The organism is Burkholderia sp. Bmkn7 (assembly GCF_041103175.1).
GTDB lineage: Bacteria > Pseudomonadota > Gammaproteobacteria > Burkholderiales > Burkholderiaceae > Burkholderia > Burkholderia cepacia.
Genome location: NZ_JBGCUH010000002.1, coordinates 1,529,919 through 1,587,589 on the forward strand (window position 1 = coordinate 1,529,919; position 57,671 = coordinate 1,587,589).

Sequence of the window (57,671 nt, forward strand, 5' to 3'; positions counted from 1 at the left end):
AGCTCGCCCACCGCGCGCCGCAGCTTGTCGCGCGACCCGGACAGGCTCTTCACCTCGTTGTGCCGCACGAAACGCGGATCGATCGTCACGTCGATCACGTATCCGGCGATACGCGACAGCATCGCCAGCACTTCCTTCAGCGAATACGCGCGCTCCGAGCACACGTTGAACGTCTCGCCGGCCGGCGCGGCTTCGACCAGCTTCAGGTACGCGGCCGTCACGTCGCGCACGTCGGAGAAATCGCGGCTCACGTCGAGGTTGCCGAGCGAGATCCGCGGGGCGTTGCGCGCGTAGTGCGCGACGAGCTTCGGCAGCAGGTACGCATCGCTCTGGCCGACACCCGTGTAGTTGAACGGCCGCGCGATCACGATCGGCAGACGGTCGGCCCACAGTTTCGCCGCGTATTCCATCGCGAGCTTGCTGACCGCGTAGTCGTTCGCCGGGGCGGGGGCGACGGTTTCGTCGAGCACGCCGGCCGTCGAATTGCCGTAGATGTTCGCGCTGCTGGCGAGCAGCACGGCCGACGGGCGGCGGTCGAGGCCCGCAAGCGCGGCCAGCAGGTTGCGGGTGCCGACGATGTTGACCGCGTAGGTTTCCGACGGCTCGTCCTGCGCGACATGCGCGCGCGCGGCGAGATGCACGACCGCATCGGGCCGGGCGTCGGCGGCCGCCGCGCGCAGCGCCTGCGCGTCGAGCAGGTCGACGGGCAGCAGCGTGCAGTGCGCGAAGGCCGGGTCGTCGTGGCGTGCCGCGCCGGGCGCGACCGTGCCCCAGACCTCATAACCGGCCGCCTGCAGGCGCTCGGCCATGTAGCGGCCCGTGAAGCCCGTCAGGCCGGTGACGAATGCACGGCGCGACGGGCGTCCGGCTTCAGAACGTGTCATGGTGTTGATTCCGCGTCAAATCGGCTTCGACCATCATCTGGCAAAGTTGTTCGAGCGTCGTCTTCGGTTCCCAGCCGAGTTTGGACCGGGCCTTGTCGGCGCAGCCGATCAGCAGGTCGACCTCGGCAGGGCGATAGAACTTCGGGTTCACTTCCACGAGCACGTTGCCGTTCGATGCGTCGAGGCCGCGTTCCTGTTCGCCCTTGCCGGTCCATTCGATCTGGTAGCCGGCCGCCGCGAACGCCATCCGCACGAAATCGCGCACGGTCTCGGTGCGGTTGGTCGCGAGCACGTAGGTGTCGGGTTCGTCGGCCTGCAGCATGCGCCACATGCCTTCGACATATTCAAGTGCAAAACCCCAGTCGCGCTTCGCGTCGAGGTTGCCGAGCTCGAGGCGGGTCGCCTTGCCGAGCTTGATCTTCGCGATGGTGTCGGTGATCTTGCGCGTGACGAACTCGCGGCCGCGCAGCGGCGATTCGTGGTTGAACAGGATGCCGCTGCTGCCGAACAGGCCATACGATTCGCGGTAGTTCACCGTCATCCAGTGCGCGTACAGCTTCGCGACGCCGTACGGGCTGCGCGGATAGAACGAAGTCGCTTCCGTTTGCGGGATCGACTGCACCTTGCCGAACATCTCCGACGTCGACGCCTGGTAGAAGCGCGTCTTCGGGCTCACGACGCGAATCGCCTCGAGCAGGTTCAACGGACCCAGGCCGGTCACTTCGGCGGTCGTCGCCGGCTGGTCGAACGACACGCCGACGAAGCTTTGCGCGGCGAGGTTGTACAGCTCGTCGGGCTGCGTGCGTTCGAGCAGGCGCAGGCTCGAGCCGGCGTCGGTCAGGTCGTGTTCGACGAGCGTGAGGTTCGGGTGCGTGTCGACGCCGAGCTCGGCGATGCGCCAGAAATTCACCGAGCTGGTGCGGCGGTAGGTGCCCGTGACCTCGTAGCCCTTGTCGAGCAGCAGCTTGGTCAGGTAGGCGCCGTCTTGCCCCGAGATCCCGGTAATGATGGCCTTCTTGCGAGTTTGGCTCATGACGTTGTCCTGGTAGAAACGATGGAGGGTGAAAGTCAGGCGGTCGTGCCGGCGGCGGCCGGCAGCGCACGGCGTGCGGGGCCGCGCGTCAGGCGCCGTTCGAAGCCGTACCAGCTCAGGGTCGCGTACGCGAGCGTGATCGCGAGCGCCAGCGCGGCCGTGACGAAGCGGTTCAGGTGCAGCGGCCACAGCGCGTACAGCACGCTGAGGTGGATCAGGTACACGGTGTAGCTGACGGTGCCCACGTAGACGAGCATCGGGTTCGTCAGCACGCGCTGCACGAGGCCGCGTCCGCGCAGCGCGATCACGACGATCGACGTGCACAGCAGCAGCGAGATGCTGTAGAGCGCGGCGTTCGACAGCGGCGTGTTCGCGGCGCGGAAACGCGGGAACGACAGGTGCAGCCAGCCGAGGATCGCGAGCGACACGAGCGCGCCGACGATCGCGAGCGGATAGAACGGTTCGAGCGCGCGCCGGTCGCGGCGCAGCACGATCGCGAGCAGCGCGCCGGCGGCGAGCAGGTCCATCCGGAACGGCGTCAGGTAGTAGATCGGCCAGAACGAGTCGAACCACGGCGTCGCGATCGCGCGCAGCACGGGGGCCGCGACGATCAGCGCGGCGGCGACCCACAGCAGCGCGCGCTCCGAGCACCACAGCACGACGAACGGCCAGAAGATGTAGAACTGCTCCTCGACCGCGAGCGACCACAGCACGTTCAGGCTGTCGTGGCCGATGCTGCCGAGCGACAGCCCGATGTTGGTCGAGAAGAACGCGAACCACGGCCAGTGCGGCAGCCAGCCCGCACCGAACAGGATCGTCGACACCACCAGCAGCAACACGTACGGCGGCAGGATGCGGCGCACGCGGCGTGCGTAGAAGTGGCTGAAGTACGACTGCCCGCGCGCCTTGCGATCGAGCAGGATGCCGGTGATCAGCAGGCCGCTCAGCACGAAGAACAGGTCGACACCCATCCACAGCGGCGCCTTCAGCGCGTGCTGCAGGAACACGGCGCCCACCGCGATCGCGCGCAGCCCGTCGAGCTGCACGATGCGGCCGTGTTGCGGCGGCGTTGGGGCCGCGGGTCGCGAGAGGCCCGTCATCGCGCCGCTCCTTCGCGACGCGCGGCCTGAGCCGGGGCGAGTCGCACATCCGATGCGTAAACGTGAACGTAATGCATGCCATTAAATGAAATATCGAATCGAAATCGATTCTAGGGAAAAGAAATCGGCAAAAAAACGCGCGTCATTTATCCGGCGACAAACATGCAAATGCCGGTTAATTCGGTAGAGGGATGAATGGTCGCCGCCCGGGAGGCCCGCCAGGCGGTCAAAAGCGGCACTTTCTACAGACTGGAAAGCGAAAGGCGGTCGTAATTGCCGTTTTCGGGTGTCTTTGCGCGTCTGTTCCGGTTCGATATTTCAGGCGGAAACATCCCCAAATATTTCCAAATTTCTTGTGATTATTTTTGCTTGTAACCTGCATCGCGACGTTTGAAACCCATTTAGCGACAGGGTGCGCCGGCAGCGGTGCCGGTTGCTGTTGCATCAAGTCTGGAGAAGCGCATTGCGACGTCTGATTCTGGTAGGCATGACGGTATGCGCGACGCTGCTGACGAGCGCCGTACCGGCCGAAACGGTGTTGCCCGCGACGACGTCGTGGATCGGCAATACGTTCGGCTATGGCGACGGCAGCTGGACGCAGATCGACATCCGCGCGATCGCGGTGACGCCTGAAGGCAAGGTGTATACGAATGCGCCGTGGGACGAGAGCGGCGCCGAAGCGAGCGTCTACCAGGACGGGAAGATGCTCGGCTTCGCCGGCGGCACGCACGGCTGGGGCAACCTCGGCGGCAGCGCGATCGCCGTGAACAGCAAATATGCGTACGTCGCGATCGGTGTCGGCAACGAGCGCGGCCACCTGCAGTCGCCCGGCATCTGGCCGGACAAGGGCAAGCAGTGGTTCGGCATCTCGCGCCGCACGATCGGCGACATGAAGCAGCCGGCGCCGTTCCGCGCGGCGCCGCAGGTGGCCCCGGGCGGGCGTGCCGATGCCGGCCGCGCGCGGATGGCCGCGAGCTTCATGGTGATGAACGAGGTGGCGGCGCCCGCGCGCTCGGAAACGGGCGAGCAGAAGTCGGAAGTCGGCGGCCTCGCGGCCGACGACAAGACGCTGTTCGCGACGAATCCGACGCGCGACGCGGTGGACGTGTACGACGCGGAGACGATGCAGCAGAAGGGCACGTGGAACGCGCACGAGCCGGGCCGCATCGCGCTCGCGGGCGACGGCACGTTGTGGCTGCTCACGGACACGATCAAGGGGCCCGCGCATCTCGCGCACGTGCGCGCCGACGGCCGCAAGCTCGACGACGCCCCCGCGCTGCCGGAAGGCACCGACGCGGTGGACGTGGCAGTCGACGCGAAAGGGCGCGTGCTCGTCGCGGACAACGGGCCGCGCCAGCAGATCCTGATCTTCTCGAAAGGCGGCAAGGGTTATGCGCAGTCGGGCACGCTCGGCGAGCGCGGCGGCATCTTCGCGGGCCCGGTGCCGGGCCGGCCCGGGCCGCAGCGTTTCAACGGGCTGACGGGCGTCGGTGTCGACCGGGCGGGCAACATCTACGTGTCGATGAACGGCATCGGGCCGCGTCACGACACGATCGGTGCGGGGCTCGGCGCCGTGCTCGAAAGCTACACGCCGGACGGCAAGCTGCGCTGGCAGGTGCAGGGGCTGCTGTTCGTCGACGGCGCATGGCTCGACCCGGCGCGGCCGAACAGCGTGTACACGGGCAACAAGCGCTTCGAGCTCGACCTGTCGAAACCGCCGGGCCAGGACTGGAAATACGTCGGCTTCCTGTCGAACCGCTTCAAGTATCCGGACGACCCCGTGTTCCATACGGACCAGTGGCCCGGCATGCCGATCGCGCGGCGCCTCGACGGCCGCACGTTCCTGTACCTGACGGACATGTACGCCGATCACCTGAAGATCTACCGCTTCGACGCGAAGCGCGACGGCGAAGTCGCGATTCCGTCCGGTCTGATCGCGGGCCGTGCGCGGCCGGTCGACAACGTGCCGAACAAGCCGCCGGGCGGCGACTGGATGTGGCGCGACGCGAACGGCAACGGCCGGCTCGATGCCGACGAGTTCGAGATCAATACCACCGGCAAGGCGAAGGCGGGCGGCTGGGGCTGGTGGGTCGACACGAAGGGCGACATCTGGCGCACGAGCGACGTGCGCGGCATCCACCGCTTCCAGTACGGCGGCGTCGACAAGGCCGGCAACCCGGTCTACTCGTACGACAAGGTCACGACCTATCCGATGCCGCAGCCGTTCACGCAGTTGCGCCGCTCGATCTACGACGCGCAGACGGACACGCTGTACGTGACCGGTTACACGGCCGATGCCCCGCCGCAGCCGGGCATCAACAAGGAAGTGGGCCGTGTGCTGGTCCGCTTCGACAAGTGGTCGACGGGCTCGCCGGTCGTGCGCTACCAGGTCGCGCTGCCGTGGCAGCTCGACGCGAAGCCGATCTTCGACCTGATCGGGATCACGGCCGAGGGCCGCTACCTGTTCGGGGTGGAGCCGGTCGGCAAGATCCACGTGTACGACAAGGAAACCGGCAAGGAAGTGGGCGTGATGAGCCCGGGCGCCGAGGTCGGCAAGGCATCCGGCTGGGTCGACGTGCCGTTCGGCATCAGCGCGTTCCGGCGCGAGAACGGCGAGTACCTCGTGTTCGTCGAGGAAGACGCGCGCGGCAAGGTGCTGATGTATCGCTGGAAACCGTGACGGACGACGTCACACAAGGCAGAAGCATGGACAAAGGCATACTCAAGAACGTTTCGATCAACTTCATCGGGCTGATCCTGCCGACCTTCGTGTCGCTGGTGACGGTGCCCGCGTATATCCACGCGCTCGGCGTCGAACGTTATGGCGTCGTCAGCCTCGTGTGGACGCTGATCGGCTATTTCGGGATCCTCGATCTCGGGATGAGCATGGCCGCGCAGAACCACATCTCGAAGGCGCTCGCGAGCGGCAACGACGACGAAAGCGCGCGCGTGTTCTGGAGCGCGTTCTGGCTGAACCTCGGCACCGGCATCGTGGGCGGGCTGCTGATCTATTTCGGCGCGTTCATCTACACCGCTTACTTCACGAAGGTGTCGGCGGCGATGCAGCACGAGGTGTATCTCGCGCTGCCGTGGCTCGCGCTCGCGATTCCGCTGGCGAACGTGTCGTGGGTGTTCGCCGGCGCGATCAACGGTGCCGAACGCTTCGGCGTGTTCAACACGAACCAGACGATCGGCACGTTCCTGTTCCAGCTGCTGCCGCTCGGCGCCGCGTGGTGGATCGCGCCGAACCTGCAGACGGTGCTCGCCGCGGCGGTCGTCGCGCGCCTGATCGCGGCGGTGATGCTCGGCCACGCCAGCATCAAGGTGCTCGGGATCCGGCGCATCGACCCGCCGCAATGGGGCACCGCGAAAGGGCTGTTCAATTTCGGCGGCTGGATGCTGATCGCGAGCACGACGAGCATGATCGCCGACACGCTCGACCGCGTGATGCTCGGCGCCGGCATGGGCGCGAAGTTCGTCACTTACTACACGGTGCCGCAGAACCTCGTCACGCGCCTGAACATGCTGCCGAACGCGCTCGTGCGCACGCTGTTCCCGCGCCTGTCGGCGGTCGGCCGCGATCACGCGGATACGCTCGCGCGCCAGTCGCTCGAATTCCTGAACGGCGTGTTCACGCCGGTCGGCATCGTCGCGATCTTCGCGCTCGCGCCGTTCCTCACGCTGTGGGTCGGCGCCGATCTCGCCGCGCATTCGGCGCCGGTCGGCCGCGTGCTGGTGATCAGCGTGTGGCTCGTCGGCCAGGCGAGCGTCACGCGCATCCTGATCCAGTCGCAGGTCAATCCGGCCCGCGCGGCATTCGCCGGGCTCGTCGAGATGCCGTTCTTCGTCGGCGGCCTGTGGTTCGGCATCCATCACTTCGGGCTGATCGGCGCGGCGGTGGTCGTCGCGGCGCGCGCGCTCGTCGACTACGGCGTGCTGCTGTACCTGTCGGCGATCCGGATGCGCGCGATCGTGCTCGACATGCTCGCCCATCTCGCCTTCCTGCTCGCGAGCCTGTTTCTGGCGCAGGCCTGGTCGGGGCTCGGCGAGTCGATCGGCATGTGCGCGGTCGTGCTGGTGCTGAACGTCGCGTGGTCGCTCACGATGACGCCTGGGTTGCGCGCGCTCGTGCGCGACCTGTTTGTCCGTCTCAATGCGAGGAAAACCATATGAATCGCGATCTGGCGGAACACGCCGTCCTGAATCTCGCCACGGCCGACGCCGCCGTGGCCCACCCGAGCGATGCTGCCGCGCTGCACCGCGCGGTGCCACCCGAACGGGCCGGCGCGCGGCAGCCGGCGCGTGCGCTGCGCGTGGCGATCGTCCACGACTGGCTCGTCACCTATGCGGGCGCCGAGCGCGTGCTCGAACAGATCGTCGCGTGCTTTCCCGACGCGGACCTGTTCAGCCTCGTCGATTTTCTCGACGATCGCGCGTTCGTGCGCGGCAAGCCGGTGACGACGTCGTTCATCCAGAAGCTGCCGTTCGCCCGCACCAAGTACCGCAGCTACCTGCCGCTGATGCCGCTCGCGATCGAGCAGCTCGACGTGTCCGAGTACGACCTCGTGATCTCGAGCAGCCACGCGGTCGCGAAGGGCGTGCTGACCGGGCCGGACCAGGTGCACATCAGCTACGTGCATTCCCCGATCCGCTATGCGTGGGACCTGCAGCACCAGTATCTGGAACAGTCGAACCTCACGCACGGGCCGAAATCGCTGCTCGCGCGGATGATTCTCCATTACATCCGCAACTGGGACACGCGCACCGCGAACGCGGTGGACGGCTTCGTCGCGAACTCGGCGTTCATCGCGCGGCGCATCAAGAAGGTCTACCACCGCGACGCGGCGGTGATCTTTCCGCCGGTCGACGTCGATGCGTTCTCGCTGAACGCGGTGAAGGAGGATTTCTACCTGACCGCGTCGCGGATGGTGCCTTACAAGAAAATCGACCTGATCGTCGAGGCGTTCTCGAAGACGCCCGAGCGCAAGCTCGTCGTGATCGGCGACGGCCCCGAGATGCAGAAGATCCGCGCGAAAGCCGGCCCGAACGTCGAGATCATGGGCTACCAGCCGTTCGCGGTACTGCACGACCGGATGCGGCGCGCGAAGGCGTTCGTGTTCGCGGCCGAGGAGGATTTCGGGATCTCGGTCGTCGAGGCGCAGGCGTGCGGCACGCCCGTGATCGCGTACGGCAAGGGCGGCGCGCTCGAAACCGTGCTCGACCCGCAGTCGAACCGGAATCCGACCGGGCTCTTCTTCGACGAACAGACGCCGCACGCGATCGTCGCGGCCGTCGACGATTTCGAGCGCGCGCCGCAGCGCTTCACGCCCGACGCATGCCGCGCGAACGCGGAGCGGTTTTCCGCCGATACGTTCCGGCGGCGCTTTCTCGACTACGTGGAAGCCGCGCTGCCCGGCTCGACCGCGCAGCGCGGTACGGCCGTCGCGCCGCTGCCTGCCGCGCGCGGCCCGGCGACGCTCGTGCTCGACCAGAGCGGCGTGCTTGGCGGCGCCGAGCTGTCGCTGCTCGAGATCATGAAGCACATGCGCGCGAACGCCGACGTGCTGCTGTTCGACGACGGCCCGTTCCGTGCGGCGCTCGACGAGATCGGCGCGCGCGTCGACGTGGTCGACCAGGGCGCGCTCGCGGGCGTGCGCAAGCAGGGCGGCGTGTCGGTCGGCGCGGTGAAGCAGCTCGTGCGGCTCGTGCGCGATGTGGCACGGCGGGCGCGCCGCGCCGAGGTGATCTACGCGAACACGCAGCGCGCGATGGTGGTCGCCGCGCTGGCCGGGCGGCTCGCGCGCAAGCCGGTGGTGTGGCATCTGCGCGACATCGTCAGCACCGACCATTTCGGCAGCAAGCAGTTGCTGGCGATCAAGTACTGCGCGCGGCTCGGCGTCACGCGCGTGATCGCGAACTCCGACGCGTCCGCGCAGGCGTTCCGCGCGCTGACGGGCTTCACGCCGCAGCACGTCGACGTCGTGTTCAACGGCATTTCGGCCGAGCCGTTCGATGCGCTGGAAGGCGTCAGCCAGGCCGCACTGCGCGCGCGGCTGGGGTTGCCCGAGCACGCATGGCTCGTCGGTTCGTTCAGCCGCCTCGCGCACTGGAAGGGGCAGCACGTGCTGCTGGAGGCCGCCGCGCGGCATCCCGACATGCACGTGGTGCTGGTTGGCGCGCCGCTGTTCGGCGAGGACGAATACGCGGCGCAGTTGCACGAATTCGTCGCCCGGCACCGGATGGACGAGCGCGTGCATTTCCTCGGGTTCCAGCGCGACGTGGCCGCGTGCATGACGGCGGTCGACGTCGTCGCGCATACGTCGATCACGCCCGAGCCGTTCGGGCGCGTGATCGTCGAGGGGATGCTCGCGCGCCGGCCGGTTGTCGCGGCCCGCGCGGGCGGCGTCGTCGAGATCATCGAGGACGGCGACAACGGGCTGCTCTGCACGCCGGGCGATGCGGCCGCGCTGGCCGGGGCGCTGGATACGCTGAAGCGCGACGGTGCGCTGCGCGAGCGGCTCGTCGCGAGCGGGCGTGCGACGGCGGTGCGCCGGTTCGGCACCGAAACCTACGTGGAGCGGGTCGAGAAGATTCTCGCGGATACGGCGAAGGCCGCGAAGGCGAAAAAGCAGTAGCCGGCGCGAGCCGCCCCGGGGAACGAGCCCTCATGCGGCAATACGCTGCGTGGGGGCTTTGCTTTTCAGCGCGGGGGCTGGTCGGGCGAGTGGCGGGCAGGTCATTGCGTCGTGTGGCGGGCGCGTGTTTGCACGATCGCCGTTGGGGGAGCGGCGGGCGATGCGAGAGGGCGGCGCGAGAGGGAGACGCGAGAAGGCAACGCGAGTAGGCAACGCGAGAAGACAACGCGAGAAGACGACGCGAGAAGACGACGCGAGAAGACGACTCGAGAAGACGACTCGAGAAGACGATGCCCAGGGCACCCCGCCCAGCGAAAGCCGGCCGAGGACGGCCCAGGCGGGTCGTGGCGCGGCCCGGCGCCGGAGTCCTGCCCATCCGGTCAACCCGGCGTGCCGACGCGCTCAGGCCACGATAAAGCCCCCGCGCGGCGGGGTGCCGCGCGGGGGCTCGGGAACCCGGGCCGGCCGGATCAGGCGGCCCGTTCGGGCGCCGACGTAACGACGCGGGCGGGGCGGGTCGGCTTGAAGCTGGCCGACCACGTCATCGCGGGCCGTTCGAACATCCGGTAGAACAGGTACGCGACCGGGATCGCGACGGCCATGAACGCGAACGACGGCCAGATCGACAACTGCAGTTCGGAATGGAACAGCACCGAGCCGAGGCAGACGAACAGCGGCAGGTGAATCAGGTACAGCGAATAGCTGAAGTCGCCGAACCAGCTCAGCACGCGCAGCGGCGGCGTCGTGCGCGGCGGGCGGGCGAGCGCGCGGTACAGGAAGCACGCGAAGCCGGCCGACCAGAGTTGGAATGCACCGTACTGGCCGAAATGGAATGCGCCGCAGCCGGCGGCCAGCAGCACGGCGGCCGCGCCGTACCACGCACGTGACGGCACGGCGATTGCGTCGCGCGGCGACTGTGCGCGCACGTCGGCGATCCACGCGCCGATCGTCCAGGACAGCCAGTACGACGTGAAGAACTGCAGGTCGTGCCGTTCGAGCAGCCACGCCGACGCGACGTTGACGAGCGCGACCGCGGCCACGACCGCCGGCATGCCGATGCGCCGGCGTACCGCGAACAGCAGCGGGTAGATCGCGTAGAACTGCACTTCGAGCGACAGCGTCCACAGCGCGCCGTTCGACCCGTACGTGTAGCCGGCGACGCCCTGCAGCGAAAACAGGTTCACGAGGAACGCGACGAGGCCGACGTCGCGGATCTTGTGGCTGACGGGCTCGATCTGCAGGCTGACCGAGTCGAGCGCGAGCGTGAACAGCAGCGCGGCGAGCAGCACCGGGTAGATGCGCGCGAACCGGCGCATCCAGAAGTTCGGCGCGTCGAGCCGGTACGCGGGATCGGCCGCCAGCTTGAGCGCCGCGTTGCGGTGGATGCAGTAGCCGCTGATCACGAAGAAGATCGGCACGCCGGCGGAGCCCCACGCGAACGGAAAGGTCAGGTAGCCGGCGATCGCGCCCGGGTTGAGCGCATGGCCGTAAGCGTGATGGAAGCTCTGCATGCCGACCCAGACGACCTGCCGGCAGTGGAAATAGGCGACGAGCAGCGCCGCGAAGCCGCGCATCGCGTCGATCACGTGTTCCTTGTGGTCGGCGACGGGCGGCGCGGTCAGAGACGATCCGCTGAAAGCTTGCATGCGATTCGATTCCTTGCGACGGATGGACGGGAAGTTTCATCCAATCGTAATGCGCAAGAATTCGATCAATGAATAAAAAAATCTCACCGGGAAATATCGGTATTCCACATCATGGTTTTATCGCGTTCGGAAAGCGGTTCCGCGAGGCGGGTCAATTATTTACCGATTTTTTTCTGATAGTTTGAAGCTCCAGTTGATTGATGCAAGGAGCGGCAAGATGGACATGCATTGGATCGCGAGCGCTGCAGTACTGCTGGTCATGGCCGTGCTGTCGGCGTACCGCGAGGCGCTGAAGAACGAACCGATTCGCCCGGGGCTCGAACGGGGCGGCGTGCCCTATATCGAGGAATTCGAATCGTAAGAATTTGTATCTGGAAAATCGGTAATTTGTTTCTGCCTCGGCACTCGGTTCGGCAATATCGACCGGGTTGAAAGGATTATATTTTTTCCGGAATCATTGGGCAATCAGTCCATATCGATAATGAGCGGAGTCGAATTGGCAGTACCGTCGATTCTCGATATGCCGTTCGGAACACAATCGCGCCGGGTCGCTGGTCGACGCGGCGCAGTCAACGCAATCAGGATGCGAACATGTTGAAAGTCACCAAGGCCGTGTTCCCCGTTGCCGGTCTCGGCACGCGGTTCCTCCCGGCAACGAAGGCGAGCCCGAAGGAAATGCTGCCCGTCGTCGACAAGCCGCTGATCCAGTACGCGGTCGAGGAAGCGATCAACGCCGGTATCACCGAGATGATCTTCGTTACCGGGCGCAGCAAGCGCGCGATCGAGGATCACTTCGACAAGTCGTACGAGATCGAGGCCGAGCTCGAGGCGCGCGGCAAGGAAAAGCTGCTCGAGCTCGTGCGCGGCATCAAGCCGAGCCACGTCAACTGCTTCTACGTGCGCCAGCCGGAAGCACTCGGCCTCGGCCACGCGGTGCTGTGCGCGGAGAAGCTGGTGCACGGCGAGCCGTTCGCGGTGATTCTCGCCGACGACCTGCTGCACGGCGAACAGCCGGTGCTGAAGCAGCTCGTCGACGTGTTCGACCACTATCACAGCTCGGTGATCGGGGTCGAGACGATCGCGCGCGACGACAGCCGTTCGTACGGCGTCGTCGAAGGCCGCGAATGGGAAGAGGACATCATCAAGCTGTCGGGCATCATCGAGAAGCCCGCGCCCGAGGATGCGCCGTCGAATCTCGGCGTGGTCGGCCGCTACGTGTTCATGCCGACGATTTTCGATCACCTGCGCAAGCTCAAGCCGGGCGCCGGCGGCGAGCTGCAGCTGACCGACGCGGTCCAGTCGCTGCTCGCGAACGAGCAGGTGCTCGCGTATCGCTACTACGGCACGCGCTTCGACTGCGGCAGCAAGATCGGCTATCTCAAGGCCACCGTCGAGCTCGCGCTCCAGCATCCGGAAGTGAGCCGCGAATTCGAGGCCTACCTGCGTACCTGCTTGCCCGCGTTGGCTGCTGTCGCCTAAGCAGCCTCGCGCTCCGTTGTTTCAGGTGGTGGTTGTTCCGTTGGCCCCGGCCGCTCGCGCGCCGGGGCTTTTTTGCGTATACGGGCGAGCGGATGCGTGATTCCGGTGCGCACCGTCGACGTGAGTGCGGTGGCGGGTTTGCCGCGCGAGCGTTGCCGCATGCGGAGCCGGGCGCTCGGGCAAGCATGGGCGTCACGCCTGAAACCGGTGCCGCGGCGGGCGGTCGGGCGACCGGGCGGTCTCTGTCGCGATTCGATTGCGTGCTGCACGTCGATGTTCGGGGCCGCAGCGGTTCTGCCGGTGCCGGTCGATGACGGGGCGCCACGCCACGCTGGCCGGGTGTCGGCTTCAGGGTGTGGCCCGAATCGCGGTTTTCCCGTTCGATCGTATCGGCATCCGTGCGGCATTCAACGTGCCGACGTGCCCGGCTGTGCGACGAACCGCCGGGCCAGCATCGCGGCGACCGGCTTCTTGAAGTCGAGCAGCCGCTTTTCGAGGTAGCGCCAGGACAGGTGCGCGAGCAGCACGGCGAGCGCGAACTGCAGCATCTCGGGCAGCGTTTCGCGGACGATTTCCGGTATTGCCCCGTGCGCGAAGTGCGCGGGCAGCACGCCGAAGCGCGTCGGAATCAGGTTGTGGAACAGGTAGAAGCCGTAGCTGATCGTGCCGAGATACACGAGCGGCGCCCAGTCGAGCAGCGCCACGACCGGATGCTCGGGTTCGCTGACGATCCACAGCAGCAGCGCGCCGAGCGACGCGGACAGGCCGAGATCCGCGAGCCCCGCAATTGCGTCGGGGAGTGCCGTGCATGCGGGCAGCACGAGGAAGAACACGACGCCTGCCGCGCCGAGCCAACCGGGCGGCACGCGGCGCACGGCGGCCGCGCCGCGTCCGGCAAGCGCCATCGCGCCGACGCCGCCGAGCGCGATCAGCGCGAAATTCCACGGGGAAAATGCGTAGATCAGCACCGGCGAAGCGTCGCACAGGTAGAGCGCGAGATGCGCGAGCGCGCACAGCACGACGGCCGCGATGCCGAGCGCGACGTGTCGCGCGGTCGGCACCGCGAGCAGCGCGAGCGGCGCGATCAGATAGAACTGCTGTTCAACCGCGAGGCTCCAGAAGTGCGACGTGGAGCCCGGCCAGCCGTCCTTCACGACGCCGATCCAGTAATTCGACAGGAACACCGCGTGCCACGCGAGCCCGAGATTGACGCCGCGCTGGTAGAACAGCGCGTGCGCGATCGCGAGCGCGGCGAGCAGCAGGTAATAGACGGGAAAGATTCGCAGCGCGCGCTTCGCGAGGAACAGCGCGAGCGCATGGCGGCGTGTCATGGTGCCGCACTCGACCGCCTGGCGATTGCGATGCAGCTCGCCGACGATCAGGAATCCGCTGATGAGGAAAAACGTCCACACGCCAAGCTTGCCGACGTCGACGGCAAGGACGTGGCCCTTGTGGGACAGGAAAACGAGGATGACGGCGAGGGCTCGCAGGCCGTCGAGTCCTTTGACGTATCGGGCTTCGCGCATGGAGGCATCCGGGCATTGAGCGAGCCCAGTATAGGTGCGCAAATATCGAACGTAATTCGCGTTCGGATGCATACGTGAAGGCGTTTTTTGATGCTGGAGCGTCGATGAAATCGCCCGCATGCAAAAAAACCTGCGGGAAACCCCGCGAAAACGCACAAAAGTACTGCACGAAGCGTCACGGCGCTTGTAGAATCCGGCGTTGAAGCGCGCGCGTTGCACGCTTCGTGTATCCAACGACCACACCTGGTAGGAGAAACATGGCGACTTCCGCAAAAAAGGTGGCCAAGAAGGCTGCCGCACCCGCCACCAAGAAAGTGGCTGCCAAAAAGGCTGCGCCCGCGAAGAAAGTAGTGGCAAAGAAGGTTGTCGCGAAGGCGGCACCGGCCGCTCCGACGCCGCTGAAGGACAAGTTCACGAAGGCATCGCTCGCAACGCACATCGCTGAGCGCGCGGCTGTCGAAGTGAAGGCGGTCAAGGCAGTGCTCGTCGCACTCGAGAACGTCGTGCTCGGCTCGGTCCACAAGAAGGGCGCGGGCGAGTTCACGCTGCCGGGTCTGCTGAAGATCACGGCACAAGTCGTGCCGGCGAAGAAGAAGCGCTTCGGCAAGGATCCGTTCACGGGCGAAGAGCGTTGGTTCCCGGCGAAGCCGGCCAGCGTGCGCGTGAAGGCACGTGCGCTGAAGAAGCTGAAGGACGCGGCAGCGTAATGCCGCGCGGCGGCTGCCGAATGCATTCGGCAGCCGTTGCGAAGTCCGACGATCCCCGTACGCGAAAGCGTGCGGGGATTTTTATTGCGCTGCGCAAAGCGCGCGGCAGCGAAGACGTGCGGACGTGCGGAAGCGAAATGGCGGAAAGTCCGGTTCGACGCGTAATGCACGCTCGACGACGTGTCGTGCATGCGCGATGACGAACGGCAATCCACTCACAGGGGCTCGCGCTCGCCGCGCCGGTTGCGCGTGTTGCGTACGCTTCGCGAGACACACGCATCGTGACTGAAACCATTCCCGACGAAATCGCGGCGCAGGTCGCCGCCGCATGCGACACGATCGAGCGGCATCTCGGCGCGACGCTGAACGCGATCCACCTGTTCGGCTCGGCGCTCGACGGCGGACTGAAACCGCGCAGCGACATCGACCTGCTGGCGACGGTGTCGGCCCGGCCCGACGAGCCGACGCGGCGTGCGCTGATGCTCGGCCTGCTCGCCGTGTCGGCGCCGCCCGGCCGCGCAGGCGGCATGCGCGCACTGGAAGTGACCGTCGTCGCGCACGACGAAATCGTGCCGTGGCGTCATCCGGCGCGGCGCGAACTGCAGTTCGGCGAGTGGCTGCGTCACGATCTCGAAGCCGGCATCGTCGAGCCGGCGCTCGTCGATCACGATCTGGCGATCCTGTTGACGAAGGTGCGGCAGCACAGTGTCGCGCTGGCCGGCCCGCCGGCTGCTGCGTTGCTCGAGCCGGTGCCCGAGGGGGATTTTGTCGCCGCGTTGCTGGCGACCGTCGCGCAGTGGCATGCCGAACCGGGCTGGCGCGGCGACGAGTGCAACGTGGTGCTCGCGCTCGCGCGCATCTGGTACAGCGCCGCGACCGGCAGGATCGCGCCCAAGGACGTCGCGGCGACATGGGCGCTGGCGCGTCTGCCGGAAACGTACCGTCCGGTTGTGGCGGCGGCGCGCGCCGCCTATCTCGGCGAAGAGGAAGACACGGCGATCCTGTCGGGCGAACCCCTCGCCGCATTCATCGGCTACGCGCGGCGAACGGTCGAATCGATGCTGTCGACGTCGCCGCAGATGCCGCGAACGTAGCCGGCTTGCGGGCGAGGCCGACGAGGAGCATGGGCGTTTGCGACGCTGTCGCACGCGCATGCCGTCGAGCCGGACGCCGGTCCGGCGACCCGGCGCATCACTCGCACGCGCTTATGCGACAGGCATCGTCAGCCGGCCGTACCGGCAAAGGCGGCTTTCAGCGCGGCGTCGTCGAGCTTGACCATCTGCATCATCGCGGCGGCCACGCGCGTGGCCTTGACGGTGTCGCGGTCGGACATCATCGGGATCAGCGCTTCCGGAACGATCTGCCACGAGACGCCGTAGCGGTCTCGCAGCCAGCCGCAGGCGTCGGCCGTGCCGCCGTTGTCGAGCAGGGCGTTCCAGTAGCGGTCGAGTTCCGCCTGGTCGGCGCAGCTGACCAGCAGCGAGATCGCGTGGTTGAACGTGTCGGTGCGCGGGTGGCTCATCGCGAAGAACGGCTGCCCGAACAGCTCGAACTCGACCATGCGTGTGCCGTCGGTGCCGGGCACCGCCGTGACGCGCACGATGCGCGAATCCGGAAAGATGCCTGCATAGAAGGCCGCTGCTTCTTCGGCTTCCGTCGAATACCAGAGGAAAGGCGTGATCTTCTGAATCGTCATGACGAGTCTCCTGTCTGTATGGGGCAGCGGCAAACCGTGTGCCGCCATCCACACGACGGGCGACGGTTGCCGAAATCGACACGCTGCGGCACATCGCGATCGCACCGGACGAGCGGCGCCGGCAATGCGGATGGTAGCCGCTCGGCGGACGGATGGCGACCGGCGCGACGATCCGCAAACGGCGTTCCCGGCGCTTTACGGCCGCCAGGCGCCGCTGAGGGCCGGTCGGTGTGCGCGTGGGTTCGGGTCCGGGCCGCCGGCCCGTGCGAGGGCTGCCGGCGCATCGGAGACGGACGAAAAAAAACCAGCCGCGGCCGAAACCGGGGCTGGCTTTCCAGGTCGGCGGCAAGGCGTCGGAGACGCCGTGCACGCCGGATACTTCGTTTTTAGAACTTGTGGCGCAGGCCGAGTGCGACCAGCTCTTGCGAGCTCTTGCCGGCGATACCGTACGAGCCGATCGACGCTTGCGCATCGGTGCCGTCCGCGTTCTTGCCGCTTGCGTGCTGATACGCGCCAACCAGGTAGACGTCCGTGCGCTTCGACAGCGAGTAATCGGCGCCCAGCGAAACCTGATGGTACTTGCCGTTGTTGTCGCCGTTGCCCTTCGTGTAGATGTAGCCGAGGCCGAGCAGCAGCGGTGCCGATGCCTGATACGTGACGAACGCGCGACCCGTGTTGTACTTCTGGTTCGTGCCGAACGCCGAGTTGCCGTCTGCCTTGTATTGCGCGTTGCTGTAACCGGCGCCGACCGTCACCGGGCCGAATGCGTACTGGCCAGCCACTTGCGCGATGCCGATCGACGTCGACGACGTGAACGCGTTGTTGATGAAGGTCGTGCCCGAATCGCCGTCGAAGATCGCGTCCGACGAGCCGGCCCAGCCGCTACGCGTGCCGTTGGTGCTGAGTGCCGATGCGTTGTTCGCGTGGAAGTAGCCGGCAGCCAGGCCGAGCGGGCCGTTGTTGTACGCTGCTGCTGCTGCCCACGTCTGACCCTTGCCGGTCGAACCTGCAACTCCGCCGAATGCGTACATCGCTTCGACCTGCAGGCCTGCCCAGACCGGCGACGTGTACTTCACTGCGTTGCTGACGCGCAGGCTGTTGTCGTTGTTGTCGACGTCGCCCGGCGTGGCGAACACGCTGCCGAAATAGTTGTCAGCCGTGACTGCCTGAACCAGGTCGACGAGCGGGTCATACTGACGGCCGAGCGTGACCGTACCGTACTGGTCGCTCTGCAGGCCGACGAATGCCTGGCGGCCGAACATGCGACCACCCTGGCCCAGTGCGCCCGATGCCGAGTTGAAGCCGTTTTCCAACTGGAAGATCGCCTTCAGGCCGCCACCGAGGTCCTCGGAACCCTTCAGGCCGAAACGGCTGCCTTGCAGGTTGCCGCTACCCATCGACCACGAATTGTTGCCTTGACCTGCGTTACCGTGAACATAGGTGATCGACGTGTCGATCACGCCGTACAGCGTCACGCTCGACTGTGCCTGAGCAGCGCCGGCGGCGCCCAGCAGGGCGAGCGAGAGGGTCGAGAGAGCAAGTTTCTTCATCGTTGAGTTTCTCCACGCAAGTGATTCATCGTTATTTGTTGCGGATTGGAGAATAGCTCAGTGCCATAGACGCAAGAAAGCCTAAAAAATAAAGTGTCTCGAAAAGGTAACAGCGCGAAAAAGTCCATATAGATCAAGCACATCAACGACTGTTCTCATTTTTGAAATAGTTGACAATTGCTGCGGCGCGATTGTTTCAAAAGTTGATGCGCATTGCGGCAGACAGCCTGTTTCGGCCCGTTGGCGGGCAGAAATGGAGGCATGCAAACGTTTGCGGTTGCGACAACGAAGCCGAGGCGTGCAAAGGACGTATCAACGTCGCGCGAATGCGCGGCGGACTACGTGGTTGCAGGAAGGCAGACGGGTGTGCGGGGTCGGGCCGCTACGTTGCTAACAGCGTGAATCAGTCGTCGCGCATGCGATCGACGGGCCGGTCGGCTTGAGCGGGCGCGGCCGGTGCGGTACCGGCGAGACGATGCGCGTTGCCGCGGGCCGCCGCGAATTCCGCGCCGAGCAGCAGCACGATCGCGGAGAAGTACAGCCACATCAGCAGGACCGCGAACGATCCGGCCGCGCCGAATGCACTGGCGGTGCCCGCGTGCGCGAGGTACAGCGCGAACAGTTTCTTGCCGCCCGAGAACAGGATCGCGGACACGATGCCGCCGATCGCGGCGTCGCGCCACGCGACGCGCGCATCGGGCAGGAACTTCATCAGCGATGCGAACGCGCCCGCGAGCACGGCGATGCCGACGAAGAACTGCACGAGGTTCGTGACGACCACGTACGGCGAATTGCCCAGCAGCCAGGTGCCGACGAACGTGATCGCGGTGTCGAGCACCAGCGACACGATCAGCAGGAACGCGACGCCGAGCACGAGCCCGAACGAGATCAGCCGCACGCGCACGAGCCCGAGCATGCTCGACCAGCGGTTCTCAGTGGCCGGCCAGATCACGCTGAGCGCGGCGCTGAGCGACGCGAAGGTGGCCGACGCGCCGATGGCCAGCGCGGCGAACGAGATCAGGGTCGCGAGGCCGCCGCGCTGGCCCGCGCGGTGCGCGTTCTGCACGATCGTCTGGATGCTGGCCGCCGCGTCGTCGCCGATCAGCTGGTGCGCCTGTTCGAACACCTGGCCGCGCGCGGCATCGTCGCCGTAGAACCAGCCGGCCACGGCAATCACCATCACGAGCATCGGCGCGAGCGAGAACGCGGAGAAGAATGCAATGCCAGCGGCCATCGCGGAGCAACGGTCGGCCGAGAAGCGCTTGAACGCTGTGAGGGCCCAGTTGGCCTGTTGTTGCGCGAGACGGGTGGCTTCGGAGGTGATCTGTCGTTTCATGACGGTTCGGTGGCGCGCGGAACGCGGGTCATCGTTGGTAATCAGACAATTCAGTATTGATCCGAAGATTCGAACATAGTTGCGCGAACTGTCTATAATTCCTTTCAGTTTCCTCACCCCCCACAATAACGCCGAGACCAGCCATGCTCCAAATGTCCCGGCGCCAGTTCCTGAAGGTGACGGCTACGTCGCTTGCCGGATCGAGTCTAGCCCTGATGGGCTTCTCTCCGTCCGAAGCGCTCGCCGAAGTCCGACAGTACAAGCTGGCGCGCACCGTCGAAACGCGCAACACCTGTCCATACTGTTCAGTGGGTTGCGGCATCCTGATGTACAGCCTCGGAGACGGCGCGAAGAACGCGCAGCCGAGCATCATCCACATCGAAGGCGATCCCGACCATCCCGTCAATCGCGGCACGCTGTGCCCGAAGGGCGCGAGCCTGATCGACTTCATCCACAGCCCGAACCGCCTGACGCACCCCGAGTATCGCGCGCCCGGCTCGGACAAGTGGGAACCGATCTCGTGGAACGACGCGCTCGACCGGATCGCGAAGCTGATGAAGGCCGACCGCGACGCGAACTTCGTCGAGACGGCAGAGGACGGCGCGAAGGTCAACCGCTGGCTGACGACGGGCATGCTGGCCGCGTCGGCGGGCAGCAACGAGGTCGGCTACCTGACGCACAAGACGGTTCGCAGTCTCGGGATGCTCGCATTCGACAATCAGGCGCGTGTCTGACATGGCCCGACGGTGGCAGGTCTTGCCCCGACGTTTGGCCGTGGAGCGATGACGAACCATTGGGTCGACATCAAGAACGCGGACGTGATTCTCGTGATGGGCGGCAATGCAGCCGAGGCCCATCCGTGCGGTTTCAAATGGGTAACGGAGGCGAAGGCGCACCGCAAGGCGCGGCTGATCGTCGTCGACCCGCGCTTTACGCGTACGGCCTCGGTGGCCGACTACTACGCGCCGATCCGCACCGGCACCGACATCGTCTTCCTGGGCGGTGTGATCAACTATCTGCTGACGAACGACAAGATCCAGCATGAGTACGTGAAGAACTACACGGACTTCTCGTTCATCGTGCGCGAGGATTTCGCGTTCAACGACGGCATCTATTCCGGCTACGACGCGGAGAAACACGCGTACCCGGACAAATCGAGCTGGGACTACGAGCGCGGCGACGACGGCTTCGTGAAGGTCGACCCGACGCTGCAGCACCCGCGTTGCGTGTACAACCTGCTGAAGCAGCATTACGCGCGCTATACGCAGGACATGGTCCAGCAGGTCTGCGGCACGCCGAAGGAGAAGTTCCTGAAGGTGTGCGAGATGCTCGCGACCACCGCCGTTCCCGGCCGCGCCGGCACGGTGCTGTACGCGCTCGGCTGGACGCACCACTCGATCGGCGCGCAGATCATCCGCACCGGCGCGATGGTGCAGCTGCTGCTCGGCAACATCGGCATCGCCGGCGGCGGGATGAACGCGCTGCGCGGCCACTCGAACATCCAGGGGTTGACCGACCTCGGGCTGATGTCGAACCTGCTGCCGGGCTACATGACGCTGCCGATGCAGGCCGAGCAGGATTTCGACGGCTACATCAAGAAGCGCGTGCAGCAGCCGCTGCGGCCGAACCAGTTGAGCTACTGGAAGAACTACAAGGCCTTCCACGTCAGCTTCATGAAGTCCTGGTGGGGCGACGCGGCGACCGCCGAGAACAACTGGGCCTACGACTACCTGCCGAAGCTGGACAAGCAGTACGACCTGCTGCAGGCGATCGAGCTGATGAATGCCGGCAAGATGAACGGCTACATCTGCCAGGGCTTCAACCCGCTCGCGGCGGCGCCGTCGAAGGTGAAGACGGCGGCGGGGCTCGCGAAGCTCAAGTGGCTCGTGATCATGGATCCGCTCGCGACCGAGACGTCCGAGTTCTGGAAGCATCACGGCGACTACAACGACGTGGACGCGTCGAAGATCCAGACCGAGGTGTTCCGTCTGCCCACCACGTGTTTTGCGGAGGAAAACGGTTCGCTCGTGAGTTCGAGCCGCGTGCTGCAATGGCACTGGAAGGGCGCGGAGCCGCCGGGCGAAGCGCGTAGCGACCTCGAGATCATGTCGGGGCTGTTCCTGCGCATGCGCAAGATGTACCAGACGGACGGCGGCAAGTATCCGGACCCGATCGTCAACCTGACCTGGCCGTACGCGAACCCGGAAAGCCCGACGCCCGAAGAACTCGCGATGGAGTTCAACGGGAAGGCGCTCGCCGACCAGCCCGATCCGAAGGATCCGGCCAAGACGCTCGTGAAGAAAGGCGAGCAGTTGGCCGCGTTCGCGCAGCTGAAGGACGACGGCACGACCGCGAGCGGCTGCTGGATCTTCTGCGGAGCCTGGACGCAGGCCGGCAACCAGATGGGGCGGCGCGACAACTCCGATCCGACCGGCATCGGCCAGACGCTGAACTGGGCGTGGGCCTGGCCGGCGAACCGGCGGATTCTGTACAACCGCGCATCGTGCGACGTGAGCGGCAAGCCGTTCGACCCGACCCGCAAGCTGATCGGCTGGAACGGCAGCGCGTGGAAGGGCGCCGACATCCCCGATTTCAAGGCGGACGAACCACCCGAAAACGGGATGGGGCCGTTCATCATGAATCCGGAAGGCGTCGCGCGCTTCTTCGCGCGTGCGGGGATGAACGAAGGCCCGTTCCCCGAGCACTACGAGCCGTTCGAAACGCCGATCGGCACGAACCCGCTGCACCCGAACAACCCGCTGGCGCTGAACAACCCGGCCGCCCGCGTGTTCCCGGACGACCGGGCGTCGTTCGGCCAGGCACCGGAGTTCCCGCACGCGGCGACCACGTACCGGCTGACCGAGCATTTCCACTACTGGACCAAGCATGCGCGGCTGAACGCGATCATCCAGCCCGAGCAATTCGTCGAGATCGGCGAAGACCTCGCGAAGGAAGTCGGCGTCGTGCATGGCGATCGCGTGAAGGTGTCGTCCAAGCGCGGCTACATCATCGCGGTCGCCCTCGTCACGAAGCGGATCAAGCCGCTGATGGTCGACGGCAAGAAGGTCCAGACGGTCGGTGTCCCGTTGCACTGGGGCTTCAAGGGTGTGACGAAGCCCGGCTATCTCGCGAATACCCTGACTCCGTCCGTGGGTGACGGCAACTCCTATACACCGGAATTCAAGTCGTTCCTGGTGAAGGTCGAAAAGGCGTAAGGGGAAAGAGATGGCATTGCAATCGCTGGATATCAAGCGCGTCTCGGCCACCACGACGCCACCGCCCACGGTGCGCGAACCGGTGACCGGGAGCGTCGCGAAGCTGATCGACGTATCGAAGTGCATCGGCTGCAAGGCATGCCAGACGGCATGCATGGAGTGGAACGACCTGCGCGACGAAGTCGGCACCAACGTCGGCGTGTACGACAACCCGGCCGACCTCTCCGAGCACTCGTGGACGGTGATGCGGTTCGCCGAATACGAGAACCCGGCGGGCGACCTCGAGTGGCTGATCCGCAAGGACGGCTGCATGCACTGCGAGGATCCGGGCTGCCTGAAGGCGTGCCCGTCGCCGGGCGCGATCGTGCAGTACAACAACGGGATCGTCGATTTCCACGAGGAGAACTGCATCGGTTGCGGCTATTGCGTGACCGGCTGCCCGTTCAACGTCCCGCGGATCTCGAAGAAGGATCATCGCGCGTACAAGTGCACGCTCTGTTCCGACCGCGTCGCGGTCGGCCAGGAACCGGCCTGCGTGAAGACCTGCCCGACGGGCGCGATCGTGTTCGGCACCAAGGAGGACATGAAGCAGCACGCGGCCGAGCGGATCGAGGACCTGAAGGAGCGCGGCTTCGAGCATGCGGGGCTGTACGACCCGCAGGGCGTCGGCGGCACGCACGTGATGTACGTGCTGCACCATGCCGATAAACCGTCGCTGTACCACGGGCTGCCCGACAACCCGTCGATCAGCCCGATGGTGAAGCTGTGGAAGGGCATCGCGAAACCGCTCGCGGTCGCGGGCCTCGCGCTGACCGCGCTGGCCGGGTTCTTCCACTACACGCGGGTCGGTCCGAACGAGGTCACCGACGACGAGGAAGCCGCCGCCCGCGACGAGGCGCGACGCATCAAGGAGGACGCGAAATGAACCACGACGACCCCAACCTGATCGTCCGCTACACGCCGAACGAGCGCACGAACCACTGGATCACCGCGATCACGTTCGTGCTGCTCGCGCTGTCCGGGCTCGCGCTGTTTCATCCGTCGATGTTCTGGCTGACCGCGCTGTTCGGCGGCGGCCAGTGGACGCGGATCCTGCATCCGTTCGCCGGCCTCGTGATGTTCGTGTCGTTCGCGATCCTGGTCGTGCGCTTCTGGCACCACAACGCGCTCGATGCGGACGATCGCCAATGGCTGAGGCAGATCGGCGACGTGCTGACCAACCAGGAGGACAAGCTGCCGCCCGTCGGGCGCTATAACGCCGGGCAGAAGCTGCTATTCTTCACGCTGGTGGCGTGCCTGTTGCTGCTCCTGCTGTCGGGAGTCGTGATCTGGCGGCGTTACTTCTCGTTCTACTTCCCGATCGGGGTGATCCGCGCGGCCGCTGTCGTGCATGCCGTGGCGGCCTTCGTGCTGATCGCGAGCATCATCGTGCACATTTACGCGGCGTTGTGGGTGAAGGGCTCGATCGGCGCGATGGTGCGCGGCACCGTCACGCTGGGCTGGGCTCGCAAGCATCACCCGAAGTGGTTCCGTGAAAGCGTGAAATAACGCACCGGAGCGGGGCGGCTCGCCGATCGCGGCGGGGCGTTCCGTTCCTTCGCCGGAACCGCCCGAAAGCGCCGATGCGTCGGCGCTTGTTTATTTGGAAGACATTTTTGTGACACAACGCATCCTCGAACCGACCGAGATCTCGACACTCGATCATTCGGCCATCCCGCGCTTTCGCCTGCCGGAGCGCGCCACCGCGTTCTCGGCGCGCGCCGCGCGGCTGCGCAAGCTGGCCGACCTGAACCCGATCAGCGGCTACCTGCGGCTGATGGCCACCGTCGCCGATGCGCAGCACGCGACACTGCAGGCGCTGGAACTGCCGCTGCCGTCGAAGGAAGCGATCGCGCTTGCACAGCAGCATTCGATGCCGCTCATACCGGCGCTCGACGGCGAGCGCAACCCGCAATGGCGTGCCGTGCTGTACGAACTGCTCGACCGCGTCGAAGGCGCCGGGCTCGTCAACCCGCAGCTCGCGAAGCTGCTCGACCGGCTGCGCCTGATGGCGCCCGCCGAACTCGACGCGCAGGCCGACGCGATCCTCGCGCTGCGCTTCGCCGAAGTCGATCCGGCCACCGCGCCGTTCCTGATGGCCGCGCTGCAGGTCGTCTGGACGGATCTCGCAAGCTGCGTTGCGCCGGCCGACGTCCCGTATCTCGACCAGCCGGGGCTGTGCCCCGTGTGCGGCACGCACCCGGTCGCGAGCGTCGTGCGGGTCGGCGGGCAGTACCAGGGCTACCGTTTCCTGCAGTGCGGGCTGTGCACGACCGAGTGGCACATGGTGCGCACGAAGTGCTCGCACTGCGATTCGACGAAAGGCATCGCGTATCACGGGATCGAGGGCGGTAGCGAATCCGTCAAGGCCGAATCGTGCGACGAGTGCAAGACCTATCGCAAGATCGGTTATCAGGACAAGGACTACGAGTTCGAGCCGCTGGCGGACGATCTCGCGAGCCTCACGCTCGACCTGCTGATGAACGAGGCCGGTTACCAGCGCAGTTCGCCGAACCCGCTGCTGTGGCCGGACGTCGCGCAGGAAGCGGATTGACGACATCGGCCGGGGCGGCGCGCGAGCGCCGGCGCCGGCCGACTGCGAAGCATGAGACTGGAGCCACCACGACGTGACCGAACCCGGTTTGAATGAACTGAATGCCGTGCTGGCGCGTGTGCCGTCGGTCGAGCGCGTGCTGTCGTCGGCGCCGCTGCAACCGCTGCTCGCCGACTACGGCCGCACGCGCGTGCTGAACGCCGTGCGCGCGGAGCTCGAACGCTGGCGTACCGCCGCGCAACACGATCCGGCGGGGGCCGAACCGCTCGACGAACCGCGCATCGCCGCGGCCGTCGCGCGCGCGCTGGCCGCGCAGAGCACGGGCGCGGTGCGCACCGTGTTCAACCTGACCGGCACCGTGCTGCACACGAACCTCGGGCGCGCGCTGTTGCCCGACGACGCGGTGCGCGCGGTGGTCGACGCGCTCACGCGCCCCGTCAACCTCGAATTCGACCTCGCCACGGGCCGCCGCGGCGATCGCGACGACCTGATCGACGATCTGCTGTGCGAATTGACGGGCGCGGAAGCCGCGACCGTCGTCAACAACAACGCGGCGGCCGTGCTGCTGGCGCTGTCGGCGCTGGCGACGAAGCGGGAAGTCGTCGTGTCGCGCGGCGAGCTGGTCGAGATCGGCGGCGCATTCCGCATCCCCGACATCATGAGCCGCGCGGGCGCCAGGCTGCGCGAAGTCGGCACGACCAACCGCACCCATCTGCGCGACTACGCGGAGGCAATCGGCCCGCGCACCGCGCTGCTGATGAAGGTGCACTGCAGCAACTACGCGATCAGCGGCTTCACGAAGGAGACGTCGCTCGCCGAACTCGCGCCGCTCGCGCGCGAGTACGGGCTGCCGGTCGCCGTCGATCTCGGCAGCGGCACGCTCGCCGACCTGACGCAATGGGGCCTGCCGCACGAGACGACCGTGCAGGAAACCATCGCCGCCGGCGCAAACGTTGTCACGTTCAGCGGCGACAAGCTGCTTGGCGGGCCGCAGGCCGGCCTGATCGTCGGCGATCGCGCGCTGATCGCGAAGATCAAGAAACATCCGCTCAAGCGCGCGCTGCGCGTCGGCAAGCTGACGCTCGCGGCGCTCGAACCCGTGCTGCGCCTCTACCAGTCTCCCGAGTTCCTGCGCGACCGGCTCACGACACTGCGCCTGCTGACGCGCCCGCACGGCGAGATCGCCGAGGCCGCCGAACGCGTGCGTCCGGCGCTGCAGGCCGCGCTAGGCGGCGGTTTCGACGTAGCGGTCGAGCCGATGTTCAGCCAGATCGGCAGCGGTGCGCTGCCGGTCGACCAGCTGCCGAGCGCCGGGCTCGTCGTGCGCACGGCGGACGGCAAGCGCGGCGGCCGCGCGCTCGCGCAGCTCGAGAAGCGGCTGCGCGAATGGCCGCGCCCGGTGATCGGCCGCGTGGCCGACAACGCGCTGCGGCTCGACCTGCGCTGCCTCGAAGCGGCCGACGAGGCGGCGTTCGTCGCGCAATGCGTGCCGCTCGCGGGGCCCGCTGCATGATCGTCGGTACCGCCGGACACATCGACCACGGCAAGACGACGCTGGTGCGCGCGCTGACGGGCGTCGATACCGACCGCCTGAAGGAAGAGAAGGCGCGCGGCATCTCGATCGAACTCGGTTATGCGTATACGCCGCTCGACAACGGCGACGTGCTCGGCCTGATCGACGTGCCGGGCCACGAGAAGCTGATTCACACGATGGCGGCCGGCGCATGCGGGATCGACTTCGCGCTGCTCGTGATTGCCGCCGACGACGGCGTGATGCCGCAGACGCGCGAGCATCTCGCGATCCTGCAACTGCTCGGCGTCACGCATGGCGCCGTCGCGCTGACGAAGTGCGATCGCGTCGACGCCGCGCGTGTGGCCGAGGTGCGCGACGAGATCGCCGCGTGGCTGAACGATTCGACGCTGGCCGGCGTGCCGATCTTCGAAACGCGGGCGACGGCCGTGGACGATCCGGGTGTCGCCGCGTTGAAGCGTCACCTGGCGGACGCGGCGATCGCGTGGCGCGCACGCCGCGACGACGGGCTGTTCCGGCTCGCGGTCGATCGTGTGTTTACGCTCTCGGGGCAGGGCACCGTCGTGACGGGCACCGCGTTCGCGGGCCGCGTCGCGACCGGCGATACGCTCGCGATCGTGCGCACGGGCGGTGCGGCGCGCGTGCGCAGCATCCATGCGCAGAACCGGCCGGTCGAGGCCGGCCGCGCGGGCGAGCGTTGCGCACTGAACCTGGCCGGGGTCGACAAGGCCGATGTCGAGCGCGGCGATACCGTGGCCGATGCGCGGCTCGTCGCGACGTCGCCGCGTCTCGACGTCGAACTGACGCTGCTCGCGGATGCGGGGCTGACGCTCACGCACTGGGCACCGCTGCACGTGCATCTCGGCACGCTGCATCGCGTCGCGCATGTCGCGCTGCTCGACGGCGATACGCTTGCGGCCGGCCAGCGGATGCGCGTGCAGCTGGTATTCGACGAACCGGTGTTTGCGTTGCCGGGCGACCGGTTCATCGTCCGCAATCCGCAGGCGACGCGCACGGTCGGCGGCGGCCGCGTGCTCGACCCGTTCGGGCCGGCGCGCAAGCGTCGCACGCCGCAGCGCCGCGCGTGGCTCGACGCGCTGGCCGAATGGCTCGACGCCGGGCGTCTCGATGCGCTGCTCGCGCAGGCGCCGCTCGGCGTCCCGCGCGCGATGCTCACGCATCTGACGGGTTTTGCGCCGAACGCGCTGGTTTTGCCGGATGACGCGCTGGCGATCGGGCAGCGCGACGCCGCGTCGAATGACGGAGCGGTGATTGCGCATGCGCACTGGCGTGCGCTGCAGACGCGGGCGATCGATGCGCTGCGCGCGTATCACGAGCGCATGCCCGACGAGCAGGGGCTCGACGCCGCGCGGCTGCGGCGGATGGCGGCGCCGCTCGCCGGCGATGCGCTGTGGCGCGCGCTCGTCGATGCGCTGGTGACCGGCGGCGAAGTGGCGCGAAGCGGGCCGTGGCTGCACCTGCCGTTGCATTCGGTGAGCCTCGAGCCGCGTGAAGAAGCGTTGGCGCAGCAACTGCTGCCGCAGATTCATGCGGGGCGCTTCGATCCGCCGTGGGTGCGCGACCTGGCCCGCGACACGGGGGCGGCCGAGGACGCGGTGCGTACCGTGCTGCGCAAGCTCGCACGGCGCGGCGACGTGCACCAGGTCGTGCGCGACCTGTTCTATCACGCGGACGTCGTGCGCGAACTCGCGGAACTGGTTGCGCATCTCGCGCCGTCGCGCGACGGCGGGCTCGATGCCGCGACGTTCCGCGACGCGACGGGGCTCGGCCGCAAGCGTGCGATCCAGATTCTCGAGTTCTTCGATCGGGTTGGGTATACTCGCTTCCACCGCGATCGTCACTTCCTGCGGCCTGACAGCGGTTGGGCGGGTATTCAGGCGTAGGCGCTCGTTGTTCTTTGTTTTTTTCCCACGACGGAAGGCATTCGTATCCGGTGGTACGGCCGGGCTTCAAACCCGGTTGGGGGTGTCAGACACTCCCGGGTAGGTTCGACTCCTGCTGCCTTCCGCCACAAAGGTTTCGGGCGATTTGGGCTGTTCCAAACGGGGCGCCCTTACGCTACGGGTGTGGGTTTTTCTACCCGATTCGTGCAACTGGATCACGATCGTCCGATCTTCTTGACGGCTTCTGCGAGGCGGTCGGTCACCAGGTGAGCGTATCGCCTGGTCGACGTAGTCGTCTTGTGTCCCAGTACCCCAGCGACGGTATAGAGGTCGATGCCGGCGTTGATCATTTCTGATGCGACGCTATGGCGGAGATCGTGAAACCTCACCCCCAAGTGGCCTGACTTCCGGCGAGCCTTAATCCACTCGTCCTTGATTTTCCATGCTGGCTCAGTGAATTCGCACGCATCAATCCGGCGAACCGAATCGACCAGTCGTACAGGTTAAGCGCATCCTGATCTTCATACTCGGGGGCGTACTTTGTTAAGACCCCGTAGCCTACCCTTGAGGTCTTTCCATTCTGAACCCGTGTCAGTAACGTGGATTCGGACGCATTCGCCAATCGTTACGATCGGTTTGCGTGCTCCCGTGGCAATTGCGTATACCTCGACGTCCCATTTACGGCCCAAATCGTCAGCTTCGCGCGCAGAAAGTCCTGCAGGGATGAGTTTTGTTTTTCGGATACGTACGTCTTCGATGACGCGCTCGAACGTTCAGCGGAACCACCGGTGGCCTCCTTCGCACTCACGCGCTTGCCTTTGGATAGGTCCATGCTAGGATCCGTCCTGTCTCAAAAGGTGCGTTGAAGCAATACAGAACAAATTTGTGATGCGTGGGTACGAGATGAACTGCGAGCCGCGTGTGATGGAAGACGGCATGTTTGCCATCCAGGTCGAAGTGACCAAGAACTTCTCAGTAGAGTAGCCTTGCCGCTACGAATAACATGAATCGAATGTCCTCGCGGGTCATGTCCATTGCATTCAAATTCGATATGGGTGTCGCACCTCATGCAGCCCGGCTCTTATGTTTCGTGCCCGGTCTCGCATTGATTATCCCGAGGATTGCATACGCGTGCGGTGACGGTAGCTGTGAACCGCACCGGGAATCGTGGAGGCTGGTTGGTTTAAGTTAATGCAGACACGTCAGCGGCATTTCTGAGTTGCCCGTAGTAGTTTGCCTCAGCTTCAGCAGGCGGGATATAGCCGAGCGGTTCCATCAGCCGATGATGGTTGTACCAGGCGACCCATTCCAGCGTTGCCAGTTCGACGGATTCCCTTGTTTTCCAAGGGGCGCGCCGATGAATCAGTTCCGTCTTGTACAGGCCGTTGATCGTTTCGGCCAGTGCATTGTCGTAGCTGTCGCCCCGGCTGCCGACCGACGGCTCGATGCCGGCCTCAGCCAGCCGTTCGCTGTAGCGAATGCTGACGTATTGGGCCCCTCTATCGGAGTGGTGTATCAAAGTCCCGTCCTCGCCCGGTTGGCGGGCGTACAGCGCTTGTTCAAGTGCATCCAGAACAAAGTCCGTGGTCATCGACGAGCTGACGCGCCAGCCAACAATACGGCGGGCGAACACGTCGATCACGAATGCCACGTACAGCCAGCCTTGCCATGTCGAGACATACGTAAAATCCGACACCCAGAGCTGATTCGGTCGGTCAGCCTTGAACTGCCGGTTGACTCGGTCCAGCGGGCGCGGCGCGCTCACATCGGCAATCGTTGTGCGAACACGCTTACCGCGAACTGCGCCACGCAAGCCCTGCAGCTTCATCAACCGTCCGACCGTGCAGCGTGCCACCGCAATGCCTTCCCGGTTCATCTGCTTCCAGACCTTCGGCACGCCATAGACCTGCATGTTGGCCTACCAGACACGCTTGATCTCCGGTTGCAAAAGCTCATCGCGTTTCGCGCGGGCGCAGCGTTTCGACGGATCGCGAAGTTGTGCTGCATGGCGCCGGTAGCCCGACGGGGCAATCCGCAAGACCTTGCAGATCGGCTCGACCCCGAAGGTGTCGCGATGCTGATCAATGAAGGCCTTCAGGACTTGAAACGGCGGTCGAGCTCCGCCTGGGCGAAAAATGCGCTCGCCAGTTTGAGAATCTCGTTGGTCCGGCGCAGTTCCTTGACCTCGCGCTCCAAGGCTTTGATGCGTTCACGCTCGGCCGTACTCACGCCATCGCGCTCTCCACGGTCGACCTCGTCGCGCTTAACCCAATCCAACAGCGTCTGCGGCGTGCAGCCGATCATTGGCGCAATCGATTCGACGGCCGCCCACATCGACGGGTGCTCGCTACGCTGCTCGCGTACCAGGCGCACTGCGCGCTCTCGGACTTCCGGGGAAAACTTGCTTGACTTCTTGTTCATGGCTCCATTCTCTCAAGAGTTGGAGCCTCCACAAAACTCGGGGCGGTTCAATGCGAGTCTGAAGTCCAAGCTCGATCGCCGAGCGGCTGCGAGACGAGGGAATGGGCAATGATCTTCCTCTGCGCTGTCTTCTGGCTTGTCATCGCTCCGGCCGTTTTGATCCTCGTTGGCATCGCCTGGCTTTGGTGTGGGCTGAAGCTACTGGGTCATATGCTCGGGCGGTGAACTGCCTGATTGCTCTCGCTACGGCGAGAGTTTTTTATCTTGTAGGTGTTTGTTACTCCCGCTCGACAGAGATTTTCGAGTCGAATTGCCAGCACATAGGTGCCACGGTGCGCATTCGTCGATCCGCCAAGCTCAGTGTTGATGAGCCGTCGGTATGCCCCCAAGACTCCTTGGTATTTGCCGTTCCGAATTTATTTTCAGAGATTCTGATGCTCGAAATCTCAAAGCTTCTGGCAAGCATATGCGAATTGGATTCGGCTATTGAATTGATAATTTCATGTTATTCACCAGAACTCACGAAATAATAAAAAAAATATTTGACAATAAGTGAGCTGCGCTGCGTCACCGCCCCGCGCATTCTTTCAAATATAATTCAAAAACTCGACGTATATCTATCTGAAATATTCGGTAATGTAAGTATTGCGAGAGGTATCTTGCAACCGCGTTGCCATTGTCGATGTCGACTGGTAAATTGGTTGGGCGAGTGATGTTATTCTGTAATAATTTGCATGTCGCCCGGAATCTCGAAATAAAATTTACGAATTATTGAAATTGTAATGCATCGAATTTGGTGGTGGTAAGCAATAAATTTATAAGATTGGGCTGATGATTTGAATTTTATCTTGATTTTTGTGATTAATCATTGGGCGGCACATCCTTAAATTGTGAGGTGTGGGTTGATTGAAAGAAGAAAATTGATCTCGAGAAAAATCAAGCTTATTTTGCTTTCAATGGTATCTGTTGCACTTATCGAGATACTGTTGTTTATGCAGTGCGAAAGGGTTGAGGGGGTATTTAAGTATTTGGCGAAAATTAATACGCTAATTCTGCTTGTCTATCCAGCGGCGCTTGCCGCGTCATTGATTTTTACAACAATCTCCTATTTCGATAATTTCAAGCAAAAAACAATGGAGGGTGAGGTGTTGTCGAGAAAATTGGCGATGTCTTACCTAATTATATTTGCTGTAATAATTTGCTTTTCAAGATTGATATCGGTTTCGATGTGTGTTGGATAATAATCAAAGTGAGAGTAAATAATGACCTCTGTAACAGTTGCTGGCTATACGATATCCGGACTTGATAACGCTGCGGGTGTACAGAGCGCAGCGCAGGCGTATCAAAATAATCCAGGTAATGCGACCCTCGTATCTTACCAAGCTGCTTTGGCGAGCGCTGCCGCTGCCGCAACCTCTCTTATACCAGGGGAGGGCGCCGCTTTCGCAGGAAATTCAATTATTGCAAATATTGCCAACATCACAACGAACGGTGCTTCGATGAGCGCCAACAGCTTGGCAAGTGCATTCGCCTCAATTGCTGGGAATATTGCGACTATGGCAGGTCAGGGGGTTGAATTTTTAGGGCTCACCGGGTCAAGCATAAATCCAATTTTTGGTGGTGGTGCTTTTACGCTGGGTGAACTAATTAATGCAGTGGGCTTTATCGCATCTGCGGTCGGAGCTGGGATAGATTCCACGACTATCGCCGATGTAATATCTCAAAGCTTGCAATCTGCCGGGATGTCACCCGATTCGAGCGGAAACTATAGTCCAACTTCGTTGGGGAGCTCGAATTTTGTTTGTGACTCCTCCAATGCCGCTACTATGTGGAGCATAGTTCAAGGAAATAATGTTGACCAAATTAGTGCAACTCAACAAAATGGGAGTGATGTTGCGACGGTAATTTCAAATGGAACTAATGACGACATCATTGTTTCCCCGGGAGTTGCTGGGTCTAGTTTCAACTTGATTGCCTCGGGAGGCAATAACACCATAACCGGAGTAAACTCGGGGTTCGTATCCGGGGGGGATTATACTGTAGCCGGAAGCCAAAATTCCACCTCTGTCTCTAATAGTACTATAAATATTGGCGCAAATTCAAGCGATATAATCAATGGTTCCGCAGATCACATCAACGTTATCGGATCCGACAGTGCTGTCACGATTGGTGGCAACGGGCAGAGTGCAAGTGTTTCTAACGACAATTACGTTAATTTTGCGAGTGGTACATCGGGGACGGTAACGGTTGAGAGCAATTCCCGTACGGATGTTAGCGGCAGTGGTCTTACTGTCTATGCAAGTGGCAACGAAAGTCTGGGTGTTACGGGTAGCGGAAACACCATTGATGCCACGGGAGTTAATGACGGGATTTGGCTTAACGGAGCGAATGCAGTTGCGAATCTTTCGGGGCAAGGCGACTCGGTCTACGGATCGAATGACACGATTAACGGTCAGGGCAACGATACGTTCACGGTGAACGGATCGAATGATTTTATTGCGAATGGAACGAACAGCTCGACGGTTATTAACGGCAGCAACGATACGTTGGCCTCTCTGGGAAGCGGTAGTGCAGTCAGTGTTCAAGGTCAAGGCGATGCTATCGATGGATCAGGTAGCACGATTTACGGCAAAGACAGCGACTCCATTACCGTGAACGGTTCAGGTGACACGGTCACGGACGGAGCGAACAGCTCGACGGTTATTAACGGCAGCAACGATACGTTGGCCTCTCTGGGAAGTGGTAGTGCAGTCAGTGTTCAAGGTCAAAGCGATGCTATCGATGGATCAGGTAGCACGATTTACGGCAAAGACAGCGACTCCATTACCGTGAACGGTTCAGGTGACACGGTCACGGACGGAGCGAACAGCTCGACGGGTATTAACGGCAGCAACGATACGTTGGCCTCTCTGGGAAGCGGTAGTGCAGTCAGTGTTCAAGGTCAAGGCGATGCTATCGATGGATCAGGTAGCACGATTTACGGCAAAGACAGCGACTCCATTACCGTGAACGGTTCAGGTGACACGGTCACGGACGGAGCGAACAGCTCGACGGTTATTAACGGCAGCAACGATACGTTGGCCTCTCTGGGAAGCGGTAGTGCAGTCAGTGTTCAAGGTCAAGGCGATGCTATCGATGGATCAGGTAGCACGATTTACGGCAAAGACAGCGACTCCATTACCGTGAACGGTTCAGGTGACACGGTCACGGACGGAGCGAACAGCTCGACGGTTATTAACGGCAGCAACGATACGTTGGCCTCTCTGGGAAGTGGTAGTGCAGTCAGTGTTCAAGGTCAAGGCGATGCTATCGATGGATCAGGTAGCACGATTTACGGCAAAGATAGCGACTCCATTACCGTGAACGGTTCAGGTGACACGGTCACGGACGGAGCGAACAGCTCGACGGTTATTAACGGCAGCAACGATACGTTGGCCTCTCTGGGAAGCGGTAGTGCAGTCAGTGTTCAAGGTCAAGGCGATGCTATCGATGGATCAGATAGCACGATTTACGGCAAAGACAGCGACTCCATTACTGTGAACGGTTCAGGCGACACGGTCACGGACGGGGAAAATAGTACTACCATCATTAATGGAAGTAACGATACGCTTTCATATGTTGGCGGTGGAAGTACTATTGACATTTCTGGTCAATATGATCATGTCGATGGCAATAATGACACTGTTAACTTCTCCGGAACAGATACTGGAGATGTAGTAGATGGCACTGACGATACTGGTGCCGGCTGGAGTGGAGTCGACTACGTCGATCAAACTAGCACGGATCCTTTTAGTGGCGGCGGTTACGGCGGTTACTTCGGCGGCTATGGTTTTTCGGGTGATCGAAGTACCGTGCAAAGCAAGCTGGCCAGCGATGTAACCGCCATCGCTCAGTACGACCAAAACCAAGGGAACGCCGCTGCCGCTAACGCTGCCAAGAACGGGTTCGCTCAGGCCGGTGAAATGTCTCGAGATACCGCGACTTCTGCTGGTTCCGGTCCTAACGTGCTCGAAGGTGCCCGGTGGGATGCGACCACCATCACCTGGAACTTCGACAGCGCCAATGGTCCCCAAGACGGACAGTACGAAAAGGAGGTCGAGCAGGCCTTTGCGACGTGGGCGGCTGCTTCTGGACTCAAGTTCCAGGAGGTGTCGAGTAACGCTTCTGCCGACATTTCGATCGATTGGGCTGACCTGAACACAGCCAGCACGGGTGAAGTTGGCTACACGACATTCAAAGCATCTCAAGGCGTCATTGCGTCAGGAGCCAAAATTGAACTCGAGTCCCCGACGCAGGATGCGCTTGCTCATGGCTCGGTCAGCGATCAAATCTACGCCGGGACGGACGCAACCTTCTATCAGACGGCTTTGCACGAAATCGGTCATGCACTCGGCCTTGGGGACAATGCCGATTCGGGTTCGATCATGAACTACGATCTGACCTCGTCCAACCGATCATTGGACCAGACCGATACCAATGCTATCCAAGCTCTCTACGGTTCTTCGGCTCAAACCGCAGCGTTAATTCAAGCGATGGCGGGTCATGCTCCTTCGTCTTCGGCGAGTAGTGCTTCGATCGCTTCTACGGAACAGGCATCGCAGCATGTGCAGTTGATTGCCGGAGCGCACTAGCCAAGTTGTAGCTACCTCACTTCCGCGGGCGATGACGCTCTGTCGCCTGCGGAATTCGAGATTTAAAACTTAAATATAAGATCTCAAATGATCTCAAGGTTACATTTAATTTCGGGGCTGCCACGTTCGGGGTCGACATTGCTCTGCGCATTGCTTCGTCAGAACCCCCGATTTTCCGCTGCGATGACGAGTCCCGTCGCCATGCTATGTGGGGCCGTTCACGGAAAGATGTGCGGCGGAGAGTTCAGTACGTTCTTTGACGACGACAGACGAACGAATATTCTGCGAGGAATATTCGACTCTTACTATCCCGGCGTCACCGACGACCAGGTTGTTTTTGATACCAATCGAACATGGACTGGCCGAGCATCGTTGCTCGCCGCCTTGTATCCTCAGGCGCGCATTATCTGCTGTGTCCGGGAAATCGGATGGATTATCGATAGTGTGGAAGCAATGTTGGCAAAAAATCCACTTCAACTATCGAGGATGTTTAATTTTCAGCCAGGTAGTTCCGTGTATGCGCGCGCAGAATTCTTGATGGAGACGGAACGGGGCTTGATCGGGCATCCATGGAGTACGCTCCGTGAGGCATGGTTTGGCGTAGAGGCAAAGCGCCTTACTCTCGTTTCTTACGATCGATTGGTTCGGGAACCCGAGAAAATCCTGAGATCGCTCTATCGTGAAATAGGCGAGCCGTGGTTCGATCACGACTTCGAAAATGTAGTCTATGACGAGCCGGACTACGATGCTCATCTTGGCATGCCCGGGTTGCACAAAGTGAGGAGCAAGGTCGAGTACCAATCTCGGAAGCCATGTATCCCACCAGACCTTTTCGCAAAATATGCTGGAACGAGCTTCTGGGAGAAACCAGAACTCAATACGCGACAAGTCACGTTGTTATGACTGAGTGCCGAAGTGAACGATTGGATGCAATGCAATTAAATCTCGCCTCTAATACTGATAGGCACACTGCCAACTCCGGTTGCTATTGGCTTACTGGACTGCCGGGAGCGGGAAAAACTACGCTCGCTCGAGAATTCTCACAATCTCTAAGATCAAGGCAGATTTCGGCGCTCGTGTTGGACGGCGACGAGTTGCGAGCCGGTTTGAATTGTGATCTCACATACAGTCGTGAAGATCGAGCCGAAAATATACGCAGAGCCGCCGAGATTTCAAAAATTCTAATCGAGGCCGACTTTGCTGCGATAGTTGCACTCGTATCGCCATATCAAGAAGATAGGGATATGGCTCGACAAATCATCGGTCACGATCGATTTTTCGAAGTATTTGTCGATGCGCCGATAGAGACGTGTATGGAGCGAGACCCTAAGGGATTGTATCAACGAGCTCGAACCGGTTTGCTTCCGGACTTCACTGGCGTAGCTGCGCCATATGAGAAGCCGATCATTCCAACGTTACATATTCCCACAAGCGTACGCACGGTTGCCGAGAGCGTAGGTATCCTGTTGAGCCATTTTGAACGTCGTCGAGGAAACCAGTTGAATTCCGACACGGGTTCTCGGCGAGATCCGATTAGGGCGTTGTAGAAGCGATATCGCAGTAATTGAAAGAGGTACGGCAAGTGAACGCCCCTGAAAAAAACGAAGAATTTTCACACGCTCCAGTTGACACGGCATTGAGTTGCCTAGTCACCATCGCAAGATTCCACGGCATCGCTGTCGATGCCGCTCAACTGCGCCACGCTGCTGCCCAAGGTGATCGACCGTTCGATGCCGATGCATTGATCTTGTGCGCTCGCTCGATAGGTTTGAAGGCTCGCCTTGTGCCGCTACGGACGGATCGACTGGATCGATCGCCTCTGCCAGCGCTGGGTCTCGACAAAGACGGTCAACACTTCATCATTGCACGCCGTGATGGATTGTCAGTGCTCGTACTCGAAGCCAATTCAACACAGCCCGTACTCCATTCGCTGGAGGAGATAACCCATCGCTCGACGGGAAGCATGCTCCTTTTCACCTCCAGAGCATCCCTCACGGGTGAACTGTCAAAGTTCGACTTCTCGTGGTTCATCCCGGCTGTCGTCAAGTACCGTAGATTGCTGTTGGAGGTATTGGCGATCTCATTCGTCTTGCAGATATTCGGTCTCGTGACGCCACTGATGTTCCAGGTGATCATGGACAAGGTGCTCGTCAACCACACCTACAATACGCTGGCCGTCGTCGGGATCACGCTGTTTCTCAGTTCAACGTTCGAGGTAGCGTTGACCGGTCTGAGAAACTACATCTTCTCGCATACCACGAACCGGATAGATGTCGAACTCGGAGCACGGCTTTTCAAACACCTGATCGCGTTGCCTCTGGCGTACTTCGGTGTACGCCGTGTTGGAGACACAATCGCCAGGGTTCGTGAGCTCGAAAGCATTCGAAACTTCCTGACGGGCCAGGCACTGACAGCCGTTATCGATCTGTTCTTCTCGATCGTGTCTATCGCTGTTATGTGCATCTACAGTGTATGGCTAACGATCGTGATCGTGCTTTCCCTGCCGATCTACGCTGGCATATCTGCTTTCATAGTTCCGGTCTTGCGTCGGCGACTCAACGAGAAATTCGTACGAGGTGCTGACAATCAATCGTTCCTCGTCGAAACCGTCTCGGGCGTCGAAACGGTCAAGTCGATGTCGGTTGAACCCCAGTTCGCCAAGAAGTGGGAGATGCAACTGGCCGCGTATGTCGCATCCGGATTTCGTGTGACGCAGCTCGGCAACATTGGGCAACAACTGATCCAGTACATCGGCAAACTCGTCTCGTTGGGAACGCTCCTGTTGGGCGCCAAGCTCGTGATCGACGGCAAGCTGACGATCGGAGAACTGATTGCATTCAACATGATGTCGCAGCGCGTTGCTGCACCTGTCTTGCGACTCGCTCAGCTCTGGCAGGATTTCCAGCAAGTCGGAATTTCGATGAGCCGCTTGGGAGACATCCTCAATACCCGCACCGAGTTGCGCCAAAGCAGTCAATCAATGCCGGCGATCAAGGGCGATATCCGATTCGAGAACGTACGCTTCCGATACCGTCCGGATGGCCAGCCGGTTCTGGACGATGTGTCGCTGGACATACGAGCGGGTCAGGTCATCGGCATCGTGGGCCGATCGGGATCCGGCAAAAGCACGATAACCAAGCTTCTGCAACGTCTCTATGTGCCCGAACACGGGACAGTGCGTATCGATGGCGTCGACCTGGCGCTCGCTGATCCTGCATGGCTTCGGCGGCACATTGGTGTCGTGCTCCAGGAAAATTACCTGTTCAACCGGTCGCTCCGAGAAAACATCGCTTTGGCGGACCCTGGCGCCCCGATGGCAGCCATCATGCACGCTGCCAGACTGGCCGGGGCGCACGACTTCATTTGCGAACTGCCGCAAGCCTACGACACCCTCGTGGAAGAACACGGCAACAATCTGTCCGGTGGGCAACGACAGCGCATCGCCATTGCCCGTGCACTGTTGACCAATCCCCGTATTCTCATTTTCGATGAAGCGACGAGTGCGCTCGATTTCGAGACCGAACGCGTGATTCAGAACAATATGCGAGCGATCTGTGCCGGACGCACTGTAATCTTCATCGCCCACCGCCTCAGTACCGTTCGTCATGCGGACCAGATCATTGCGATGGACAAAGGACACATCGTCGAACGTGGCACGCACGAGATCTTGCAGTCGACGGGTGGTTACTACGCCCACTTGCTGTCTCTTCAGGCGGGGTGATGACAATGTCGATTCGTTTACATGCACTTCTTGATCTCCTGCGCCGATATCGGTCGGTTTGGGTAGCAGCATGGAATATCCGTCATCAACTTGACGGTCCCGCCAAGCTTGAGTACGAGCTTGCCTTCCAACCGGCGCATCTTGAACTGGTCGAAACGCCTGTGCATCCGGCACCGCGCTGGACTGCTCGATTGATCGTGCTGCTTGCCGCGGCGGTGATATTGATCGCCTGCTTTGGCAAACTCGACATTGTCGCAACTGCGAACGGGAAACTCGTTCCGAACGCAAAGGTGAAAATCATTCAGCCGGCGATCACGGGAGTGGTCAGGGAGATTGCCGTCCAGGACGGTCAACGGGTCAGGGCCGGTGATCTCCTTGTGAAGCTTGATACCACTCAGGCGGCCGCAGACGAAGACAAGGCGAAATCGTCCAAGCTGGATGCTGCCTTTGCCGGCGCTCGTGCTGATGCGTTACTGAAAGCGCTACAGGCAGGGCGAGAGCCGGAGGTTTCCACAATCGACGGTGCATCAGCGGGGCGTCAGGAGGAAGCTCAACGCCTCGTGGCCGGTATATATCGTGAGTATCAAGACAAGTTGAATTCAGCCCGAAGCGAACTAGCAAAACGGGAAGCCGAGTTGGATAGCACGAATCAGGAGATTGCCAAGCTGGCGGCCACGGCACCGCTGGCACGTTCACAAGCAAACGACTATAGGTCGCTGTCTGCTGACAAGTATGTTGCAAAGAACGACTACCTCGACAAGGAACAGACGGCCTTGAATCAAGAACATGAATTGGCAGCGCAGCGCAGCCACGCTCATGAACTGGCCGCCGGGATAGCAGAGCAGCGAGCGGACATTGCGCAGACCGTCTCTCAGTTTCGACGAGAACAACTCGATGATCTGGAGAAAGCAACCGAACAGTTGAGGCAGAGCACCAATGACGAAACCAAGGCCCACACTCGTCAAGTTATGCTCAGCTTGATCTCCCCAGTTAGCGGCACTGTTCAGCAACTCGCCACGCACACGCTCGGTGGCGTTGTCACAACCGCTCAGGCATTGATGGAAATCGTTCCGGACGATGCCGTTGAAGTCGAGGCCACCGTTGAAAACAAAGACGTGGGTTTCCTGAAGGTTGGCCAGCGCACAGCGGTCAAACTCGATGCGTTTCCCTATACCCGATACGGGATGCTCGAAGGAACGGTAGTCGATCTATCCAATGATGCGGTACAGGACAAGAAGCTTGGCCTCGCCTTTACGGTTCGCATTCGACTGAAATCAAATCGGATGCGAGTCGATGATCGCTGGATCGCGTTGACGCCTGGCATGACCGTGAAAGCGGAGATCAAGACGGGCAAGCAAACCATCGCGCAGTATCTGCTTGGCCCGCTTGTCGAAGGCGCTCAGGAGAGCATGCATGAGCGTTAAGCCATCGACGGGGCTGCTCATAGCCGCAATCGGCGTGATGTCGGTCAACTCTCCTACGGTTCTTGCCTTCGACCCGCTGCGAGCTGAACAATCGATTCCTGTTAGCGCGGCCGGCGACATGGTCCCGGCCCACAGCACTTGCGAATTCGGTCCATTGAGTCACCCGTTGACACTGGAGGATGCAGTCGAACGTGCTCTGTGTCGTAATCCCAAAACCCGAGAGTCGTGGGCGGACGTCAAGGCTCAGGCGGCGGCGGTCGGCGTGGCAAGAGCGGCATACCTGCCGACCATCACAGGAAACTGGCAAGGTGTTCGGGATAGCTCCGTCACGGACATCACGGATCATCCGGCGCTCAGCTCAAATTACTCGGCAACCGTTCGCTCTGAGGGTGTGTCTCTCAATTGGCTCCTATACGACTTCGGAGGACGAGAGGCGGCGCTGAAGAATGCCTCGTCGTTGCTGGAGGCGTCGCAAGCAACACGAAACGCCACGTTGCAATCGACGTTTGCTACGGTCGCCAAGGATTACTACGCAGCGCAAGCAGCACATGCGGCTCTCGATGCAGCTCGGGAAATCGAGGCAATGACGAGGCAAAGCGCTACAGCAGCGCAGGCCAAAGTCGACAAAGGGGTGGCGCCCATTACTGATGCATTACAGGCGCAATCACAGCATGAGCAGGCGTTGCTGAATCTCGCCAAGGCACGGAGTGACGCTCAGTCGACGATTGGCGCGTTAGCCGTAGACATGGGCTACGATCCGTCCGCCGTAACCGACGTGCCCGCCGTCACGGATACCGTGATCCCCGGCAAGACCTTTACGGAGTCTCTCGCACGATTGATTGCCGAGGTGAAGCGAACGCATCCCAGTGTCGTGGCCGCACAGGCGCAGTACGATGCGGCTATGGCGAAGATCGCTCAGACCCGAGCACAAGGACTGCCGAGTCTCAATCTCGTCGGGAAATACAATCGAGATAACCAACCACAAAGTCTGGGGCTTGGATTGCCGACCTATCCGTCGACCGGTCACGACGCCTATATCGGTATACAGGTAACCATTCCGATATTTGAAGGCTTCGGAAGGAACTATCAGATCGACCAAGCCCGGGCAGAAGCTGAGCGACAACAAGACGCTCTCGAAGAAACTCGGAACAAGGTTGCGGTGGACGTCTGGGACAGCTACTACGCCCTGGAATCGGCATCGGAAAGCGCTTCGCATAGCAGTTCCTTGTTAACGATCGCTCAACAGGCTTACGTCGCGGCTGAACATCGCTACAACATGGGCGTCGGTAACATCCTCGAATTACTCAATACACAGACGACGCTCGCCAATGCGAAGGAGCGTCGGATTGAAACGTTGACAGACTGGGACAATGCTCGCATTGATTTGGCGTCGAAGCTTGGGCGCTTGGATATGTCTTCTGTCTCTACACTTGGCACGCCTTAAAAAATGCACAAGACCTGGAAAGCTTGTTCGCTGATAGCAATCACTTATCTATACGCGTATGCGTCTCTGGCGCATGCAGACGACGCGGATAGTCTGAAAGCACCCGAAGCCGCTCTGCGTCACGAACAGATCATCTCGATTCCGAGTTCCGATGGGAATTCAGTCATGCTGAAAGCGACGCTGGACATTCCCGATGGCCCTGGACCTTTTCCGTTGGTCGTGATGAACCATGGTGCGAACGGGAGCATGCCGCCTCCGGATCAGCCTCGATATCACTTGACATTCTCTGCGTACTATTTCTTGTCGAGAGGGTATGCCATCGTATTGCCGATGATGCGTGGCTATGCCGGGTCCCAGGGACATCTTGCGCATCACGGATGTGACTATGCCGCCACCGGAATTGAAGACGCACAGGATATCAAGGCCGTCATCGAGTACATGAAGACGCAGCCGAAGATCGATGGCACTCGAATTGTCGTTGCCGGACAAAGCTTCGGGGGATGGAATACGCTAGCGCTCGGAACGATGAATGTGCCTGGCGTACACGGCTTGGTCAGCTTCGCTGGTGGTATGGATGAATCGGATTGTTTGTTCTCCAGTCGGGCATTGATCAATGCTGCGGGCGAATTGGGGGCGCATAGCAAGCTTCCGTCGATCTGGTTCTTCGGAGAAAACGACAAGGTGTTCTCGAAAGATACGTGGCATGCTGAGTACGAACGGTATGTATCCGCAGGCGGGTCCGCCGAACTGGTTGCGTACGGCACATTCGGCACCGACTCTCACAACATGCTCGGTTCCGCCGAAGCGTTGCCTCTCTGGGTGCCGAAACTCGATGCGTTTCTCGCACGGATAGATATGCCTCACGCTGAAGTCAATCCCGAATACATGCCGACACCTGTTCCACCAGCAAGTGGTTATGCGGCCATCGACGATGCGCAAGCTGTGCCGTATCTCGGCGTCGCAGGACAAGCGTATTACAAGAAATTCCTCGAACGACCATTGCCTAGGGCATTTGCGGTTGGCCTGCGTGGAGCAGCGTCGACTAATGGCGGATTCGATCCGATCGCTCAGGCGATGAAATTGTGCAATCAACGTGGCCCTGGCTGTCGCCTCTATGCTGCAGACAACACCGTCGTTTGGACCAGACCGACACCTGTTTCGCCGCCCAGCAACTTCGCCAAGCTGGACGACGCGTCCGTGGTTCCGTATCTGAACGATAGCGGGAGGGCTGGATATCAAAAGTTTCTGCAACTTCCTCGGCCTCGTGTGTTCACGATTGCCCCTGACGGCGGATGGGACGCTTCGGCGCTTGGCCCGGACCCTGTGAGGTACTCGCTAGATCACTGCGGCCAGAGACATCGGGGGTGCAAGATTTACGCGGTCGACAGTTCGGTCGTGTGGCAGGGAACGAAATAGTCATTCGACCGTCACTGCTGCGATTAGTTAATCTCGAATTGGATAAATTATGTGTAGATCGAAGCTGCTGATTTGGTTTGTCGGTTTTATTTTTTCAACTAACGCATTGTCGCAGACCTCTATCTCTGTGGTCGACCAACTTTTATCGCAACGGCAGAAGTTTGCGCAGGACGATAAAATTGACCTCCAGCGACTCTCGCATGACATTGAGGCGACAGCGAAGGATGCAAACGAGCTGGACCGAGCAGGAAAAGGAGGGGATGCACTGCGTCGTCTGTCGGAACTAACGAAATACGCACCACTGGACCAATTCCCCGACTATGACGTGCAGGCCGTATGTTCCAACATCTACGGGCACTTCAACCGGCCACTGTCGGATGATTGTCGTGCTCGTGCACACGCAATGGCCGATATTCTGAACAACCGTATCGGTAGCGGTGGCAGCCCTGATGATCCTGTTCGAGTCATCACAATTGCGGAAGTTCATGAATGGATGAATCTGCATTCGGCGAGCATCTCAAATATTCAAGGGTATCAATATCACGATGTCCCGTTGCAGAAAGTCACCTATTCGGGTCAGTCGACTGGCGGGCAGCCGGCTATTGCATATTTCGAGATAAATTCACGTGCATTCGCGTCGATCACTCGCTCGGCTCCCAATGTGTTCGATCCTCTGCCGCTTAGTGGTCAATACGCGGCAGCCTATCAGCAGGCTCACGAGAAGCGCATTCAGTTTCTGGCTGACCACAGTTTTAATTATCCGGAGCTTATTCACCTGTGCAGAGAGTTAGGAAAACAAGCAATGCAGCTTGCGCAGCAGGGCGACTATAACGGTGCACTTTCAAAGATCAAGGAAGTCGAGAAAGTTCGAAAAATTCTTGATATTCCAATTTTTAGCATTATATCAAATTATAGCTATTTGCTTGGCAAGACCGGACACGCCGATGCCCAATCTGACTTGCGGCTCTATCTCTTTGGCATTACGCAGGACATCGCACATAGCGGAGACGGGTTGTCTCCCGAGACGGCCATTCACGTTGCGGATGATGGCGAGGAATATGCTTGGCTCGCCGCAAGGAGACTCCGCTTGTCCAAACAGGCGCTGATCATGAAGGGTAGTTCTCGATATGACGTGCTCGATACGATTGATTTGAGTGGAAAGGTACAAGCGTTCTATTTTGATGTAACGCAGGTTTTTGATAGACAAATCGAAATTGTGAAAGGAACGGTGCTTGAAGACCAAGGGCAGGCTAAATAACGCTTGAGACGGATTGGATTAGTCGCCATCAGGATTGGCCGCAGGAGAATCATCGTTGCCGCTGCTTGAGTGTAGGGTTGGTGTAGGGTCTGGCTCGTACCCTACACCCGGGAGATCCTTATAGATAAAGGGTTTGGGGGAATTGGTGTAGGGTGTGTAGGGTTTTGGGCAAATCTGAACCTGTCCGCATTTTTGTGGGCGAGGCGGTTGAACGACGCGTTATCCATGCGCCTGGGTGAATCGTTCTCCGAACTGGATAGCAAACTGGTTCATTGCTGATTTCCAGTCGAACGAAGCCCGCCCGGTCTTGGCCAGCACCTTGCGCAGCGCCAGCCAGAGCAGCTTGATGGCCACCTCGTCATTCGGGAAGTGACCACGTGTCTTGGTGATCTTGCGCAACTGCATGTTCAAACTTTCTATGGCGTTCGTGGTGTACACAACCCGTCGAATCTCCGGCGGGAACACGTAGAACGGCACGACGTGCTCCCACGCGCGTTGCCACGACTGCACGATCGTCGGGTACTTCGCGCCCCAAGGACCGTCGGCGAAGTCTTGCAGCGCTTGCCGTGCCGCCTCTTCGCTGGCAGCCGCGTAGATCGGGCGCAGTGCTGTGGCGAGTACCTTACGGTCCTTGTAGCTGGCGTATTCGAGGCTGTTGCGGATCAGATGCACGATGCAGGTCTGAACGGTGGTCCGCGGATAGACCGCGCTGATGGCTTCGGTTAGTCCCTTCAGGCCATCGACCACGGCGATCAGGATGTCCTGGCAGCCGCGCGTCTTGAGTTCGTTGAACACCTTGAGCCAGAACTTGGCGCCCTCGGTCTGCTCATCCAGAGGCCCATCACGTCGCGCTGGCCATCGGCCTGAATGCCCAAGGCCAGATAGACGGCCTTGTTGCTGACCACGCCGTCGTCGCGGATCTTGACCCGCAGCGCGTCGAAGAACACGACCGGATACATCGCCTCGAGTGGGCGGCTCTGCCAACTCAGCGCTTCGGCCATCACCTCGTCGGCGACCGAACTGATGAAATCGGGCGACACTTCGGTGCCGTATTGCTCGGCCAGAAACCCTTGAATCTCGCGCACGCTCATGCCGCGGGCGTACATCGCAATGATGCGTTCGTCGAAGCCGGTGAAGTGGCGCTCGTGCTTGGGAATCAGGATGGGCTCGAAGCTGCCGGCACGGACACGAGGGGCTTCGACCCGAACCGGACCACGGTCGGTGATGACCGTCTTGCCGCTGGCGCCGTTGCGCTCGTTGGCTTGCCCGGCCGGTTTGGGCTGGCCCGACGGGTAGCCCAGATGCAGATTCATCTCGGCGCCCATCGCGCGTTCGATGACCGCTTTGTTGAACGGCAGCATCAGATCCTGAACCTCGGTCGGCGTCATCGGCCCCTTGACCAGTTGGTTCAGCAGTTCTTTGGGCAATTCAGGCAGCGGCCCGCGAGCCGCTGCCTGACGCGCTACGGTTTGCCTTTTCTTCTTCATCGACATATCGATGATTTTTACACCTCATGATATGCCTCGCCCACGAAATGACGGATAAGTCCGGTCGCATCGTCATACCACTCACCGAAGATAAGACACGTACCTATTTGACCTACACTGACGCAGCCGATGCGATCGCGCGAAAGGCGCGTGATTGTATCGCCGGAGCTGGATAAACCGTGTCCGGTCACGATGCATCTCCTGCGCGGGCGGTGTCGAGGTCCGCGCCATTGGGCACGACGTTGTCGGGCGTCTTTCCGGCAAATACTCCATCGGCACTATCCGGCACGGAAACAGTTGCGTGCTGAAACAATGCTTGATCCGTTTCAAGTCGCACAAGCTTTTATCGACAACCCCCTGCCTGGATCATTGCAAACACTGCTGGACGCGGTAGATGTCGAACTTTACAAGGTCTTCGCTTCAGCAATCTACCGATCCCCCCCGGACATATCGCTCGACAGCCGGGCGGCGACCGCGCGCGCCGCCAGATCGAGCAGGAAACCGAGCACGCCGATCACGAGGATCACGGCCGTCAGCTCCGAATACGCGAGCCGGTCGCGCGTGTCGAGAATCAGGTAGCCGAGCCCCGCGCTCACGCCGAGCATTTCCGCCGGGACCAGCACGATCCACAAGATGCCGATCGCGAGGCGCACGCCGGTGAGCACATGCGCGGCGATACCCGGCACGTAGATGTGCCAGAGCATTTCCGCGCGCGTCGCGGCAAGGCTTTCGCCAAGCTGGACCCAGCGCCGGTCGAGATGCGCGACACCCGATGCGGTGCTCATCACCAGCGGCCACACCGCGGCGAAAGCGAGCAGAAAATACACCGCGCGATCGCCGACGCCGAGCGACATCACCGCAAGCGGCATCCACGAAAGCGGCGAGATCATGCGAAGAAACTGCAGCGTCGGCGACAGCGTCCGTTCGAGCCAGCGCAGACGGCCGATCGCGAATCCCAATGGCACGCCGACCACGAGCGCCCACGCCAGCCCGACGGCGATGCGCCTGAGGCTGGTCGCCACATGCACGAGCAGCTGGTCCTCGGCGACGAGCGACGGCAGCGCTTCGAACGCACGCTGCGGCGCGAATTGCGCGGCCATCGCGTTGTGGCCCGCGAGCAGCGTGACGGCGAGCCACCACAGCGCCAGGGCGGCCGCCAGTCCCGCACCGCCCAGCACGATGCTGCGCCAGTGCGTGGGCCCGGGCACCGGACGCCGCGCCGCCGCCGACGTTTCCCGAACGAGCACGCTAGACAACGATCGTCTCCTTGCGTGCATAACCGCCATCCTGGCCGAACGCGGACAAGCCACCCAGCGCTTCGATGCTCTTCTTCACGAACCGGTCGTCGACCAGATCGCCGGCGACCCGTTTCGGATCGAGCGACGCGAGGAACTGGCTCGCGCCTTCCACCTGGGTCGTTTTCAACCGGCGCACGAGTTCTTCCGTATAGCTCGGATACGGATACGGCTGGAAGTCGATGCGTTTCACGCCCCAGTTCGCGTGCTGGATCGCGCGATCGCCGAGATAGCGCCCCTGATCGGCTGCTTGCGGTGCGAGCACGCGTGCGAGCAGTTGCGCAGGATGCGGCGTGTAGCGGTTCGGGCCTTCCTTCGACAGCAGCCTGGCCGCCTCTTGCGGATGGGCGCGCGTCCACAGCTGGGCGTTGACGATCGCGTCGACGACCTTCTGCGACCACGCCGCGCGTTGCGTCAGGTCCTGCTCGTGCATGAAGATCACGCAGCACGCGTGGTTGCGCCACACGTCTCCCGTGAAGCGGAGAATCTTGCCGATGTTCAACTGCTCGGCGGCCGCATTGAACGGCTCGGCGACGATATATCCGGCGATCTTTTTCGACGCCAGCGCGGGCGGCATGTCGGACGGCGCCATCACGACCAGGTTGACTTCCTTCGGCCCCGGCTGCCCCGACTGCTTGAGCACGGGCGCGAGACCCTGCGCGCGCAGCAGGTCCTGCAGCACGACGTTATGCACCGAATACCAGAACGGCACCGCAACCGTCTTGCCACCGAGGTCCGCCACGGTGTTCACGTCGGGCGCAACCGTCAGCGCAGAGCCGTTCACGTGATTCCATGCGACGACCTTCGCGGGCGCCTTGCTGCCGTAGCGCGCCCACACGGTCATCGGCGACAGCAGATGCACGACGTTGACCTGTCCCGACAGAAACGCCTCGACCAGCTGCGCCCAGCTTCGCAGCAGCGTCGGCTTCTCCGCCTGGATGCCGGCCGCGTCGAAGTAGCCGTTGTTGTGTGCGACGAGCAGCGGCGCCGCATCGGTGATCGGCAGGTAGCCGATGCGCACGGGCGCATTCGGATCGGCTGCCGCGCGCGCGTCGGATGCCTTCAGCAGCGGCGCCGCGCCCGCGACGGTAAAGAGCGACGCGAGCTTCAGCCATTCGCGTCGTGACATCGGTACGTTGCACATGAGGATTCCCCGCTGGTATCGGCCGGATTCAGGCGGCTGCTGAAATCGAGTTCTGCAGCGCCTGGAGAATGGAGATGCGCAGCTCGCCGAGCGAGCGCACCTGCGTGTGCCGCGGCTGCGGCAGTTCGACGGCCCAGCGTCCGACCAGCGTGCCGCGCTTGCCGAGCAGCACGATCCGATCGGCGACGAGCAGCGCTTCGTCGATATCGTGCGTGACCAGAAGCGCGGACGCGCCGGTGTTGCGCACCGCGGCAATCAGGAGCTGCTGCATGTCGGCGCGGGTCACTTCGTCGAGCGCGCCGAACGGTTCGTCGAGCAGCAGCGCGCGCGGCGCCCGCGCGAGGCAGCGCGCCAGCGCCGCGCGCTGTGCCATGCCGCCCGACAACTGCGACGGCAGCGCGTGCCGTGCATGGTCGAGCCCGACGGCGGCCAATGCGTTCGTCACGCGTCCCTTGCGGCCTGCACGTGTCAGGTGCGGTTGACGCGCGAAGGTCAGCCCGAACCCCACGTTCCGCTCGACCGTGAGCCACGGCAGCAGGCACGGGTCCTGAAACGCGAGGGCGACCTCCGGGCGCGGGCCGTCGACGGGCTCGCCATCGACGCGAATCGTGCCGGATGCGGTTCGCGTCAGGCCGGCGATGGCCCGCAACAGCGACGACTTCCCGCACCCGCTCGGCCCGAGCAGCGCAACGAGTTCGCCGGGCGCAACCGACAGGTCGACGCCGTTCAGCACGCTGCGCGATCCGTACCGCAACGTGACGCCGTTCGCGACGATATGCGCGCCTTGCGTCATGCTGCCGCCGCCCGTCGATGCCGCGCGAGCTGCGATTTCAATTGCACGAGGCTCGGCGTCACGATCGGGATGAACGACGCTTCGCGCACGCGCCGCGCGCTGCCGCTCTGGCCGCGCAGATAGCCGCGCCCTCCGGTCGCTTGCACTTCGAGCGAGACCGCCTGCGAGACGGTCTCGACGAGCGCGATGCGCAGTTCGAACATCGTCGCGGGCGAGTGGAGGAAGGTGCCGTCGAGCACGCCGCGCTTCAACTGCGCGGCCTGATCGGCGAGCGTCGTTTCGAGTTCGCGAATTTCCGCGCCGAGCGACGCGCGCGACGGCGCGCTGGCATCCTGCGTGGCCAGCAACGCGCGCCGCGCCAGCCCGATCGACATCCCGCATTGCAAGCCGAGAAACGCCGGGCGCACGCGCGCGAGCCAGGCCGGGGCGTCGGCCGCGAGGCGGTACGATTCGTCGAGGACGGTATCGCTCACGCGCAGCGCGGCCGTATTGCTCGCGCGCAGGCCGATCAGGTCGAGATCGTCGCTGCGCTCGACGCCCCGCGCGTCGTGCGGAATCGCGAAGACGGACGGCGGCGTGCCGTCGTCATGATCGAACGCTGCCGCGGCGATGAAGCCTTCGCGCCGCAGGTTCGTGATCCACGGCAGGCTGCCGTTCAGCACGAACGCGTCGCCGCTGCGGGCCGCGTGCATCTGCAACGGTTCGATGTCGGACAGGTACTTCATCGCGTTTGAAAGACCGGTGGCGCCCGCCACTTCGCCGTCGAGCAGCGGCGTCAGCCAGCGCGCACGCAGCGCGTCGTTGTCGCTCTGCAGTACGTATTCGATGAAGGTGCGATGTCCCCACAGCACGAATGCGGCCGTCAATGAGCGTTGCGCGACGGCGGCCACCGTGTCGATCGCGTCCGCGATCGTGCCGCCCGTGCCGCCCATGACCTCCGGCACTCCGACGGCGACGGTGCGCGAGCGCACCAGCTGCGGCAGGATGTCCGCCGCACGCGACGGGTCGACGTCGAGCGCGTCGGCATTTGCTTCGAGCCATGCGTCGAACGCATCGGAGCTCGGCGGCGCGGTCATGCTGCGCGCGCCGTCGGCTCCCAGCGATACGCTTCGAGCTGCGGATTCAGTTCGTTGCGCGCCAGGTTGTTCGCGAAGTTGCAAAGCGTCGCGAGGCTCACGCCGAGTACCACTTCAAGCGCGCCGGCATCGCTGTAGCCGGCCGCCTTGAACGCGGCGAGCGCTTCGTCGGACACGGCGCCGCGCGTCGCGATCACGTCGCGCGTGAACGTGGCGACCGCATCGAGGCGCGCGTCGGACAACGGGCGCTGCGCGCGGACCTCGTCGACGAGCGCGGCGGGCAATTGCGCCTTCTTCAGCGCGACGGCCGTATGGCCGGCCACGCAGAAACCGCAGCCATGAACGGCGGCGGCGGTGATCTGCACGATTTCGCGCTCGGCCAGCGTGAGGCCGCTGCGTGAATTGATTTCGCCGACGGTCAGGTACGTTTCGAGCGCAACCGGTGCATTGGCGAGTGCGGCTACGAGATTCGGCAGGAAGCCGTTGGCGGCTTGCGACTTCTGGAGAAACGGGCGGCTGGCTTCGGGCGCGCTTTCGACGGTTTGGAGGGGCAGGCGGCTCATGGCATCCTCGATCGGAAAGCCGTCATTGTTGGCGGCGCCGGTCGAGCCGGCAATGCGCGGCCGTCTCTGTTTCATGCGCGTTTGTCTCGCGTCAATGCACGGGTGTCGCGCCGGTGCGCTCCGGGGCGCGGCGGCAGGTGCCGGGCGGCAGGCCGGTGACGCGCTTGAATGCCTGCGCAAAGGCGGATTCCGACTGATAGCCGACATGCTCGGCCGTGCTGAGCGTGGATGCTCCCTGCCGCAGCATCTCGGCCGCGACCTTCATGCGCAGCAGCGCAAGGAACTGCGCGGGCGGCTGTCCGCATGCCTGCGCGAACTGCTTGCAGAAGCGCGCGCGGGACATGTGGCAAAACGCGGCCATCGTGTGCGTGGTCCAGTCGTCGCCGGGTTTCTCGATGATCGCGCCGACGAGCGGCGTAAATTCGGCGCGCCGCATGACCGACCACAGGCCCGGCGCAAAGTCGTCGCTGCTCGCGACGGCACGCAGTGCATAGAAGAACAGCGCATCCGTCAGACGATTGACGAGCGGCGACGGTGCATCCTGGGCACGCGCCGCTTCGGTGCGGATCAGGTCGAACAACGTGCGTGCGCCCGCCAGCTTCGCGTCGTCGTGGCGCGCCAGGAGGTGGTCAGGCAGCAGGCCGGCGATCGCGTCGCCAAGATCGGAACGAAACTCGAAGAAACCGCATGCCAGCGCGACGTCGCCCGGTGACGACGCCGGCTCGGCAAGCGGCGTCATCGTGCCGATCCGTACCGTGTATTCGTCGTCGGACGGCGCAATCGCGTCGGGCGTCAGGCAATGCGTCATGTCGTGCATCAGGAACACCGCGTCGCCGGCGACGAGGCGCGTGTTGTGCGCGGCACGGCCGTTCCGGGCGGGCAGGTGCAACCAGCATGCGCCTTCGAGCACGAGGTGGAAGCTCGCGCGCTGATGGCCGGCCGTCGATGCGCGATAGACGCCGCAATACCGGCCCACGTGAAACAGCGTGCTGCGCAGTTCGAGTCCGGAGAGCAGCCAGTCGGCGGCCTGGTCGGCGGAGTTCGGCATGGTGGGCGAAGGCGGGGAAGCCATTGGGAAGTCGACGGCGGGTTCCGAGCTTAGCGCCGCGACGTTGTGCGGTAAAACAAGCGATCGTGGAATGCATATGGGCGTGCGGCATATGCGTTCTTCGGTGGCCGGTGCCGGCTCGGCCGAGCCGGATTGCCGATCCATTCCGGGCACTCGCGGATGTGTGTGTACCGACGTCGGCGATACCGGGCACGTTTGCTGGGCACCGAGACTGCAATCCGGAGCGGCATCTTTGACAACAACTCGCCCGGGCGGCCGCGATCGATAAAACTTGATCGGTAGAAGCACTGAAGCTTCAATGATTTTTTTCCGGGCTATAGTGGAATCACTGAAGGTAGACGCGGCGTTCTTTGCCGATACCGTTCAGGTAATGACTGTAGACGGGTGCTGCATGCAAAATAAAATCGACAAGACCGCCGGACCGATCTGGGGCGTGGCTGCAGGATTGCTTCTCGCGGCCGCAGGATTGAGTCTCGGCATATTCCCGGCGTCCCTGCACGGTTCGGGTAGCGCAAACGACTTCATGGCGTCCGGTGCCGCGATGCTCGGCATCTTCCTCGTCGTCTATTCCACGCGCGAATTGCGCAGGAAGCGCATGCACTGAGCGGTCGTGCGTCGCGGGTTCACGACCAGCGACTCGAGTCGGCCGCCGGCCGGCGCATGCGCTCGTCCGGCGCGCGCTACGTCTTGCGGATTTCGTGTTGATGGACGAGTTCGACGATTCGCTTCGTCGGAATGCTTGCACGCAATCCGTCGACGCCGTCGATCGGAAACCACTTGCATTTCTCGATCTCGTTGTTCGCTTGCGGTGTCTGGTCCGGGCTGACTTCCGCGAAGAACACGTGATGGATCTTTGCGAGCCCGGTGAACTGCATCGAATAGACGAGATTCTGGCCGGTTATGCCGGTTTCTTCGGACAACTCGCGATGCGCGGCTTCGAGCGGCGATTCCCCGCGCTTGATCGTGCCGCCGGGAAGGGCCCAGCGCGACGCCGCGCGGGCGACGAGCAGGACTCGTTCACCGCGGTAGCAGACGACGGTCGCGCGTTCCTTGACGGGGACGGCGGGCGTCTCGGGGGCGTTGTTGGGGGCAGGGGCTCGGGGCATGTCGTGATTCTAACCAGCACAAATCGATCGGCCAAGGCGGCATGACCGGGTTTGACCTTTGATCGCCGCCGACACGGGGTCGATAAACCCGGGGTACGCTGAAAGCGCAGTTCGGTGTGTGCGTTTCGTGGGGTGTGGCTGGTGGCTTGTGCCGCGCCGGACGCCCTTGCGATGGCGGGCTGCTGCCGGTTCACGACGTGGTGGCTGTCGTGCGTACGCTGCTGCGATTGTCCGATGCGGCGTTCGTACGGGAACCGGTGATGCCGGCGACAGCGGCCGAGCGGTTTCAGGCGCGCCGCGGCCCCGCGTGGAATCGGGGCAACAGGTGGCGCGAGCCGAATCGGCCGGTTGGCGATACGCCGATCGCGTTGCCCGCACCGGGCGCCGCGGGTGCCGGCCGGTACGACGCGCGGTGCGGCCCGTCAGGTGCACCGCGCGTCGTGCGGATCATCCGCTTACTTCTTTTCCGGCAGGAACCAGTTCATCACGAGCGCGCAGATGCCGCCCGTCGCCACGCCCGACTCCAGCACGTTCTTCAGCGCGTGCGGCAGGCTGTTGAGGATGTCCGGCACCTGCGACACGCCGAGGCCGAGCGCGAGCGACACCGCGATGATCAGCAGCGCGCGGCGATCGAGCTGGACGCCCGCGAGGATGTTGATGCCCGATGCGGCCACCGCGCCGAACATCACCATCGCCGCGCCGCCGAGCACGGGTTCCGGCACGGCCTGCAGCACGCCGGCGACGACCGGGAACAGGCCGAGCACCACGAGCATGCCCGCGATCCAGATGCCGACGTGGCGGCTGGCGACGCCGGTGATCTGGATCACGCCGTTGTTCTGCGCGAACACCGAGCTCGGAAACGTGTTGAACACACCGGCCAGCAGCGAGTTCGCGCCGTTGACGAGCACGCCGCCCTTGATCCGCTGCATCCACACCGGCCCTTCGACCGGCTCGTTCGAGATCTTGCTGGTGGCCGTGACGTCGCCGATCGCTTCGAGCGACGTGACGAGGTAGATGATCAGCATCGGCACGAACAGCGACCACGAGAAGCCGATGCCGAAGTGCAGCGGCGTCGGGACCTGGAACAGCGCGGCCTGGTGCATGCCGGTGAAGTCGAGGCGGCCGAGGAACGCGGCCGCGAGATAACCGATGACGAGCGCGATGACGAGCGCGGTGCTGCGCACCCACACGATCGGCACGCGGTTCAGCAGGATGATCGTGCCGAGCACGAGGCCGGACAGCGTCAGGTTCTCCGCGCTCGCGAAGGTGCCGTTGGCCATCGCGCCGAAGCCGCCGCCCATGCTGATGAGGCCGACCTTGATCAGCGTGAGGCCGATCAGCAGCACGACGATGCCGGTGACGAGCGGCGTGATCAGGCGCTTCACGAACGGCAGGATGCGCGACACGCCCATTTCGACGAACGACCCGGCAATCACGACGCCGAAGATCGCGGCCATCACGGTTTCGACCGGCGTGCCTTGCTTGACCATCAGGCTGCCGCCGGCGATCAGCGGGCCGACGAAGTTGAAGCTGGTGCCCTGTACGATCAGCAGGCCAGCGCCCAGCGGGCCGAAGCGCTTGCACTGGACGAAGGTGGCGATGCCGGAAATCACCAGCGACATCGACACGATGAGGGTCGTATCGCGGCTGGACACGCCGAGCGCCTGGCAGATCAGCAGGCCGGGCGTGACGATCGGCACGATGATCGCCAGCAGGTGCTGCAGCGCTGCGATGAAGGCGACCATCGGCGCCGGCCGGTCGTTCGGGCCGTAGACGAGGTCGCGGGCCGCACCTGCGGCGTCGGCGCCATGGGCGGCGGGTTGGGCGGAGGAGGCGGGTTGCATGGCGAGCGGGCCGGACAAGGTGGAAAGTGCGGCATTTTAGCCGAACGGCCTGCTGCCGCCGCCGGGTGGCGCCGCAATAGCGGGAATTCGGCGGGTCGGGAAAACGGTGGCGGTTCGGCGCCCGGGCCGGCCGTGACCGCGACGCCCGCCGGTCAGCGGGGCTGCCGCGATGCGCGCCCGGCAGGGTTGGCGGTCGCGGCGGTCGTCGCATGGAACCCGGGCAGCCCGGGAATCCGCTGCTCCATGAACTGCAGGAACGTGCGGGTCCTGAGCGGCAGATACCGGCGCGACGCATACACGAGGTGCAGCGCATGCGGCGGCACCATGTCCCACTTCGGCAGCAACCGGACGAGTTGACCGCTGTCGATCAGGTCCTGAACCAGCCACGCCGGCCCGCTGCCCACCGCGTTCCCGGCGAGAAAGCATTCCCGCAGCGCCATCGAGCTGTTTACGCGATACCGGCCGCGCACCGGAACGGCGACCTGCTCGTCGCCGCGGGCGAATGCCAGTTCGTTGCCGATGTCCGCGCGTGCGTAGCCGACGTACGCGTGCCGCGCCAGGTCTTCCGGCCGGCGGAGCCTCGGTGCCTGCGCGACGTACTTCGGCGTGGCGACCAGCAGGCGGGGCGACGACGCGATGGGACGCGCCACGGCATCCGGCGGCAGCAGGTGGCCGAGGCGGATGGCGACGTCGACGCCTTCTTCGACCAGGTCGATCACGCGATCGGTCAATTGCAGCTCGACCTCGATCTCCGGCCATGCGGCGAGGAATTCGAGCACGAGTGCATTCAGCCTCAGCTCCCCCAGCCCCAGCGGTGCATTGACGACCAGCTTGCCGACCGGCCGCACCGTTTGCCCGCGCACCTCGGCCACCGCGCTCGCGTATTCGTCGATCACGCGCTTGCAGCGATCGTAGAACCGGCGGCCCTCGTCGGTGGGCGCGAGGCTCGTGGTCGAGCGTTCGAGCAGGCGGACGCCCAGTTCCTTTTCGAACGCGGCGACGATCTTGCTGATCGTCGGCTGGCCGGTGCCTTCCTCGCGCGCGACCGCCGAGAAATTGCCGAGCTCGATGGCGCGGACGAACACGCGCATGGATCGCAGCGATTCCATCTTATTCCTTTGAGGAATGAACCTTATTCAAATCTCCCACGTTCCTGCGCAATGGAGAATGACCTAACGTTCGCGAACCTTCAATCCCTGACGAGGAGTCGACATGAACGAGGCAACGCAATCTTCGGCACTGGACGGTGCGCACGTCGTGGTATTCGGCGGAAGCTCCGGAATCGGCCTCGAGGCCGCGGCCGCCGCGAAGGCGAAAGGCGCGAGCGTCACGCTGGTCGGCCGGACCCGCGCGAAGCTTGAGGCCGCCGCGCAGGCGATCGGCGGCGCGCGCATCGCGGTGGCCGACATCGCGGACCGGCAGGCGGTGCAGGCCGTATTCGACGCGCTCACGCGCGTCGATCACCTGGTCGTCACGGCCGGCCGGTTCATTGCGGGCAAGCTGAACGAGACCGATCCCGATCACCTGCTCGCCGCGCTGCAGGAACGTATCGCCGGGCCGGTCTACGCGATCCGGGCCGCGTTGCCGCTGATGCCGGCAACCGGCTCGATCGTGCTGACCGGCGGGCAACTGTCGGATCGTCCGGCCGCGCACGGCACCTCCGTCATAGCCGCCGCCGTGCGCGGCGTCGAGGCGCTGGCGCAGTCGCTCGCGCTGGAACTGAAGCCGATTCGCGTGAACGTCGTCGCGCCCGGCTTCGTCGAGACGCCGCTCTACGACGCGTTCGGCGCGGAAGCGCGCGACACGATTCTCGCGGATGCGGCGTCGGCTTTGCCCGGCGGCCGGGTCGGGCGCGCCGATGAAGTGGGGGAGGCGATCGCGTTCCTGCTGGGCAACGGCTTCATGAACGGCGAGATCCTGCACATCGACGGCGGCGGCCGGCTGGTCTGAACCGCGTGTCAGCCTGCGGCGCGCGGGCCGGTGCGGCGCGCCGGCGGGCGTGATGTGTGCGATGTGTGCGGTGTGCGGGAATCCGGATACGCGCGCTGGCAGACGGCGATGACCGCATCGCGCAGGCGGCGATGCACGGGGTCGCCGTGCATGCGCGGATGCCACAGCGCGGAAACGAGGATCCCGGGCAGGCG

At 62.9% G+C, this 57,671-nt stretch carries 43 protein-coding genes, 1 tRNA gene, 2 pseudogenes and 1 other annotated feature (2 of these 47 cut by a window edge); of the genes and pseudogenes, 25 read left to right on the forward strand and 21 right to left on the reverse strand.

The genetic code is table 11. The features are described 5' to 3' along the window. The 3 genes in view from AB3K92_RS12885 to AB3K92_RS12895 are tightly spaced (at most 35 nt apart) and all read right to left on the reverse strand, a layout consistent with a single transcriptional unit that may run on beyond the window. Positions 1-884: the 5' portion of an NAD-dependent epimerase/dehydratase family protein gene (locus AB3K92_RS12885; RefSeq protein ID WP_369465205.1), read on the reverse strand. The gene continues 88 nt to the left of window position 1, outside the view; the window shows 884 of its 972 coding nt (coding positions 1-884); its start codon is at positions 882-884; the stop codon falls past the left edge of the window. After that, positions 871-1,917 (reverse strand): GDP-mannose 4,6-dehydratase, encoded by a 1,047-nt coding sequence (gene gmd / locus AB3K92_RS12890; protein ID WP_027791153.1) that lies wholly within the window; start codon positions 1,915-1,917, stop codon positions 871-873. The genes AB3K92_RS12885 and gmd overlap by 14 nt, the downstream gene beginning before the upstream one ends. A gap of 35 nt (positions 1,918-1,952) precedes the next feature. Beyond that, on the reverse strand, positions 1,953-3,017 hold the full coding sequence (locus AB3K92_RS12895) for an acyltransferase (RefSeq protein ID WP_059493468.1): 1,065 nt from the start codon (positions 3,015-3,017) through the stop codon (positions 1,953-1,955). 463 nt (positions 3,018-3,480) lie between these two features. Between AB3K92_RS12895 and AB3K92_RS12900 the strand changes: the two genes are divergently transcribed. The 3 genes from AB3K92_RS12900 to AB3K92_RS12910 are packed head-to-tail and all read left to right on the forward strand — an operon-like array spanning position 3,481 to position 9,652. After that, on the forward strand, positions 3,481-5,697 hold the full coding sequence (locus AB3K92_RS12900; protein ID WP_369465206.1) for a hypothetical protein: 2,217 nt from the start codon (positions 3,481-3,483) through the stop codon (positions 5,695-5,697). Between the two features lie 26 nt (positions 5,698-5,723). Further along, entirely contained in the window at positions 5,724-7,190 is a 1,467-nt protein-coding gene (locus AB3K92_RS12905; RefSeq protein ID WP_059857220.1) for a flippase, read from the forward strand. Further along, entirely contained in the window at positions 7,187-9,652 is a 2,466-nt protein-coding gene (locus AB3K92_RS12910; RefSeq protein WP_369465207.1) for a glycosyltransferase family 4 protein, read from the forward strand. Before AB3K92_RS12905 ends, AB3K92_RS12910 begins: the two co-directional genes overlap by 4 nt. 470 nt (positions 9,653-10,122) lie before the next feature. Here AB3K92_RS12910 and AB3K92_RS12915 read toward each other — a convergent pair whose 3' ends face one another. Then, a complete protein-coding gene (locus AB3K92_RS12915; protein WP_369465208.1) occupies positions 10,123-11,298 on the reverse strand; it encodes an acyltransferase family protein in 1,176 nt (391 codons plus the stop codon). A gap of 217 nt (positions 11,299-11,515) precedes the next feature. On the opposite strand from AB3K92_RS12915, the gene AB3K92_RS12920 reads away from it, so the two are divergent. Together AB3K92_RS12920 and galU are read left to right on the forward strand one after the other, a co-directional pair. Next, the gene (locus AB3K92_RS12920) at positions 11,516-11,659 is read left to right on the forward strand and encodes a hypothetical protein (protein ID WP_006479318.1); all 144 of its coding nucleotides are present in this window, start codon (positions 11,516-11,518) and stop codon (positions 11,657-11,659) included. 230 nt (positions 11,660-11,889) lie between these two features. Beyond that, entirely contained in the window at positions 11,890-12,777 is an 888-nt protein-coding gene (galU, locus tag AB3K92_RS12925; RefSeq protein ID WP_021162860.1) for a UTP--glucose-1-phosphate uridylyltransferase GalU, read from the forward strand. Positions 12,778-13,184: 407 nt separating this feature from the next. Here galU and AB3K92_RS12930 read toward each other — a convergent pair whose 3' ends face one another. Continuing rightward, positions 13,185-14,303, reverse strand: a complete 1,119-nt coding sequence (locus tag AB3K92_RS12930; RefSeq protein WP_369465209.1) for an acyltransferase family protein — start codon at positions 14,301-14,303, stop codon at positions 13,185-13,187. 257 nt (positions 14,304-14,560) lie between these two features. Here AB3K92_RS12930 and AB3K92_RS12935 point away from each other — a divergent pair, with 257 nt between their 5' ends. Next, positions 14,561-15,010: an HU family DNA-binding protein gene (locus tag AB3K92_RS12935; RefSeq protein ID WP_011355701.1), complete on the forward strand. Its 450-nt coding sequence runs from the start codon at positions 14,561-14,563 to the stop codon at positions 15,008-15,010. 281 nt (positions 15,011-15,291) lie between these two features. Further along, on the forward strand, positions 15,292-16,104 hold the full coding sequence (locus AB3K92_RS12940) for an AadA family aminoglycoside 3''-O-nucleotidyltransferase (protein WP_369465210.1): 813 nt from the start codon (positions 15,292-15,294) through the stop codon (positions 16,102-16,104). A 128-nt stretch (positions 16,105-16,232) separates the two neighbouring features. Here the strand turns inward: AB3K92_RS12940 and AB3K92_RS12945 are convergent, their stop codons facing one another. The 3 genes from AB3K92_RS12945 to AB3K92_RS12955 all read right to left on the reverse strand — a co-directional run bounded on the left by AB3K92_RS12945 (position 16,233) and on the right by AB3K92_RS12955 (position 19,592). Then, positions 16,233-16,706, reverse strand: a complete 474-nt coding sequence (locus AB3K92_RS12945) for a VOC family protein (RefSeq protein WP_042977429.1) — start codon at positions 16,704-16,706, stop codon at positions 16,233-16,235. Positions 16,707-17,092: 386 nt separating this feature from the next. Next, the gene (locus AB3K92_RS12950) at positions 17,093-18,256 is read right to left on the reverse strand and encodes a porin (protein WP_021162863.1); all 1,164 of its coding nucleotides are present in this window, start codon (positions 18,254-18,256) and stop codon (positions 17,093-17,095) included. A 403-nt stretch (positions 18,257-18,659) separates the two neighbouring features. Continuing rightward, positions 18,660-19,592: a YihY/virulence factor BrkB family protein gene (locus AB3K92_RS12955; RefSeq protein WP_060155493.1), complete on the reverse strand. Its 933-nt coding sequence runs from the start codon at positions 19,590-19,592 to the stop codon at positions 18,660-18,662. Positions 19,593-19,735: 143 nt separating this feature from the next. Here AB3K92_RS12955 and fdnG point away from each other — a divergent pair, with 143 nt between their 5' ends. From fdnG to AB3K92_RS12990, 7 genes are all read left to right on the forward strand, one after another. Continuing rightward, entirely contained in the window at positions 19,736-22,807 is a 3,072-nt protein-coding gene (gene fdnG / locus AB3K92_RS12960) for a formate dehydrogenase-N subunit alpha (protein ID WP_081056026.1), read from the forward strand. A gap of 10 nt (positions 22,808-22,817) precedes the next feature. Further along, positions 22,818-23,732: a formate dehydrogenase subunit beta gene (gene fdxH / locus AB3K92_RS12965; RefSeq protein WP_021162865.1), complete on the forward strand. Its 915-nt coding sequence runs from the start codon at positions 22,818-22,820 to the stop codon at positions 23,730-23,732. Next, the gene (locus AB3K92_RS12970) at positions 23,729-24,355 is read left to right on the forward strand and encodes a formate dehydrogenase subunit gamma (protein ID WP_226202020.1); all 627 of its coding nucleotides are present in this window, start codon (positions 23,729-23,731) and stop codon (positions 24,353-24,355) included. Before fdxH ends, AB3K92_RS12970 begins: the two co-directional genes overlap by 4 nt. A gap of 109 nt (positions 24,356-24,464) precedes the next feature. Beyond that, a complete protein-coding gene (gene fdhE, locus AB3K92_RS12975) occupies positions 24,465-25,400 on the forward strand; it encodes a formate dehydrogenase accessory protein FdhE (RefSeq protein WP_369465211.1) in 936 nt (311 codons plus the stop codon). 73 nt (positions 25,401-25,473) lie between these two features. Then, on the forward strand, positions 25,474-26,913 hold the full coding sequence (gene selA, locus AB3K92_RS12980; RefSeq protein ID WP_369465212.1) for an L-seryl-tRNA(Sec) selenium transferase: 1,440 nt from the start codon (positions 25,474-25,476) through the stop codon (positions 26,911-26,913). Further along, entirely contained in the window at positions 26,910-28,835 is a 1,926-nt protein-coding gene (selB, locus tag AB3K92_RS12985) for a selenocysteine-specific translation elongation factor (RefSeq protein ID WP_369465213.1), read from the forward strand. Before selA ends, selB begins: the two co-directional genes overlap by 4 nt. A gap of 32 nt (positions 28,836-28,867) precedes the next feature. Continuing rightward, positions 28,868-28,963: transfer RNA gene (locus AB3K92_RS12990), tRNA-Sec, on the forward strand. Between the two features lie 87 nt (positions 28,964-29,050). Here AB3K92_RS12990 and AB3K92_RS12995 read toward each other — a convergent pair. Together AB3K92_RS12995 and AB3K92_RS13000 are read right to left on the reverse strand one after the other, a co-directional pair. Then, the gene (locus AB3K92_RS12995; RefSeq protein ID WP_369465789.1) at positions 29,051-29,329 is read right to left on the reverse strand and encodes a tyrosine-type recombinase/integrase; all 279 of its coding nucleotides are present in this window, start codon (positions 29,327-29,329) and stop codon (positions 29,051-29,053) included. Positions 29,330-30,018: 689 nt separating this feature from the next. Beyond that, positions 30,019-31,256, reverse strand: a pseudogene (locus AB3K92_RS13000) (IS3 family transposase). Next, positions 30,859-30,975 (reverse strand) — a sequence feature (AL1L pseudoknot). (Overlaps the previous pseudogene by 117 nt.) Positions 31,257-31,357: 101 nt before the next feature. Between AB3K92_RS13000 and AB3K92_RS13005 the strand changes: the two are divergent. From AB3K92_RS13005 to AB3K92_RS13045, 9 genes are all read left to right on the forward strand, one after another. Further along, positions 31,358-31,786 carry a hypothetical protein gene (locus tag AB3K92_RS13005; protein WP_257250462.1) on the forward strand — a complete coding sequence of 143 codons (429 nt, stop codon included), beginning with the start codon at positions 31,358-31,360 and terminating at the stop codon, positions 31,784-31,786. 732 nt (positions 31,787-32,518) lie between these two features. Then, a complete protein-coding gene (locus tag AB3K92_RS13010) occupies positions 32,519-35,887 on the forward strand; it encodes a beta strand repeat-containing protein (RefSeq protein ID WP_369465214.1) in 3,369 nt (1,122 codons plus the stop codon). 87 nt (positions 35,888-35,974) lie between these two features. Beyond that, on the forward strand, positions 35,975-36,790 hold the full coding sequence (locus tag AB3K92_RS13015; RefSeq protein WP_257250464.1) for a sulfotransferase: 816 nt from the start codon (positions 35,975-35,977) through the stop codon (positions 36,788-36,790). Between the two features lie 29 nt (positions 36,791-36,819). Further along, on the forward strand, positions 36,820-37,434 hold the full coding sequence (gene cysC, locus AB3K92_RS13020; protein ID WP_257250465.1) for an adenylyl-sulfate kinase: 615 nt from the start codon (positions 36,820-36,822) through the stop codon (positions 37,432-37,434). 35 nt (positions 37,435-37,469) lie between these two features. Beyond that, positions 37,470-39,608, forward strand: a complete 2,139-nt coding sequence (locus AB3K92_RS13025) for a type I secretion system permease/ATPase (RefSeq protein ID WP_369465215.1) — start codon at positions 37,470-37,472, stop codon at positions 39,606-39,608. Between the two features lie 5 nt (positions 39,609-39,613). Continuing rightward, on the forward strand, positions 39,614-41,032 hold the full coding sequence (locus tag AB3K92_RS13030; protein WP_257250996.1) for an HlyD family type I secretion periplasmic adaptor subunit: 1,419 nt from the start codon (positions 39,614-39,616) through the stop codon (positions 41,030-41,032). Beyond that, positions 41,022-42,476, forward strand: a complete 1,455-nt coding sequence (locus tag AB3K92_RS13035) for a TolC family protein (RefSeq protein WP_257250466.1) — start codon at positions 41,022-41,024, stop codon at positions 42,474-42,476. Before AB3K92_RS13030 ends, AB3K92_RS13035 begins: the two co-directional genes overlap by 11 nt. Positions 42,477-42,479: 3 nt before the next feature. After that, complete coding sequence (locus AB3K92_RS13040) at positions 42,480-43,892, forward strand: S9 family peptidase (RefSeq protein ID WP_257250467.1); 1,413 nt, start codon at positions 42,480-42,482, stop codon at positions 43,890-43,892. A gap of 49 nt (positions 43,893-43,941) precedes the next feature. Continuing rightward, positions 43,942-45,150 (forward strand): DUF4919 domain-containing protein, encoded by a 1,209-nt coding sequence (locus tag AB3K92_RS13045; protein ID WP_257250468.1) that lies wholly within the window; start codon positions 43,942-43,944, stop codon positions 45,148-45,150. Positions 45,151-45,369: 219 nt separating this feature from the next. On the opposite strand, the pseudogene AB3K92_RS13050 reads toward AB3K92_RS13045, so the two are convergent. From AB3K92_RS13050 to AB3K92_RS13080, 7 genes and pseudogenes are all read right to left on the reverse strand, one after another. Next, positions 45,370-46,637 (reverse strand): annotated as a pseudogene (locus tag AB3K92_RS13050) (IS256 family transposase). Between the two features lie 428 nt (positions 46,638-47,065). Continuing rightward, positions 47,066-47,845 carry an ABC transporter permease gene (locus AB3K92_RS13055; RefSeq protein WP_257250997.1) on the reverse strand — a complete coding sequence of 260 codons (780 nt, stop codon included), beginning with the start codon at positions 47,843-47,845 and terminating at the stop codon, positions 47,066-47,068. Between the two features lie 40 nt (positions 47,846-47,885). Next, complete coding sequence (locus AB3K92_RS13060) at positions 47,886-49,076, reverse strand: ABC transporter substrate-binding protein (protein ID WP_059649062.1); 1,191 nt, start codon at positions 49,074-49,076, stop codon at positions 47,886-47,888. A gap of 28 nt (positions 49,077-49,104) precedes the next feature. Beyond that, positions 49,105-49,869 (reverse strand): ABC transporter ATP-binding protein, encoded by a 765-nt coding sequence (locus AB3K92_RS13065; RefSeq protein WP_060224394.1) that lies wholly within the window; start codon positions 49,867-49,869, stop codon positions 49,105-49,107. After that, positions 49,866-50,945, reverse strand: coding sequence for an acyl-CoA dehydrogenase family protein (locus tag AB3K92_RS13070; RefSeq protein ID WP_069254361.1), 1,080 nt, complete (start codon positions 50,943-50,945; stop codon positions 49,866-49,868). The genes AB3K92_RS13065 and AB3K92_RS13070 overlap by 4 nt, the downstream gene beginning before the upstream one ends. Further along, on the reverse strand, positions 50,942-51,508 hold the full coding sequence (locus tag AB3K92_RS13075; protein ID WP_059622076.1) for a carboxymuconolactone decarboxylase family protein: 567 nt from the start codon (positions 51,506-51,508) through the stop codon (positions 50,942-50,944). The genes AB3K92_RS13070 and AB3K92_RS13075 overlap by 4 nt, the downstream gene beginning before the upstream one ends. A 91-nt stretch (positions 51,509-51,599) precedes the next feature. Continuing rightward, positions 51,600-52,580: an AraC family transcriptional regulator gene (locus AB3K92_RS13080; protein WP_369465216.1), complete on the reverse strand. Its 981-nt coding sequence runs from the start codon at positions 52,578-52,580 to the stop codon at positions 51,600-51,602. A gap of 388 nt (positions 52,581-52,968) precedes the next feature. On the opposite strand from AB3K92_RS13080, the gene AB3K92_RS13085 reads away from it, so the two are divergent. After that, positions 52,969-53,181, forward strand: a complete 213-nt coding sequence (locus tag AB3K92_RS13085; RefSeq protein WP_060072364.1) for a hypothetical protein — start codon at positions 52,969-52,971, stop codon at positions 53,179-53,181. A 76-nt stretch (positions 53,182-53,257) separates the two neighbouring features. Here AB3K92_RS13085 and AB3K92_RS13090 read toward each other — a convergent pair whose 3' ends face one another. The 3 genes from AB3K92_RS13090 to AB3K92_RS13100 form a co-directional block, all read right to left on the reverse strand. Further along, positions 53,258-53,683 (reverse strand): NUDIX hydrolase, encoded by a 426-nt coding sequence (locus tag AB3K92_RS13090; protein ID WP_124468092.1) that lies wholly within the window; start codon positions 53,681-53,683, stop codon positions 53,258-53,260. 455 nt (positions 53,684-54,138) lie between these two features. Further along, a complete protein-coding gene (locus AB3K92_RS13095) occupies positions 54,139-55,527 on the reverse strand; it encodes a nucleobase:cation symporter-2 family protein (RefSeq protein ID WP_042977444.1) in 1,389 nt (462 codons plus the stop codon). Between the two features lie 152 nt (positions 55,528-55,679). Continuing rightward, positions 55,680-56,636, reverse strand: coding sequence for a LysR family transcriptional regulator (locus AB3K92_RS13100; RefSeq protein WP_060072351.1), 957 nt, complete (start codon positions 56,634-56,636; stop codon positions 55,680-55,682). Between the two features lie 103 nt (positions 56,637-56,739). Here AB3K92_RS13100 and AB3K92_RS13105 point away from each other — a divergent pair, with 103 nt between their 5' ends. After that, entirely contained in the window at positions 56,740-57,477 is a 738-nt protein-coding gene (locus AB3K92_RS13105; protein WP_175890918.1) for an SDR family oxidoreductase, read from the forward strand. Positions 57,478-57,485: 8 nt separating this feature from the next. On the opposite strand, the gene AB3K92_RS13110 is transcribed toward AB3K92_RS13105, so the two are convergent. Then, positions 57,486-57,671, reverse strand: partial view of a LysR family transcriptional regulator gene (locus AB3K92_RS13110; RefSeq protein ID WP_059495066.1) — the 3' end only. 810 nt of this gene lie beyond the right edge of the window; 186 of the gene's 996 nt are visible here — the last part of the coding sequence; its start codon lies beyond the right edge, outside the window; it ends in the stop codon at positions 57,486-57,488.

What these genes read in the sequence shown, in the direction of transcription:
- AB3K92_RS12930 (WP_369465209.1), bottom strand. Translation starts at nt 14,303, where the DNA reads ATGCGCGAAGCCCGATACGTCAAAGGACTCGACGGCCTGCGAGCCCTC.
- AB3K92_RS13105 (WP_175890918.1), top strand. Translation starts at nt 56,740, where the DNA reads ATGAACGAGGCAACGCAATCTTCGGCACTGGACGGTGCGCACGTCGTG.
- AB3K92_RS12910 (WP_369465207.1), top strand. Translation starts at nt 7,187, where the DNA reads ATGAATCGCGATCTGGCGGAACACGCCGTCCTGAATCTCGCCACGGCC.
- AB3K92_RS13015 (WP_257250464.1), top strand. Translation starts at nt 35,975, where the DNA reads ATGATCTCAAGGTTACATTTAATTTCGGGGCTGCCACGTTCGGGGTCG.
- cysC (WP_257250465.1), top strand. Translation starts at nt 36,820, where the DNA reads ATGCAATTAAATCTCGCCTCTAATACTGATAGGCACACTGCCAACTCC.
- AB3K92_RS13060 (WP_059649062.1), bottom strand. Translation starts at nt 49,076, where the DNA reads ATGTGCAACGTACCGATGTCACGACGCGAATGGCTGAAGCTCGCGTCG.
- AB3K92_RS13070 (WP_069254361.1), bottom strand. Translation starts at nt 50,945, where the DNA reads ATGACCGCGCCGCCGAGCTCCGATGCGTTCGACGCATGGCTCGAAGCA.
- AB3K92_RS13100 (WP_060072351.1), bottom strand. Translation starts at nt 56,636, where the DNA reads ATGGAATCGCTGCGATCCATGCGCGTGTTCGTCCGCGCCATCGAGCTC.
- AB3K92_RS12935 (WP_011355701.1), top strand. Translation starts at nt 14,561, where the DNA reads ATGGCGACTTCCGCAAAAAAGGTGGCCAAGAAGGCTGCCGCACCCGCC.
- AB3K92_RS13095 (WP_042977444.1), bottom strand. Translation starts at nt 55,527, where the DNA reads ATGCAACCCGCCTCCTCCGCCCAACCCGCCGCCCATGGCGCCGACGCC.
- AB3K92_RS13040 (WP_257250467.1), top strand. Translation starts at nt 42,480, where the DNA reads ATGCACAAGACCTGGAAAGCTTGTTCGCTGATAGCAATCACTTATCTA.
- AB3K92_RS12955 (WP_060155493.1), bottom strand. Translation starts at nt 19,592, where the DNA reads ATGAAACGACAGATCACCTCCGAAGCCACCCGTCTCGCGCAACAACAG.
- galU (WP_021162860.1), top strand. Translation starts at nt 11,890, where the DNA reads ATGTTGAAAGTCACCAAGGCCGTGTTCCCCGTTGCCGGTCTCGGCACG.
- AB3K92_RS12950 (WP_021162863.1), bottom strand. Translation starts at nt 18,256, where the DNA reads ATGAAGAAACTTGCTCTCTCGACCCTCTCGCTCGCCCTGCTGGGCGCC.
- AB3K92_RS12945 (WP_042977429.1), bottom strand. Translation starts at nt 16,706, where the DNA reads ATGACGATTCAGAAGATCACGCCTTTCCTCTGGTATTCGACGGAAGCC.
- AB3K92_RS12895 (WP_059493468.1), bottom strand. Translation starts at nt 3,017, where the DNA reads ATGACGGGCCTCTCGCGACCCGCGGCCCCAACGCCGCCGCAACACGGC.
- AB3K92_RS13075 (WP_059622076.1), bottom strand. Translation starts at nt 51,508, where the DNA reads ATGAGCCGCCTGCCCCTCCAAACCGTCGAAAGCGCGCCCGAAGCCAGC.
- selB (WP_369465213.1), top strand. Translation starts at nt 26,910, where the DNA reads ATGATCGTCGGTACCGCCGGACACATCGACCACGGCAAGACGACGCTG.
- AB3K92_RS12905 (WP_059857220.1), top strand. Translation starts at nt 5,724, where the DNA reads ATGGACAAAGGCATACTCAAGAACGTTTCGATCAACTTCATCGGGCTG.
- AB3K92_RS13010 (WP_369465214.1), top strand. Translation starts at nt 32,519, where the DNA reads ATGACCTCTGTAACAGTTGCTGGCTATACGATATCCGGACTTGATAAC.
- AB3K92_RS13080 (WP_369465216.1), bottom strand. Translation starts at nt 52,580, where the DNA reads ATGGCTTCCCCGCCTTCGCCCACCATGCCGAACTCCGCCGACCAGGCC.
- AB3K92_RS12970 (WP_226202020.1), top strand. Translation starts at nt 23,729, where the DNA reads ATGAACCACGACGACCCCAACCTGATCGTCCGCTACACGCCGAACGAG.
- AB3K92_RS13045 (WP_257250468.1), top strand. Translation starts at nt 43,942, where the DNA reads ATGTGTAGATCGAAGCTGCTGATTTGGTTTGTCGGTTTTATTTTTTCA.
- AB3K92_RS13005 (WP_257250462.1), top strand. Translation starts at nt 31,358, where the DNA reads ATGGGCAATGATCTTCCTCTGCGCTGTCTTCTGGCTTGTCATCGCTCC.
- AB3K92_RS13035 (WP_257250466.1), top strand. Translation starts at nt 41,022, where the DNA reads ATGAGCGTTAAGCCATCGACGGGGCTGCTCATAGCCGCAATCGGCGTG.
- AB3K92_RS12920 (WP_006479318.1), top strand. Translation starts at nt 11,516, where the DNA reads ATGGACATGCATTGGATCGCGAGCGCTGCAGTACTGCTGGTCATGGCC.
- AB3K92_RS13030 (WP_257250996.1), top strand. Translation starts at nt 39,614, where the DNA reads ATGTCGATTCGTTTACATGCACTTCTTGATCTCCTGCGCCGATATCGG.
- AB3K92_RS12915 (WP_369465208.1), bottom strand. Translation starts at nt 11,298, where the DNA reads ATGCAAGCTTTCAGCGGATCGTCTCTGACCGCGCCGCCCGTCGCCGAC.
- fdxH (WP_021162865.1), top strand. Translation starts at nt 22,818, where the DNA reads ATGGCATTGCAATCGCTGGATATCAAGCGCGTCTCGGCCACCACGACG.
- AB3K92_RS13085 (WP_060072364.1), top strand. Translation starts at nt 52,969, where the DNA reads ATGCAAAATAAAATCGACAAGACCGCCGGACCGATCTGGGGCGTGGCT.
- AB3K92_RS13090 (WP_124468092.1), bottom strand. Translation starts at nt 53,683, where the DNA reads ATGCCCCGAGCCCCTGCCCCCAACAACGCCCCCGAGACGCCCGCCGTC.
- gmd (WP_027791153.1), bottom strand. Translation starts at nt 1,917, where the DNA reads ATGAGCCAAACTCGCAAGAAGGCCATCATTACCGGGATCTCGGGGCAA.
- AB3K92_RS13065 (WP_060224394.1), bottom strand. Translation starts at nt 49,869, where the DNA reads ATGACGCAAGGCGCGCATATCGTCGCGAACGGCGTCACGTTGCGGTAC.